55 protein-coding genes (2 of these 55 cut by a window edge) are annotated in these 57,671 nt (G+C 51.1%); 44 read left to right on the top strand and 11 right to left on the bottom strand.

The genetic code is table 11. The features are described from left to right. Window positions 1-336, bottom strand: the 5' portion of a protein-coding gene (locus VPR01S_RS13430; RefSeq protein ID WP_021705883.1) for a YajG family lipoprotein. 234 nt of this gene lie to the left of the window's left edge; only the first 336 of its 570 coding nucleotides appear in the window; the start codon lies at window positions 334-336; its stop codon lies beyond the left edge, outside the window. A gap of 17 nt (window positions 337-353) precedes the next feature. Further along, window positions 354-1,487: a methyltransferase gene (locus VPR01S_RS13425; protein ID WP_021705882.1), complete on the bottom strand. Its 1,134-nt coding sequence runs from the start codon at window positions 1,485-1,487 to the stop codon at window positions 354-356. A 163-nt stretch (window positions 1,488-1,650) separates the two neighbouring features. Here VPR01S_RS13425 and bolA point away from each other — a divergent pair, with 163 nt between their 5' ends. From bolA to dinB, 10 genes are all read left to right on the top strand, one after another. After that, window positions 1,651-1,962, top strand: a complete 312-nt coding sequence (gene bolA, locus VPR01S_RS13420) for a transcriptional regulator BolA (RefSeq protein ID WP_021705881.1) — start codon at window positions 1,651-1,653, stop codon at window positions 1,960-1,962. A 418-nt stretch (window positions 1,963-2,380) separates the two neighbouring features. Then, window positions 2,381-3,721 (top strand): Na(+)-translocating NADH-quinone reductase subunit A, encoded by a 1,341-nt coding sequence (locus VPR01S_RS13415; protein WP_040902775.1) that lies wholly within the window; start codon window positions 2,381-2,383, stop codon window positions 3,719-3,721. 5 nt (window positions 3,722-3,726) lie between these two features. Continuing rightward, entirely contained in the window at window positions 3,727-4,971 is a 1,245-nt protein-coding gene (locus VPR01S_RS13410; protein WP_021705879.1) for an NADH:ubiquinone reductase (Na(+)-transporting) subunit B, read from the top strand. Then, window positions 4,961-5,746 carry a Na(+)-translocating NADH-quinone reductase subunit C gene (locus VPR01S_RS13405; protein ID WP_021705878.1) on the top strand — a complete coding sequence of 262 codons (786 nt, stop codon included), beginning with the start codon at window positions 4,961-4,963 and terminating at the stop codon, window positions 5,744-5,746. The genes VPR01S_RS13410 and VPR01S_RS13405 overlap by 11 nt, the downstream gene beginning before the upstream one ends. Next, window positions 5,746-6,378 carry an NADH:ubiquinone reductase (Na(+)-transporting) subunit D gene (locus tag VPR01S_RS13400; protein WP_021705877.1) on the top strand — a complete coding sequence of 211 codons (633 nt, stop codon included), beginning with the start codon at window positions 5,746-5,748 and terminating at the stop codon, window positions 6,376-6,378. The genes VPR01S_RS13405 and VPR01S_RS13400 overlap by 1 nt, the downstream gene beginning before the upstream one ends. 7 nt (window positions 6,379-6,385) lie before the next feature. Next, on the top strand, window positions 6,386-6,982 hold the full coding sequence (nqrE, locus tag VPR01S_RS13395; RefSeq protein ID WP_021705876.1) for an NADH:ubiquinone reductase (Na(+)-transporting) subunit E: 597 nt from the start codon (window positions 6,386-6,388) through the stop codon (window positions 6,980-6,982). Between the two features lie 33 nt (window positions 6,983-7,015). Next, entirely contained in the window at window positions 7,016-8,239 is a 1,224-nt protein-coding gene (nqrF, locus tag VPR01S_RS13390; protein WP_021705875.1) for an NADH:ubiquinone reductase (Na(+)-transporting) subunit F, read from the top strand. Between the two features lie 164 nt (window positions 8,240-8,403). Beyond that, window positions 8,404-9,429, top strand: coding sequence for an FAD:protein FMN transferase (locus tag VPR01S_RS13385; protein WP_021705874.1), 1,026 nt, complete (start codon window positions 8,404-8,406; stop codon window positions 9,427-9,429). Between the two features lie 17 nt (window positions 9,430-9,446). After that, window positions 9,447-9,680 (top strand): (Na+)-NQR maturation NqrM, encoded by a 234-nt coding sequence (gene nqrM / locus VPR01S_RS13380; protein ID WP_021705873.1) that lies wholly within the window; start codon window positions 9,447-9,449, stop codon window positions 9,678-9,680. A gap of 134 nt (window positions 9,681-9,814) precedes the next feature. Next, window positions 9,815-10,882, top strand: coding sequence for a DNA polymerase IV (dinB, locus tag VPR01S_RS13375; RefSeq protein WP_021705872.1), 1,068 nt, complete (start codon window positions 9,815-9,817; stop codon window positions 10,880-10,882). On the opposite strand, the gene VPR01S_RS13370 is transcribed toward dinB, so the two are convergent. Then, the gene (locus tag VPR01S_RS13370) at window positions 10,857-12,773 is read right to left on the bottom strand and encodes a RecQ family ATP-dependent DNA helicase (RefSeq protein ID WP_021705871.1); all 1,917 of its coding nucleotides are present in this window, start codon (window positions 12,771-12,773) and stop codon (window positions 10,857-10,859) included. The genes dinB and VPR01S_RS13370 overlap by 26 nt on opposite strands. A gap of 83 nt (window positions 12,774-12,856) precedes the next feature. Here VPR01S_RS13370 and VPR01S_RS13365 point away from each other — a divergent pair, with 83 nt between their 5' ends. Continuing rightward, on the top strand, window positions 12,857-13,336 hold the full coding sequence (locus VPR01S_RS13365) for a hypothetical protein (protein ID WP_021705870.1): 480 nt from the start codon (window positions 12,857-12,859) through the stop codon (window positions 13,334-13,336). A gap of 56 nt (window positions 13,337-13,392) precedes the next feature. Beyond that, on the top strand, window positions 13,393-14,133 hold the full coding sequence (locus VPR01S_RS13360; RefSeq protein WP_040902762.1) for a YggN family protein: 741 nt from the start codon (window positions 13,393-13,395) through the stop codon (window positions 14,131-14,133). A gap of 53 nt (window positions 14,134-14,186) precedes the next feature. On the opposite strand, the gene VPR01S_RS13355 is transcribed toward VPR01S_RS13360, so the two are convergent. Then, window positions 14,187-16,727, bottom strand: a complete 2,541-nt coding sequence (locus VPR01S_RS13355; RefSeq protein WP_021705868.1) for an Ig-like domain-containing protein — start codon at window positions 16,725-16,727, stop codon at window positions 14,187-14,189. Between the two features lie 335 nt (window positions 16,728-17,062). Between VPR01S_RS13355 and VPR01S_RS13350 the strand changes: the two genes are divergently transcribed. Next, on the top strand, window positions 17,063-18,430 hold the full coding sequence (locus VPR01S_RS13350) for a sodium-dependent transporter (protein ID WP_021705867.1): 1,368 nt from the start codon (window positions 17,063-17,065) through the stop codon (window positions 18,428-18,430). 53 nt (window positions 18,431-18,483) lie between these two features. Here the strand turns inward: VPR01S_RS13350 and VPR01S_RS13345 are convergent, their stop codons facing one another. The 4 genes from VPR01S_RS13345 to VPR01S_RS13330 form a co-directional block, all read right to left on the bottom strand. Next, a complete protein-coding gene (locus VPR01S_RS13345) occupies window positions 18,484-19,557 on the bottom strand; it encodes a succinylglutamate desuccinylase/aspartoacylase family protein (RefSeq protein ID WP_021705866.1) in 1,074 nt (357 codons plus the stop codon). Then, window positions 19,544-20,449, bottom strand: a complete 906-nt coding sequence (gene rimK, locus VPR01S_RS13340; RefSeq protein WP_021705865.1) for a 30S ribosomal protein S6--L-glutamate ligase — start codon at window positions 20,447-20,449, stop codon at window positions 19,544-19,546. The genes VPR01S_RS13345 and rimK overlap by 14 nt, the downstream gene beginning before the upstream one ends. After that, on the bottom strand, window positions 20,446-20,889 hold the full coding sequence (locus tag VPR01S_RS13335; RefSeq protein ID WP_021705864.1) for an ATP-dependent zinc protease family protein: 444 nt from the start codon (window positions 20,887-20,889) through the stop codon (window positions 20,446-20,448). Before VPR01S_RS13335 ends, rimK begins: the two co-directional genes overlap by 4 nt. A gap of 411 nt (window positions 20,890-21,300) precedes the next feature. Further along, window positions 21,301-22,773: an aminoacyl-histidine dipeptidase gene (locus VPR01S_RS13330; RefSeq protein ID WP_021705863.1), complete on the bottom strand. Its 1,473-nt coding sequence runs from the start codon at window positions 22,771-22,773 to the stop codon at window positions 21,301-21,303. Between the two features lie 473 nt (window positions 22,774-23,246). On the opposite strand from VPR01S_RS13330, the gene vcdP reads away from it, so the two are divergent. From vcdP to pgpA, 15 genes are all read left to right on the top strand, one after another. Next, entirely contained in the window at window positions 23,247-23,333 is an 87-nt protein-coding gene (vcdP, locus tag VPR01S_RS23280; RefSeq protein WP_481708174.1) for a small protein VcdP, read from the top strand. Window positions 23,334-23,811: 478 nt separating this feature from the next. After that, window positions 23,812-25,101 carry an NCS2 family permease gene (locus VPR01S_RS13325; protein ID WP_021705862.1) on the top strand — a complete coding sequence of 430 codons (1,290 nt, stop codon included), beginning with the start codon at window positions 23,812-23,814 and terminating at the stop codon, window positions 25,099-25,101. Between the two features lie 34 nt (window positions 25,102-25,135). Then, entirely contained in the window at window positions 25,136-25,600 is a 465-nt protein-coding gene (gpt, locus tag VPR01S_RS13320) for a xanthine phosphoribosyltransferase (protein ID WP_021705861.1), read from the top strand. A gap of 95 nt (window positions 25,601-25,695) precedes the next feature. Then, entirely contained in the window at window positions 25,696-26,943 is a 1,248-nt protein-coding gene (gene frsA, locus VPR01S_RS13315) for an esterase FrsA (RefSeq protein WP_021705860.1), read from the top strand. A gap of 102 nt (window positions 26,944-27,045) precedes the next feature. Next, window positions 27,046-27,432 carry a sigma factor-binding protein Crl gene (gene crl, locus VPR01S_RS13310; protein ID WP_021705859.1) on the top strand — a complete coding sequence of 129 codons (387 nt, stop codon included), beginning with the start codon at window positions 27,046-27,048 and terminating at the stop codon, window positions 27,430-27,432. A gap of 123 nt (window positions 27,433-27,555) precedes the next feature. After that, on the top strand, window positions 27,556-28,695 hold the full coding sequence (gene proB, locus VPR01S_RS13305) for a glutamate 5-kinase (RefSeq protein ID WP_021705858.1): 1,140 nt from the start codon (window positions 27,556-27,558) through the stop codon (window positions 28,693-28,695). 19 nt (window positions 28,696-28,714) lie between these two features. Then, a complete protein-coding gene (locus VPR01S_RS13300) occupies window positions 28,715-29,965 on the top strand; it encodes a glutamate-5-semialdehyde dehydrogenase (RefSeq protein WP_021705857.1) in 1,251 nt (416 codons plus the stop codon). 104 nt (window positions 29,966-30,069) lie between these two features. Continuing rightward, entirely contained in the window at window positions 30,070-30,519 is a 450-nt protein-coding gene (nrdR, locus tag VPR01S_RS13295) for a transcriptional regulator NrdR (RefSeq protein ID WP_021705856.1), read from the top strand. An 8-nt stretch (window positions 30,520-30,527) separates the two neighbouring features. Then, window positions 30,528-31,631: a bifunctional diaminohydroxyphosphoribosylaminopyrimidine deaminase/5-amino-6-(5-phosphoribosylamino)uracil reductase RibD gene (gene ribD, locus VPR01S_RS13290; RefSeq protein WP_040902774.1), complete on the top strand. Its 1,104-nt coding sequence runs from the start codon at window positions 30,528-30,530 to the stop codon at window positions 31,629-31,631. A gap of 5 nt (window positions 31,632-31,636) precedes the next feature. Next, the gene (locus VPR01S_RS13285) at window positions 31,637-32,293 is read left to right on the top strand and encodes a riboflavin synthase (protein ID WP_021705854.1); all 657 of its coding nucleotides are present in this window, start codon (window positions 31,637-31,639) and stop codon (window positions 32,291-32,293) included. Window positions 32,294-32,344: 51 nt separating this feature from the next. Next, on the top strand, window positions 32,345-33,451 hold the full coding sequence (ribBA, locus tag VPR01S_RS13280) for a bifunctional 3,4-dihydroxy-2-butanone-4-phosphate synthase/GTP cyclohydrolase II (protein ID WP_021705853.1): 1,107 nt from the start codon (window positions 32,345-32,347) through the stop codon (window positions 33,449-33,451). Window positions 33,452-33,662: 211 nt separating this feature from the next. Beyond that, window positions 33,663-34,133, top strand: coding sequence for a 6,7-dimethyl-8-ribityllumazine synthase (ribH, locus tag VPR01S_RS13275; protein WP_021705852.1), 471 nt, complete (start codon window positions 33,663-33,665; stop codon window positions 34,131-34,133). Then, on the top strand, window positions 34,133-34,600 hold the full coding sequence (nusB, locus tag VPR01S_RS13270) for a transcription antitermination factor NusB (RefSeq protein ID WP_021705851.1): 468 nt from the start codon (window positions 34,133-34,135) through the stop codon (window positions 34,598-34,600). Before ribH ends, nusB begins: the two co-directional genes overlap by 1 nt. A 114-nt stretch (window positions 34,601-34,714) precedes the next feature. Continuing rightward, window positions 34,715-35,689 carry a thiamine-phosphate kinase gene (thiL, locus tag VPR01S_RS13265; RefSeq protein WP_021705850.1) on the top strand — a complete coding sequence of 325 codons (975 nt, stop codon included), beginning with the start codon at window positions 34,715-34,717 and terminating at the stop codon, window positions 35,687-35,689. Beyond that, the gene (gene pgpA / locus VPR01S_RS13260) at window positions 35,686-36,192 is read left to right on the top strand and encodes a phosphatidylglycerophosphatase A (protein WP_021705849.1); all 507 of its coding nucleotides are present in this window, start codon (window positions 35,686-35,688) and stop codon (window positions 36,190-36,192) included. Before thiL ends, pgpA begins: the two co-directional genes overlap by 4 nt. A gap of 55 nt (window positions 36,193-36,247) precedes the next feature. Here the strand turns inward: pgpA and VPR01S_RS13255 are convergent, their stop codons facing one another. The 3 genes from VPR01S_RS13255 to map all read right to left on the bottom strand — a co-directional run bounded on the left by VPR01S_RS13255 (window position 36,248) and on the right by map (window position 40,356). Continuing rightward, entirely contained in the window at window positions 36,248-36,631 is a 384-nt protein-coding gene (locus tag VPR01S_RS13255; RefSeq protein ID WP_021705848.1) for a DUF3461 family protein, read from the bottom strand. A gap of 114 nt (window positions 36,632-36,745) precedes the next feature. Continuing rightward, window positions 36,746-39,370: a bifunctional uridylyltransferase/uridylyl-removing protein GlnD gene (glnD, locus tag VPR01S_RS13250; RefSeq protein WP_021705847.1), complete on the bottom strand. Its 2,625-nt coding sequence runs from the start codon at window positions 39,368-39,370 to the stop codon at window positions 36,746-36,748. Window positions 39,371-39,477: 107 nt separating this feature from the next. Further along, entirely contained in the window at window positions 39,478-40,356 is an 879-nt protein-coding gene (gene map / locus VPR01S_RS13245) for a type I methionyl aminopeptidase (protein WP_021705846.1), read from the bottom strand. 362 nt (window positions 40,357-40,718) lie between these two features. Between map and rpsB the strand changes: the two genes are divergently transcribed. The 16 genes from rpsB to dnaE form a co-directional block, all read left to right on the top strand. After that, the gene (rpsB, locus tag VPR01S_RS13240; protein WP_021705845.1) at window positions 40,719-41,447 is read left to right on the top strand and encodes a 30S ribosomal protein S2; all 729 of its coding nucleotides are present in this window, start codon (window positions 40,719-40,721) and stop codon (window positions 41,445-41,447) included. Window positions 41,448-41,579: 132 nt separating this feature from the next. Next, the gene (gene tsf / locus VPR01S_RS13235) at window positions 41,580-42,422 is read left to right on the top strand and encodes a translation elongation factor Ts (protein ID WP_021705844.1); all 843 of its coding nucleotides are present in this window, start codon (window positions 41,580-41,582) and stop codon (window positions 42,420-42,422) included. A gap of 148 nt (window positions 42,423-42,570) precedes the next feature. Then, window positions 42,571-43,302, top strand: coding sequence for a UMP kinase (gene pyrH, locus VPR01S_RS13230; RefSeq protein WP_021705843.1), 732 nt, complete (start codon window positions 42,571-42,573; stop codon window positions 43,300-43,302). Window positions 43,303-43,403: 101 nt separating this feature from the next. Next, window positions 43,404-43,961 carry a ribosome recycling factor gene (frr, locus tag VPR01S_RS13225; protein WP_021705842.1) on the top strand — a complete coding sequence of 186 codons (558 nt, stop codon included), beginning with the start codon at window positions 43,404-43,406 and terminating at the stop codon, window positions 43,959-43,961. Between the two features lie 98 nt (window positions 43,962-44,059). Beyond that, on the top strand, window positions 44,060-44,815 hold the full coding sequence (gene uppS, locus VPR01S_RS13220) for an undecaprenyl pyrophosphate synthase (protein ID WP_021705841.1): 756 nt from the start codon (window positions 44,060-44,062) through the stop codon (window positions 44,813-44,815). A gap of 13 nt (window positions 44,816-44,828) precedes the next feature. Further along, window positions 44,829-45,671 (top strand): phosphatidate cytidylyltransferase, encoded by an 843-nt coding sequence (locus tag VPR01S_RS13215; protein ID WP_021705840.1) that lies wholly within the window; start codon window positions 44,829-44,831, stop codon window positions 45,669-45,671. 48 nt (window positions 45,672-45,719) lie between these two features. Then, a complete protein-coding gene (gene ispC, locus VPR01S_RS13210) occupies window positions 45,720-46,928 on the top strand; it encodes a 1-deoxy-D-xylulose-5-phosphate reductoisomerase (RefSeq protein ID WP_021705839.1) in 1,209 nt (402 codons plus the stop codon). After that, window positions 46,925-48,280 (top strand): sigma E protease regulator RseP, encoded by a 1,356-nt coding sequence (gene rseP, locus VPR01S_RS13205; RefSeq protein ID WP_021705838.1) that lies wholly within the window; start codon window positions 46,925-46,927, stop codon window positions 48,278-48,280. The genes ispC and rseP overlap by 4 nt, the downstream gene beginning before the upstream one ends. A 40-nt stretch (window positions 48,281-48,320) precedes the next feature. Next, on the top strand, window positions 48,321-50,729 hold the full coding sequence (gene bamA / locus VPR01S_RS13200) for an outer membrane protein assembly factor BamA (RefSeq protein WP_021705837.1): 2,409 nt from the start codon (window positions 48,321-48,323) through the stop codon (window positions 50,727-50,729). 14 nt (window positions 50,730-50,743) lie between these two features. Then, a complete protein-coding gene (locus VPR01S_RS13195) occupies window positions 50,744-51,253 on the top strand; it encodes an OmpH/Skp family outer membrane protein (RefSeq protein WP_021705836.1) in 510 nt (169 codons plus the stop codon). 7 nt (window positions 51,254-51,260) lie between these two features. Further along, a complete protein-coding gene (gene lpxD / locus VPR01S_RS13190; RefSeq protein WP_021705835.1) occupies window positions 51,261-52,292 on the top strand; it encodes a UDP-3-O-(3-hydroxymyristoyl)glucosamine N-acyltransferase in 1,032 nt (343 codons plus the stop codon). Between the two features lie 97 nt (window positions 52,293-52,389). Continuing rightward, on the top strand, window positions 52,390-52,842 hold the full coding sequence (fabZ, locus tag VPR01S_RS13185; protein ID WP_021705834.1) for a 3-hydroxyacyl-ACP dehydratase FabZ: 453 nt from the start codon (window positions 52,390-52,392) through the stop codon (window positions 52,840-52,842). A 1-nt stretch (window position 52,843) separates the two neighbouring features. Beyond that, the gene (lpxA, locus tag VPR01S_RS13180) at window positions 52,844-53,632 is read left to right on the top strand and encodes an acyl-ACP--UDP-N-acetylglucosamine O-acyltransferase (RefSeq protein ID WP_021705833.1); all 789 of its coding nucleotides are present in this window, start codon (window positions 52,844-52,846) and stop codon (window positions 53,630-53,632) included. Between the two features lie 123 nt (window positions 53,633-53,755). Then, complete coding sequence (gene lpxB / locus VPR01S_RS13175; RefSeq protein WP_021705832.1) at window positions 53,756-54,901, top strand: lipid-A-disaccharide synthase; 1,146 nt, start codon at window positions 53,756-53,758, stop codon at window positions 54,899-54,901. Window positions 54,902-54,904: 3 nt separating this feature from the next. After that, complete coding sequence (rnhB, locus tag VPR01S_RS13170; RefSeq protein ID WP_021705831.1) at window positions 54,905-55,522, top strand: ribonuclease HII; 618 nt, start codon at window positions 54,905-54,907, stop codon at window positions 55,520-55,522. 75 nt (window positions 55,523-55,597) lie between these two features. After that, window positions 55,598-57,671: the 5' portion of a DNA polymerase III subunit alpha gene (gene dnaE / locus VPR01S_RS13165; RefSeq protein ID WP_021705830.1), read on the top strand. Its footprint extends 1,406 nt past the window's final position; only the first 2,074 of its 3,480 coding nucleotides appear in the window; it begins with the start codon at window positions 55,598-55,600; the stop codon falls past the right edge of the window.

Genomic DNA, 57,671 nt, shown 5'->3' with positions numbered 1-57,671 from the left:
GTTCACCAGCGCTTCCTGGATTTCGATCTCAATGACGTTTTCGCTGTTCACTGATGTTCTGAAACCTTGTGAAGCCAGTTGGTCCGCCAGAGCCGTTTCTACGGCGATCCGCACATTCTGCTTCGAATGAATCGGTTCGATGTGTGAACGGCCACTGTCGACCAGTGCCACGTATTGAGCGGAGCGAACGTCTTTGCTCGACAGGTTATAGGTGGCGCCTTTCACGAGGTCACTGTTGCTCAGCGTGGCTTTTGGCAAAAAGTTGATTTGTTCCTGTTGAGGAGCAGCACAAGCGGTGAGAAGGGCCATTGACGCTGCCAGAACCAGTTTTCTCATGGATATATCCTTTTTATTCACGATTTAGTTGCCTGTAAAATAACAAATTTATTATTGGCTGCCACGGTTTTTACCTGAGCTCGGCCAAACAATCTCGTTAACTTACCATCGTAGCCGAGGTGGCGATTGCCGATCACCAATAATTGGCCACCTTGTGTGAGAACATGCTTTGCATCACAGAACATTTGCCAGGCGATGTGGTCGGTGATCGCCAGTTGTTGATGAAATGGCGGATTACACACGACCAGTGATGCGGAAGCAGGATCAAACCCGTCCAGACAGTTATTTGCGAAGCAATCGACATGACGTTCCGGGCCAAGGTTGTCCAAGAGGTTTTGCTGGGCAGAGGCCACGGCCATAAAACTCTCATCGACGCAGACCAGGCGTGCATTCGGGTTCAACTGCCCCAGTTTGACTGACAGCACGCCATTGCCACAGCCGAGGTCAATGATACGTTCCAGTTTGTCGTCTTTTGGCAGGTGCTTCAGCATGAAGCGTGCGCCCAGATCGAGACTTTCTCCCGAATAGACGTTCGCGCGGTTTTTAAGCTGAATTGACTCGCCTTCGACAGCCCACGTGATGTCTTGTTCTACGGCAGGGCAGTGCTCAGCATTGGCTTGGGAGAACACCAGGCGATGTTTTTTCCACGCCAGAGACGTTGTCGTTTGTCCCAGGTGCTGCTCAAACAGCTTCAATGTGGAAGTATGAATTTCCCGTGCTTTATTCACGCCAATGATCGGCACATGGTCCGGCAGAGCCTGGCGGAGCTGACGCAACTGCCATACCAGATGGCGATTACTTTTTGGGATTTGCATCAGCACCAGATCGGCGTCGGCAGGAATGGCATCCATGCTGGTGGCGAATGTCACGGTTCCACTCTGATTGGCCGTCAGGTTGTGTTGTGTGGCCTGATGCGCAATGAAAGAATCGCTCATCATCGTGACGCGATAATGTTGCGCGAACCAGCAGGATAGGGCGCCGAAATGGTCGTTCAGAATAACGATGTGGTGGCCGGCAGGCAGAGCCAATGCCTCGACATGTTGGATCAGGTATTCGTCGCCGGCGTCCCAGGCTTGTAGGGTTTCGTTGGCTCGCTTTGGAAAGCGGTGCAGGGTTAATGTCCGCTCGAAAAGCGAAAGTTCAGTTTTCATAGTTGCCGTGGCAGATTTTTGCTTTGACGCTATTGTCGCAAATGGCAATCCATCAGGAAACTAAAACCTTCCTATCCCGTTTAGGCGGAGGTAAAATGTTGTTCAGTAACCGACGCAATCCGTCGTTCCATTGATACCCTGAATGGGTAAGTCAGGAAGAAATATGATCCAACAAGCTATTGAATCTAAAATCCATAATGCGCTTAACCCGGATTATCTGCGGGTTGATAATGAGAGTTACATGCATAACGTCCCGCCTGGCTCTGAAAGTCATTTTAAAGTGGTGGTGGTCAGCAGTGCGTTTGAAGGCCAGCGACTTTTGGCAAGACACCGCCAGATTAATGAACTTTTGGCCGAAGAGTTGGCTGGCAGTGTGCACGCGTTGTCGATGCATACTTACACGCCTGAAGAGTGGAAAGCGCAGCAAGAAAGTGCGCCAGACAGCCCGATGTGTATGGGCGGCGATAAGCGTTAATCAACAAGGAGCGTCAGCTCCTTTTTTGTCCATTGATTTGTTAACAGAGTGACAACAAATTAATGAAATGAAACGTTTATTTACGTTTGTTTCATCTTGTGAATGCATGAATAACCCTAAAGTGGGTGTGATATTTTAGGTTTGTGCGTCGCTTCAAAGTTATGACTATTCTTTAGCCTTTTAAACTCAATTCCTTGGAAATATCGCGTCGAATCCATTTATTGGTCATGGCATCAAGTTCCCAAAAAATGCTAAACTATCGCACCTGATAAATCTCGCGTATTTTCTGTGACGAGGTTTTTAATAGGATGTTGCGATTTTGGCGTTTGAAACGATGCCAAAACCGGACACTGATGTCGTGTCTAAAAGTTACGCAATCAAAAGAATCTTTTTCCCGATAAAAGTAGTGCAAGTGCGTATGATTACAATAAAGAAGGGTTTGGATCTTCCTATCGCAGGAACTCCATCCCAGGTGATTAATGATGGCAAAGCCATCACTAAAGTCGCCTTGCTTGGCGAAGAGTACGTTGGCATGCGTCCTACTATGCATGTTCGCGTAGGCGATGAAGTGAAAAAAGCCCAAGTTCTTTTTGAAGACAAGAAGAACCCAGGTGTGAAGTTTACTTCTCCAGCAAGCGGTAAAGTGATCGAAGTTAACCGTGGCGCAAAACGTGTCCTTCAATCCGTAGTGATCGAAGTGGCAGGTGATGAGCAGGTAACATTCGATAAGTTTGAAGCCAGCCAACTGGCCGGTCTGGATCGCGAAGCGATTAAGACTCAGCTGGTCGACTCTGGTCTGTGGACCGCTTTACGTACTCGTCCTTTCAGCAAGGTTCCGGCAATCGAGTCTTCAACTCAGGCAATCTTCGTTACGGCAATGGATACCAATCCACTGGCAGCGAATCCTGAACTCATCATCAACGAACAGTCAGAGGCGTTTGTCGCTGGTCTGGACATTCTGTCGGCATTGACAGAAGGCAAGGTTTACGTTTGTAAGAAAGGCAACAGCCTACCTCGCTCTTCACAGTCAAATGTTGAAGAACACGTTTTTGATGGCCCTCACCCTGCAGGTCTTGCAGGCACACACATGCATTACCTGTTCCCGGTTAATGCAGACAATGTTGCGTGGAGCATCAACTATCAGGACGTTATCGCTGTCGGTAAATTGTTCCTGACGGGTGAGTTGCACGCCGAGCGTGTTGTGTCTCTGGCTGGTCCGGTTGTCAATAACCCTCGTCTGGTTCGTACCCTGATTGGTGCGAGTCTGGAAGAGCTGACAGATAATGAACTGATGCCTGGCGAAGTTCGTATTATCTCTGGTTCTGTACTGAGTGGTGTAAAAGCAACGGGTCCTCATGCTTACCTGGGGCGTTACCACGTTCAGGTTTCTGTTCTTCGCGAAGGTCGTGACAAAGAGCTGCTTGGCTGGGCAATGCCTGGTAAAAACAAGTTCTCTGTAACCCGTGCTTACCTGGGTCACCTGTTCAAAGGTCAGTTGTTCAATATGACAACGTCGACCAATGGTAGTGACCGCTCAATGGTTCCAATTGGCAACTACGAACGTGTGATGCCACTGGATATGGAACCTACTTTGCTACTTCGTGATCTATGTGCCGGCGATTCAGACAGTGCTCAACGTCTGGGTGCTCTGGAACTGGATGAAGAAGATCTAGCATTGTGCACCTTTGTATGTCCTGGCAAATACGAGTACGGTCAACTGCTGCGTGAATGCCTGGATAAGATTGAGAAGGAAGGGTAATTTTCATGGGCCTTAAAAAGTTTCTTGAAGACATTGAGCACCATTTTGAACCAGGCGGCAAACACGAGAAGTGGTTTGCGCTGTACGAAGCCGTTGCAACGGTTTTCTATACGCCTGGTCTGGTTACAAAACGCAGCTCACACGTTCGTGATAGCGTTGACCTGAAACGTATCATGATCATGGTTTGGTTCGCGGTATTCCCGGCAATGTTCTGGGGTATGTACAACGCGGGTGGCCAAGCGATTGCAGCACTGACTCACCTGCACTCAGGTCAGGATCTGGCTGATGTGATCAACGGCAACTGGCACTACTGGCTGACCGAAATGCTGGGCGGAGCCATTTCTGCCGATGCAGGTTGGGGCAGCAAGATGTTGCTGGGTGCCACATACTTCCTGCCGATCTACGCGACGGTGTTTATCGTTGGTGGTTTCTGGGAAGTTCTGTTCTGTATGGTGCGCAAGCACGAAGTCAACGAAGGTTTCTTCGTCACTTCGATCCTGTTCGCTCTGATCGTTCCACCAACACTGCCACTCTGGCAAGCAGCACTGGGTATTACCTTCGGTGTGGTTGTTGCAAAAGAGATCTTCGGCGGTACGGGACGTAACTTCCTTAACCCTGCTCTGGCAGGTCGTGCCTTCCTGTTCTTCGCATACCCTGCGCAGATTTCAGGCGATACGGTCTGGACTGCGGCTGACGGCTTCTCTGGCGCAACTGCGCTAAGCCAATGGGCACAAGGTGGCAGCGGCGCTCTGATCAACACAGTCACAGGTTCTCCAATCACTTGGATGGATGCGTTTATCGGTAACATCCCAGGTTCGATTGGTGAAGTGTCTACACTGGCTCTGTTGATTGGTGCAGCGTTAATCGTCTACATGGGCATCGCTTCATGGCGCATTATTGCGGGTGTGATGATCGGTATGATCGTGGCTTCAACGTTGTTTAACGTTGTGGGCTCTGACACCAACCCGATGTTCGGTATGCTGTGGTACTGGCACCTGGTGCTGGGTGGTTTTGCGTTCGGTATGCTGTTTATGGCAACGGACCCGGTTTCAGCGTCGTTCACTAACAAAGGTAAGTGGGCTTATGGCGCCTTGATCGGTGCAATGTGTGTCATGATTCGTGTGGTTAACCCAGCGTACCCAGAGGGTATGATGCTGGCGATTCTGTTCGCGAACCTGTTTGCACCTCTGTTCGATCATGTGGTTATTGAAAAGAACATCAAACGGAGACTAGCGCGCTATGGCAAGTAATAACGATAGCATTAAAAAGACGCTGTTTGTTGTTATCGCATTGAGCTTGGTGTGCTCAATCATCGTATCGACAGCGGCGGTAGGTCTGCGTAGCCAACAGAAAGCTAACGCAGTTCTGGATAAGCAAAGCAAGATCGTTGATGTTGCGGGTATCCAAGCCGACGGTAAGAGCGTACCTGAACTATTCGCTGAGTATATTGAACCTCGTCTGGTTGATTTCAAAACTGGCGAGTTCGTTGAAAAAGCGGAAGACGGTTCAACGGCAGCAAACTACGATCAACGTAGTGCATCTAAGAATCCAGCAACGTCAGTGAAACTGGCAGCGGATGAAGACGAAGCGAAAATCATTCGTCGTGCTGACACCGGTATTGTTTACCTGGTGAAAAACGGTGAACAGGTGTCTCGCGTAATCATTCCGGTACACGGTAATGGTCTATGGTCAATGATGTACGCATTTGTGGCAGTAGAAACCGACGGTAACACAGTTGCCGGTATCACTTACTACGAACAGGGTGAAACTCCTGGACTGGGTGGTGAAGTGGAAAATCCGACCTGGACAGCACAATGGGTCGGCAAGAAGCTCTTCGACGAGAACCACAAACCGGCTATCAAAGTCGTTAAAGGTGGTGCTCCTCAAGGTTCTGAGCACGGTGTTGACGGCCTGTCTGGTGCAACACTGACCAGTAACGGCGTACAACACACATTTGACTTCTGGTTAGGTGACATGGGCTTTGGTCCATTCCTAGCAAAAGTTCGTGACGGAGGTCTGAACTAATGGCTAGTGCACAAAACATTAAAAAGAGCATTCTGGCGCCGGTGTTGGATAACAACCCGATTGCGCTGCAGGTTCTTGGTGTATGTTCTGCTCTTGCAGTAACCACAAAACTGGAGACAGCGTTTGTAATGACTCTGGCGGTAACGTTTGTAACTGCTCTGTCTAACTTCTCTGTTTCTCTGATCCGTCACCACATTCCAAACAGCGTGCGTATCATCGTTCAGATGGCGATCATCGCATCACTGGTTATCGTGGTAGACCAAATCCTGAAAGCTTACTTATACGATATCTCTAAACAGCTATCGGTATTCGTAGGTCTGATCATTACTAACTGTATCGTAATGGGCCGTGCAGAAGCATTCGCAATGAAATCTGCACCGATTCCATCGCTGATCGACGGTATTGGAAACGGTCTGGGTTACGGTTTTGTTCTGATCACTGTCGGCTTCTTCCGTGAACTGCTGGGCAGCGGCAAACTGTTCGGTATGGAAGTGCTTCCACTGGTGAACAATGGTGGTTGGTATCAGCCAAACGGCCTGATGCTTCTGGCACCATCTGCATTCTTCCTGATCGGCTTCCTAATCTGGGTCATCCGTGTGTTCAAACCAGAACAAGTAGAAGCGAAGGAGTAAGGTTGTCATGGAACATTACATTAGCCTGCTAGTTAAATCGATTTTCATCGAAAACATGGCTTTGTCTTTCTTCCTGGGTATGTGTACTTTCCTGGCCGTATCTAAGAAAGTTAAGACAGCATTTGGCCTGGGTGTTGCGGTTGTGGTGGTTCTGACCATCGCGGTACCAGTAAACAACCTGGTTTACAACCTGGTGTTGAAAGAAAATGCGTTAGTTGAAGGTGTGGACCTCAGCTTCCTGAACTTCATTACGTTCATCGGTGTTATCGCCGCATTGGTACAGATTCTGGAGATGGTGCTTGACCGTTTCTTCCCGCCTCTGTACAACGCGCTGGGCATCTTCCTGCCGCTGATCACAGTTAACTGTGCGATCTTCGGTGGTGTGTCTTTCATGGTACAGCGTGACTATAACTTTGCTGAATCTGTCGTGTACGGTTTCGGCTCTGGTATGGGTTGGATGCTGGCAATCGTTGCTCTTGCAGGTATCCGTGAGAAGATGAAGTACTCAGACGTTCCTCCAGGTCTGCGTGGTCTAGGTATCACGTTCATCACTGTAGGTCTTATGGCGTTAGGCTTCATGTCTTTCTCTGGTGTTCAACTGTAAGTCGGGTAAACCGCAACAATTAAGGAATAGTCAATGGACATTATTCTTGGTGTCGTGATGTTTACTCTGATCGTACTGGCGCTAGTACTGGTGATTCTGTTCGCCAAGTCGAAGCTGGTACCAACAGGTGACATTACAATTTCTGTGAACGGTGATGCTGATAAAGCGATCGTTACACAACCAGGTGGCAAGCTACTGAGTGCACTGGCCGGTGCTGGCGTATTCGTATCTTCTGCTTGTGGTGGCGGTGGCTCATGTGGCCAGTGTCGCGTAAAAATTAAATCTGGTGGTGGTGACATTCTGCCGACCGAACTGGATCACATCACTAAAGGTGAAGCGCGTGAAGGTGAGCGTCTGGCGTGTCAGGTGGCAGTGAAAACTGACATGGACATCGAGCTTCCAGAAGAAATCTTTGGTGTTAAGAAGTGGGAATGTACCGTTATCTCTAACGATAACAAGGCAACATTCATCAAAGAGCTCAAGCTGCAAATTCCAGATGGCGAGTCAGTACCTTTCCGTGCTGGTGGTTACATCCAGATTGAAGCGCCGGCTCACCACGTGAAATACGCGGATTACGATATTCCTGAGGAATACCGTGAGGACTGGGAGAAGTTCAACCTGTTCCGCTACGAGTCAAAAGTGAACGAAGAAACGATCCGTGCTTACTCAATGGCGAACTACCCAGAAGAGCACGGCATCATCATGCTGAACGTGCGTATCGCGACTCCGCCGCCAAACAATCCAAACGTTGCACCTGGCATCATGTCATCGTACATCTGGTCTCTGAAAGAAGGCGACAAGTGTACAATCTCAGGTCCGTTTGGTGAGTTCTTCGCGAAAGATACGGATGCAGAGATGGTCTTCATCGGTGGTGGTGCGGGTATGGCGCCAATGCGTTCGCACATTTTCGACCAACTGAAGCGTCTGCATTCTAAGCGTAAGATGTCTTTCTGGTATGGTGCGCGCTCTAAGCGTGAAATGTTCTACGTCGAAGATTTCGATGGCCTGGCGGCTGAGAATGACAACTTCGTATGGCATTGTGCTCTGTCTGATCCACTTCCAGAAGATAACTGGGATGGTTACACCGGCTTCATTCATAACGTTCTGTACGAGAACTACCTGCGTGATCACGAAGCACCGGAAGACTGTGAATACTACATGTGTGGTCCACCTATGATGAACGCAGCCGTGATCGGCATGCTGAAAGATCTGGGCGTGGAAGACGAAAACATCCTGCTGGATGATTTCGGTGGCTAATTAGCCCCACCGTGACAGCATCAATGGCTGACCATGTAAATGGTCAGCCATTTTTCGTGCCAGATGCTGAACAAGCAATAACGGCAGCTGTTTTTTGTGGTGAAGATTGGTTATTAACGGCAGTCTCACGACAAAAAACAATGAGTGTGAGTTTAGGAGTAACAATGAAACATCTCTTCATGCGAGTAATGGCTCTGATGGCCATTGTCTTATCCTTGGCGGGTTGTGGTGACAAACGCGAACAGGTACACCTGAGTGGCAGTACCATGGGAACCTATTACTCGATTAAGTACATTACTCAACCGGGCTTACCCGTGTCAGCGGATGTACAGGCAGAGATCGATAAACGACTGGAGCTGGTCAATGATCAGATGTCGACCTATCGTCCGGACTCTGAGCTGAGCCGTTTTAACCAGCACAAGAGTAGCGAACCCTTCCAGGTGTCGGCTGCAACCGCCAAAGTGGTGCGTGAAGCACTGCGCATTTCTGAATTGTCGAAAGGCGCGTATGACGTCACGGTAGGACCATTGGTGAATTTGTGGAGCTTTGGCCCAGAAGCGCGTCCGGAGCAGACGCCAAGTGAGCAGGATCTGGCTGAACGCCGCGCGGAGATCGGTTACCAGAATCTGTCGGTGACGGACGACAACAAACTGGTCAAACAAATCCCGGGTCTGTATGTGGACCTGTCGTCGATTGCCAAAGGTTATGGTGTAGATGTTGTTGCTGAGTATCTGCAGGAGCTGGGCGTTGTCGACTACATGGTTGATGTCGGGGGCGAATTGCGCGTCAAAGGGACTAACCTGGAAAATGTCGGTTGGCGCATCGCCATTGAGAAACCGTTGTCCAACGAGCGTGCCGTACAGGATATCATCCAGGTTGGTGATAATGGGATTGCCACATCCGGGGACTATCGTAACTACTTCGAAGAAAACGGCGTACGTTATTCACATTTGATTAATCCACGTACTGGAAAGCCGATCGCAAACCACGTAGTATCGGTAACCGTGATCAGCCCACAGAGCATGACGGCCGATGCGTATGCAACCACTTTCTCTGTAATGGGCGAAGAAGAATCGATTGCTCTGGCAAACAAAGAAAAACTTCCGGTACTGCTGATTGTCAAAACTGAAGATGGCTTTAAAGAGTACGCTTCTGACACGTTTGCGCAGTACGTGACGAAGAAAAACTAATGACACTGAGGTAGCTAATGGCGGTTTATCTGACAACATTTGCCGTATTCCTGATGGTCATCGCAGCGATGGCCGTAGGATACATCTTCCAGAAAAAAGTCGTACGCGGCAGCTGCGGTGGTTTAGGTGCCGTCGGTATCGAGAAGGTTTGTAACTGCCCTGAGCCTTGCGACGCGCGCAAAAAACGCGAAGCCCGTGAGGCGGTTCGAGCAGAAAAGCTGGCTGCGTGGGAAAAAGACCGCATCGCCTGATCTGGATGGTATACACACTAGCCCGGTATTGACCGGGCTTTTTTATGCCTGCCTGCCGGACAACCGGCTGACTACCCATCTCTGACGGCTTAGTGTTATACTGTTTTTGTATACAGTATCAAGCAGAGGCTCAGGTGGAAAAAACAGCACGTAAAATCATCCATATTGATATGGACTGTTTTTTTGCCGCGGTAGAAATGCGCGATAACCCTCATTATCGCAACCGGCCTCTGGCGGTTGGGGGGCACGAAAAGCAGCGCGGTGTGATCAGCACCTGTAACTATGAGGCTCGGCGTTTTGGTGTTCGTTCTGCGATGCCGACTGCGCGGGCGCTCAAACTCTGCCCTCAGTTACTGGTGGTGCCTGGGCGCATGGAGGTCTACAAACAGGTCTCGGCACATATTCGGGCGATCTTTGCCCGCTACACCGATAAAATAGAGCCCTTATCTTTGGATGAAGCTTTCCTGGATGTCAGTGAGTGCTCGCTTTGTCACGGCTCTGCGACGTTGATTGCGGAAGCTATCCGTCAAGATATCTGGACCGAGCTGCAATTGACGGCCTCGGCCGGGGTTGCGCCGATTAAGTTTCTGGCCAAGGTAGCCTCGGATCTCAACAAACCCAACGGCCAGACGGTCATTCCGCCGGATCAGGTTCAGCAAGTGGTGGACAAACTGCCCCTCGAAAAAATACCGGGTGTTGGCAAAGTGACGCTGGAAAAACTGCATGCGGCGGGTTACTACCTGTGTGAAGACATCAAACAGGCTGACTATCGTGAGCTGCTGCGGCGATTTGGGCGTCTCGGTCAGTCGTTGTGGAAGCGTAGCCATGGCATTGACGATCGCGAGGTGGTGGTGGCGCGTGAACGGAAGTCGGTCGGTGTTGAGCGGACGTTTGCCGAGAACATCGTCAGTTACGATCAGTGCTGGCAGGTCATTGAAGAAAAGCTGTTTCCCGAACTGGAGAGGCGTCTGGAGAAAGTCAGTCCGGAGAAGCTGATCAGCAAGCAGGGGATCAAACTTAAGTTTGCCGATTTTCAGTTAACGACCATTGAGCATACCCATAACCGACTCGAACGGGAGTATTTCAAAGTACTGCTGCGCGATATCCTCAAGCGGCAGCAGGGACGTGAAATTCGCCTGCTCGGTCTGAGCGTGATGCTCAGACCCGAGCTCCAGACTAAGCAACTGAGCTTTTTTGAATAGCGGCGCAGACGTCTCGAAACGGAGCGTTTTCCAGCTTGCCAAACCCAGCCATTTTATTGGCTTTGACACGACTGCTGAGCGGCGTGGCGATACCGCATAAATAACGAGCTTGTGCTTCGACTGACAAAGGCGTGTCACTGGCCGTGATAAACGGTTGCAACCATGCACGCAACTGGGTGGCGTCGAGTGCATCCGTGGCGACCCGGGGCAGTTGTGCTGGTTGCCCACGGCAAACGGAGCAGTGACCGCATTGTTGCGGGGCATTGTGATCGGCAAAGTATTCTGCCAAGCGGTGACTCAGGCAGCGATCCGACTCAAAAAAGTGGAGTAACTGATGTAAGCGCTCGATTTCGTGCTGCTCTTTGGTTTGAAACAACTGGTGCATGTTGGCGCTGAGTTGCGTGATGTCCTGAGAGCGATCCGTCACCTGATAGACGTCCGTGATCTGTTTGCTTTCGAGTTCGATCCACCCCTGTTCGTGAAAATAGTCCAGTGCCGCGATGGCGCGCTGACGATCGCCCTGATACTGCATCCACAGCGCTTCAAAATCGAGTTGACACCAGACTCTCGCTTGAGTCGCTGACGCAAACACTGCTTGAGTAAACTGACGCCGCTCGCCTTCAAAGCGCTGAATGATGGCCTCTTTGTCAATGAGAAACTTAAACCGATACTCGGCAAAATAGCTGTACTTGGGTTCTATCACGCCGGCCAGTTCCAGATAAACCAGTAAGGTTTTCAACGGCAGTTGGCGAATATTGGCGTCGCGAGACAGGCGCAGCAGCACCACTTCCCAGTTATCTTGTTGCTGATAGATCTGCTCAATGACGAAACGAATCGCCACTAAATCCGGAGAATCACCGAAGACGAAATTTTCCAGAACATGCAGGGCGTTTTGATTGGCCAATAACAAACAGCGCGACGGCTGGCCATCACGACCGGCCCGGCCAATCTCTTGCGAATAGTTTTCGATTGATTTGGGCAGATCAAAATGGATTACCCGGCGTATGTCCGCTTTGTCGACGCCCATACCGAAAGCAATGGTCGCCACAATGCAGGCTATGTCGCTGCGCATAAAACGTTGCTGGAGGCGTTCACGGACATCGGCTTTCAGCCCTGCGTGATAGGCTTCGGCCTCGATCCCCGATTGTCGCAACGACTCAGCCAGTTGTTCGGCGCTGTTTTGGAGTGTGACGTAAATAATGGTGGCTGCCTGTGGATCCGCTTCCAAGGTCTGCAGCAGGGCTGGAAACTTATGCTCTTCTTGGCAGGGCTGAATGGTCAGATCCAGATTGGAACGATAGAAGCCAGTCACGATAATGTTATCAGGGCTGAGAGCAAATTTGCGCTGCATGTCCGTAATGACGTCTTGGGTCGCGGTGGCGGTCAGCAACAGTACCTGAGGAATGTTGAGCATCTGTTGGTAGTGAGGCAGTTTGAGGTAGTCCGGACGAAAGTTGTGCCCCCATTCGGAAATACAGTGAGCTTCGTCTACCACCAGCAGTGAGATGGGAACTTGTGAGATAAATTGACGAAAGCGCTCATTCTTCAGGCGCTCGACAGAAATCATCAGGATCTTAGTGTCGCCGTTTCGCACCGATTGCATCACCTGCTGAGTGGTTTGGCGATCCTGAGAGGAGTCGATCGAAGCGGCGGCAATTCCTTTGCTGTGCAAAAAGGCCAGTTGATCTTTCATCAGCGCGAGTAAAGGGGAGATAACCAGGGTCAGGTGCGGCAGTTCCAGAGCCGGGAGCTGGTAGCAGAGCGATTTGCCTGAGCCGGTAGGAAAAATGGCTGCTGCAGACTGACCGCGCATGAGCGTATTGATGACTTGCTCTTGTCCTGGCCTTAGCTGCTCAAAGCCGAATACCCGTTTTAACGTCTGTTGAATCATTGCTTATTCCGTTCCATCTTTGCCTTGCTCTCCATACTACCTGATTCTATGCTGTAGCTCCTTAGAGATTGCACCTGAAAAGTATGAATAAATCCGATCTTCAGCAAAAAATAGTGGCCCAGTTGGAAGAGCAACTGCAGGTGGCCCGCTCTGCGACGCAGCGCGCGATTGACGCCGCAACGGACGAGGAAACCGTACCTGAACATAAATACGATACGCTGGCACTCGAAGCCGCGTACCTGGCGCATGGCCAGGCCATGCGGGTGCAAGCTTGTGAAGAGGAATTGCGTCAGTTTCGCCAATTGTGCCTGCGTAACTGTGATGATGGTAAGATCACCATGAGTGCGTATGTAGAGCTTGAGGATGAGGCCGGCCGTATCAGCCGCTTCTTCATCGGACCGTGTGCTGGTGGACTGGAAGTTGAGTGGCAGGGCGAACCCGTCAAAGTGATGACGCCTCAAGCGCCATTGGGGAAAGCCTTGTACGGTACTTATCAGGGTGATGATATCGAGTTTCGTATGGGAGAGGACACGATTGGTTACCAAGTCGTGACGGTATCCTGACACGATATTTATTGATATTTGCTATGGTTTCGGAAAACACCACCGCAGGGAATGTTATGAAGAAGTTGATGTTAATCGGCGCCTTGCTCGTCAGTCACAGTACAATGGCGGCGCAGTGCCGGGTCGATATAAAAAACGAGATTCATCTGGACGGCGATAAAGTCGAGATCCATCAAGCCAGTGGTGATAAGGCTGTGTTGGAAAAAGACGCACTGCAAATCGATGGTCAGTGGATCGCATTGAGTCCGGAGCAGAAGGCGGCGATCAACCGTTACCGCGAAAGCATGAGTGCTTACCTGCCAAAAGCTCAGCAACTGGCGAGTGAGGGCATGGAGCTGGCCAACAGCATCATCGATGATATTGCGGTCAGTCTGGATGCGCCCAATTCATTTGATAACGTCAAAGCGTCGATGCAGCGCTTTTTTGCCGATGTACAGGCGCGGTACTACAAAGACGGTGATTTGATCATTCCGGCGGAAACGTTTGAGCAAATGAGCGCAGAGTGGGCGCGGGATTTTGAACGTGCGAAGCAAGTCTTTAATGACGAGTTCATTACCAGCGCATTTAATGCCATGTCCGGCAAGATGAAAGAAGACGGTGGGTTGAACCTGACCGAACTGGCGGACAACATGAATGCCCTTAAGGCCAAGGTGGAGTCGAAAGTCAGAGAGCATTCGGCCACGTTGGAGAAGCAGGGACAAGAGTTCTGTGATTCACTGGATGATATGGCCAGTCAGGAACAGTCACTGCATGAAAAAGTTCCCGAGTTAAAGAATTATCAGGTATTCAGCATCTGATAAATATCAGATAAAAGAGCGCCGCATGGCGCTCTTTTTCTTTGTCGAGCGTGTTACTGCGCGTTATTCATCTGCGTCAATTTGTCTCCGACGGGCCCGGAGAAATTGTAACCGTCATGGTGATCCCAGTTGATCGACCAGGTCATGACACCAGCGTAATTCGGGTAGTTGAATGCCGGTGTGAGCGTATCGCACTGGGTGCCTTTTGTCAGGCAGTCGAGCGCATCCAGAATGTTCTGAGTCGGGGCTTGACCCGAGTTCGCAGAGCTTGGACCGGATGGTAAGCCTATGGCGACCTGATCATCACGCAGTGGAGCAAAGAAGCTACCGTCTGCCAGCTCAAAGCCTTCGATCAGCATTTTTGATTGTGCCACCATCATATCGACCGATCCTTCCGGCACACTGCCCGCCATATACGGATTGGGCAAGCCGCCATTGTTGTACAACTGAACATGCAGCAAATCGAGCGTATCACGAACTTGATCGATCACCGGAATGTATGCGCCCCAGATGCCACTGTAAGCGACAAAGCCGCCCTGAACATATGGGTGCTCTGGCGCCATCGTCAGGTACATATCACCACCGATGTTCTGCTCAATCTGCAACAGCGCACGACCCAGTCGGGCCTGAATCTGAGAGCCATGAACCAGATTTGAGCCACTTTCCAGATCCACGTCCAGACCATCAAACCCCCACTCCTGAATAATCTGAGTCAGGCTGCTGACAAAATGCGCTTCATCTTCATCGGTATTGAGCGTAATGGTACCTTCCGCTCCCCCGAGTGACAGGACAAACTTTTTGCCTTTAGCCTGAAGCGCGGCCATCTGCTGCTTGAACTGAGCAGGATTGAGCGCCGGACAGCTGCTGTGGATATCTCCTGAGTACAAGTTAAAGTGGACCGTGCCGGTGCTGTTGCGATCATTTTCGGCGAAGGCGATGTCGATAACATCCCAGGCATCCGACATGTCAGCCAAAGGCATAGGGCAGCCAGCTCCGTTAACGAAGTTATGCCAGTAACCGATCAGTTTGTGTTTTTTCTCGACTTGCGTCACCACTTTGACCGACGCCGCGTCGGACAAACTGTGCTGCCCGCTGTTGTCGATCGCTTCGGCGGCAATGGTGTAGTCGCCGACAGCGCCCGGTGTCCAGCTGTACTGATACGGCGCACTGGTGTCGGTGCCTACGACAGCGCCGTTGACGACAAAGTCCACCTGACGGATGCTGCCTGTCAGTGATGTGGCATCGGCACTTAAGGTGGTGGCTTTACCTAACGCCAGGTTCTGGCCGGAAGCGGGAGAGGTCAGCGCGACCACTAAATCCTGATCGCTGACGGTCACTGTGACGCTGCTTTCTGCGCGGTTACCTTCATTGTCGGTCGCCACTGCTTTGAGCGTGTTGGAGCCTAATGTTGTCGCCGACCAGCCGGTACGATAAGGCGGCTGAGCCAGACTACCCAATGACTGGCTGTTGGCAAAAAACTCGACCTTGCTAATGCTGCCGTCACTGTCGCTGGCGTCAGCATTGAGCGTGACGTTGCTGCCGGCGAGAAAAACCTGACCTTGGGCCGGGCTGGTTAATGTCACGCTCGGCGGCGCGGAGCAGGCGCCTTGAGCACTCCAGGCTTCTTGCCAGTATTCACCTTTGCCCGGTTCATACGCCCACGCAGAAGACGATGAGCACCAGCCAGCAATGTCACAGCGGTATTTTTGATTGCTGTTCTGTACCAGTTCACCGGCAGAGTAACTGGTGCCTGCGCTGTATAGCGGCAGACCGGCGCAGCCACCGTTTCCGGCACCGGCGATGGTGAGGTTGACACTTTTGCTGCTGGTGGATTGTTGATCATTGTCCGTCACACGGGCGCTGAAGGTGTGTTCTCCCGCCTGAGCTGCCCAGTGGTATTGGTATGGTGATGAGGTCACGGTCGCAACGGGCGCGCCATCGATCAGGAACGTGACATCAATGATGCTGCCGTCACTGTCACTGGCCTCGGCACTGAGAGTCAGTGAGCTGCCTTCGTTGACGGATTCGCTGCCGCTAGGGCTGGTCAGTGAGATTGTCGGCGGGATCAGGTCTCCAGACGGCGTCACTTGGATGGTGGTGCTTTGCGTCGTTGTGGCACCCTGATTGTCAGTAGCGACAATTGTCACCTGTTGAGCGCCCAGGGTGGCTGTCCAGCTCGTCTGATACGGCGCTTGAGTGACGGTGGCGACGGTCTGACCGTCAATTTGAAAATCGACATGACTGATACTGCCGTCGCTGTCTTCGGCACTGGCTTTCAGCGTGATAGTACTGCCTTGTGGAATTTGCGCGTTGTTGACCGGGGAGATGAGCGACACTTGCGGTGCCTGATTATCACTCTGATCACATGGCCCCAGAGCTTGCCACTCCTGCCAGTCACCAGAGTGGGCCAGCGGATCATCCCCGGCAGTCCAGTAGTTGGCGCGAAACGCCTGAGCGGCTCTCTGTACTTCGTCGCCCGATGTATAAGTGCTTTGTGAGTCCCATTCCGCCAACGGATCGCACTGGTAGGCCAGCGCAGGGGCGCTGAGCCCAATCGCTGTCAGGATAGCCGTCCTGAGTAGAGGTGAACGCATCATTTTCTCCTTATCTGTTTCGAGGTTCAAGACCTTTAACTAATAAGTCAGAAAGCGACCGTGTCATTGTAATACTATGATAAATTTATAAATTCTCGCCTGATCTCACGAGTGTTGTCTGTTTGATATGCAAGTTGCAGTGCGGCTTCGGCGCACTTCACGAAATCATATTGATGGCTGATACCCGGGGTATCAGCTCTGTGTATTGATAATTTTACAGTTTGAGAACAAAGCAATTGCCCAGAGTCCGGTCAAATGCTGAGCAATGAGCTTGTGAACGAAGCGTGAGTACCATATTGTACTAGTCAGCTAGTTTATTGGTACATGTGAGTAGTATGGCACCTCAACAATCTTCTTCCGCTCCGCGTGAACATTTTGGTTCGCGGATGGGCTTTATTCTTGCAGCGGCGGGTGCGGCTGTCGGGCTTGGTAATATCTGGGGGTTTCCCACGCAGGCCGCCAGCAATGGTGGTGGCGCCTTTCTGCTGGTGTACCTGGTTCTGATCCTCATTGTGGCGTTTCCGATGCTGGTCGTTGAGATGGCAATAGGCCGCTCTGGCCAGGCGAACCCGGTCGACAGCATGCGTTCGCTGACGTCGAATCCGCTGGGTAAGAAGCTGGGGGGATTGGTCGGCTGGATTGGCCTCAGTGTTCCGAGCGCTGTGCTGGCGTTTTACAGTATCGTCGGTGGCTGGCTGATCTGTTTCATGTTGGGCGCGGTGACGGACATTCTGGGGCTGGACACCCTCACGGCTTGGTTGAAGGGCTTCAGTATTGAGCGCAACCTGTTTGGTACTATCACGTTTTATGTGCTGACGATACTGATTGTTCAGGGCGGAGTGAAGCAAGGCATTGAGAAATGGTCCACACGCCTGATGCCGGCTCTGTTTGTCCTGTTTGCGGTTCTGTTTGTCTACATCATGACCCAAAGCGGCGCAATGGAAGGTCTGCAGCATTATCTGCTGCCTGACTTTAACAAGATCTGGGACCGGAAGCTGATTCTGGCTGCCATGGGACAAGGATTTTTTTCGTTGACCATCGGCGGTTGTTCGATGCTGATTTATGGTTCTTATCTGAGTAAAAAAGAGAACTTGCCTAAGATGGCCATGAACGTCACTCTGGTGGACACTGCAGTGGCATTTATTGCCGGATTGGTGGTGATGCCTGCGATGTTTGTTGCGATGAACAAAGGTGTGCAGATCTATGCTGAAGATGGCTCACTGCTCAGTTCAGACACCTTGGTTTTCACGGTGTTGCCGCTGATGTTCGACAGTTTGGGCTTGCTGGGACAAGTTTTCTCTGTGGTGTTTTTTGTGTTACTGATGATAGCCGCGTTGACCTCATCCATTTCGATGCTGGAGTGTCCGGTCGCGTTGGTCAGTGAACGCTTTAATACCAAGCGCAGCGCCACCAGTTGGGTACTTGGGGGATTGATTGCCTTGTTCAGTACGGTGATCGTGTATCACTTTGCAGAGCTGTTCGGCCTAGTAGCGACCGTTGCCACGCAATACCTGCAGCCGATGGCCGCGTTGCTTTTCTGTTTATTTGGTGGTTGGGTCTGGAGCCGCAATGCTAAGGTCAAGGAACTGGAGCAGGGCTATCCGGAGTTTACGCAGGGCTGGTTTGGTAAGTTGTGGCCCGTGTACGTGAAATTCGTTTGTCCATTGCTGGTGGCGACGGTTATCTGGGCTTCGTTTGGTTAATACTGCGATTACGCCCCCAAAAAAGCCCGCACGAGATTGCGGGCTTTTTTAGCTTAAGAGGCCGAGTTGGGCGGCGTCATTTGACCGGTGGTCAAAGGCTCAGCATCGAGCTCCACCACTTCACCGATAAACTCACCCACGGCTTGTTCGACTTCTTCGTCGTCTTCTGTGAAATACGCCAGGTGGAAAATCGCGTCTCCTTCATTGACCAGAGGCAAGGTTTGCTGACCGATGACCACACCGCCTTTATTGGCTTTCAGGACGATTTCATCATGCCCCAGCGGCGCACTGATGTAAGCCAGGATCTGACCACGTTCAACCCGTTCGCCTAAGGTGACCAGTGTACGCAAAATGCCGTCGCTTTCGGCCCGCAACCAACTGGTTGACTTAGCAATCACCGGGGTGGGCAGCTTTTTACGGCTTGCTCTGAGCATGCCGATGGTCTGCATGACCCGCTGAATACCAATGAAACCGGCATTAATGCAGATCGGTTCAAAACGCAGCGCTTCGCCTGCTTCATAAGTCAGCACCGGGATGCCTTGCAGTTCGGCTTCACTACGCAACGAGCCGTTACGCAGTGGTGCATCGACAATCACCGGTGTGGCGAACGCCTTGGCGATACGCATGGTCTCCGGGTTGCTCAGGTCGGCACGGATCTGCGGCAGGTTAGTGCGGTGGATCGCGCCGGTATGCAGGTCAATGATGTAATCACAGCGCTCAGCCACCTGAGAATAAAACGTATGCGCCATACGTGAGGCCAATGAGCCTTTGTTGCTGCCCGGAAAGCAGCGGTTGAGATCGCGGCGGTCCGGCAGATAACGTGACTTATGGATGAAACCAAACACATTCACGATCGGCACGGCGATGAGCGTGCCTTTCAGTTTGGTGGCGTCAATGGTGTTGATCAACTGACGTACGATTTCTACGCCATTGAGTTCGTCGCCATGTATGGCGGCATTGACCATCAGGACCGGGCCGCTAAAACGGCCATTGATCACTTCTACCGGTATGGACAATGGGGAGTGGGTATACAGCTTGGCCGCTTCCAGTTCGAACGCTTTGCGTTCGCCCGGAAGAATGGTTTCGCCTTGAAATTCAAATACGTTATTGCGCTTAGCCTTTGCCACGAGTTCTTGTCCTTCTGCTTGCCGCATTTTTCTCGATGAACTCAACAATCATACCGGCGATGTCTTTTCCGGTGGCTTTTTCGATACCTTCGAGACCCGGTGAAGAGTTCACTTCCATGACCAGTGGCCCGCGTTCAGAACGAAGCAGATCGACACCAGCCACATTCAGCCCCATGATCTTCGCAGCTTCGACTGCAGTGCGTCGTTCAGTTGGCGTAATTTTGACCAGCGATGCGCTGCCGCCACGGTGCAGATTCGAGCGGAACTCGCCCTCTGCGCCTTGACGTTTCATCGCTGCAATCACTTTATCACCAAGCACAAAGCAGCGTATATCGGCACCGCCCGCTTCTTTGATGTATTCCTGCACCATAATGTTGGCTTTCAGGCCCAAAAAGGCTTCGACCACACTCTCGGCCGCTTTACGGGTTTCCGCCAGTACCACGCCGATGCCTTGCGTACCTTCCAGCAGTTTGATCACGACAGGCGCACCGCCGACCATGTCGAGCAAGTCTTTAACGTCATCCGGTTTACTGGCAAAGCCAGTGATTGGCATGCCAATCCCTTTGCGTGACAGCAACTGCATTGAGCGCAGTTTGTCTCGGGAACGCGTGATGGCAACCGATTCGTTTACCGGGTAAACGCCCATCATTTCAAACTGACGCAATACGGCTGCGCCATAGAAGGTTACCGAGGCACCAATACGAGGAATGATCGCGTTGAAACCGGACAACTCTTCCCCTTTAAAGTGGATCTCCGGTTTGTCCGAATTGATATTCATGTAACAACGCAACGCGTCGATGACCTTAACTTCGTGCCCTCGTTCTTTACAGGCCTCGATCAGGCGTCGGGTTGAGTAAAGGCGAGCATTACGTGACAGAATACCAATTTTCATTGTGGTAGCTCCTCAAATGGGATTAAAAACGATTGTACCGGATCAACAATGATACGATTGTGCATGGCGGTACGGCCCAGCAACATGCGAAACGCCATGTTTTCACGGTTAGTCAGAGTAATTTCGATTGGCCAGGTTTCTCCGCCCAGGCTCATGACGGTTTGAATAACGTAGCGCTTTTCTTCATGTCCGCCGGAGTCGCGTACCACGCGCTCGTCGATGACTTTGGCTTCGCAAATCACCTCTTCGTGCGCGTCGTGCTGTTTCGGATGAAGCCAGAAGCGCACCCACGTGGTGTTGTCCTGAATAAAGCTTTCGACTTTAAATGCGTGCAAGCAAGATGTTCTGGCGCCAGTATCAATTTTGGCGTTAATTTGATTAATACCAAGCTCCGGCAGGCTGAGCGTTTCACGCCAACCAACGAGTAGTTTTTCTTTCATCGCAGTAACAATCATTGTCAGAGAGAATTTCAGATATCATCCGGGATGGAGACATCCACGACATTACACGGGGTAATCGCTTGAAGAGGACAAGATGGTTTGTCCATAGGCGCTTCAAGGGGGCGGACTGTAACAACCAGTTACAGCTGTGACTAACGAAAATAAGTGACCGTTACGATAAAAAATATTTATCCTGTCAGCGGTCGGGTGCGGCGTGTGAATATCGACGGAATACACCATATTTATCAGTTTGCTATAACACATAACATATTGTATCAAGTATGGTTTTACGCAAAGCTGCCGTTAAAGTTATTTACTTCAAACTATAGTCTAGGTGGGCGCGATTACAACCTGATTGGATGGGAGTTTGTGAGAAAAAAGCCGGCAGAGAGCCGGCTCTCTATTAGGGGATTAGGCTTTTTCCGGAATGTTTTCCAACAGCGCCACCATTTGTTCCCAGTACAGGGCTACGGTGTCGATCTTGACTTTTTCGTCCGGTGAGTGTGGAAACTTGATGGTTGGCCCGAATGACACCATGTCCATGTTCGGATACGGCTCTTTGAACAAACCACATTCCAGGCCGGCATGAATCACCATAATGTTCGGTTTGTGGCCGTAGATGCCTTCGTACATGTCGCGGAAAATTGCCATGATTTGTGAGTCAGCATCTGGTTTCCAACCTGGGTAGGCGCCAGAAAAAACTATTTCAGCCCCAGCCAGCTCAGCAACTGAAGACAACATGCTTTCAACCTGATTGCGTCCTGAATCAATCAGCGAGCGAACCAGACACAGCACACTGATGCTGCTGGCCTGTGTAGTCACGACGCCGACATTCAAAGAGGTTTCCACTACCCCTTCGATCTCATCACTCATGCGGATCACCCCATTCGGGTAAGCATTGAGCGCGGCAATAATGCGTTGCTGATCTTGGCGGGACAGAGCCGTCTGATCGGTGGTGACGGGAACATTAAAAGTAACAATGCCGGTTTCAATTTTACCCAGCTCGGTTTGTATCAGGGCTGTGTAGTGATCGAACAGCTTAGCCAGTCGACTTTCGTTATCTGCCGGCACGGCGATGGTCACGAAAGCTTCACGGGGAATGGCATTGCGTAAACTACCACCACGAAATTCGATCAGGCGCAGGTCCAGCTCTTGGGCGTGGCCGGCCAGAAAACGTGCCAGCAGTTTATTGGCGTTTCCGCGACCAGTATGAATGTCGCAACCTGAGTGACCACCTTTTAATCCCTTAAGGGTCAACTGACGGGTGGTGTAACCGGCGGGCAGTGCTTCGCGTTCAATCGTAAACGTCATTTCACCGTCAATACCGCCAGCGCAGCCCATGTACACTTCGCCTTCCTGCTCGGAATCGGTATTGAGCAGTATTTCCCCTTCCAGCCAACCGGCTTCGAGACCAAATGCTCCGGTCATACCGGCTTCTTCATCGATGGTCAGTAAGACTTCCAGCGGACCGTGCTTAAGATCCTTGGCAGCCAGTACTGCGAGACAGGATGCCATACCAATGCCGTTGTCAGCCCCTAACGTGGTGCCTTTGGCGGTGACCCATTCGCCATCAATGTAGGGTTGAATCGAATCCTGAGCAAAATCATGTTCCGTGTCTTCGTTCTTCTGCGGCACCATATCGATGTGTGCCTGCAAAATCACACCCTTTCGATTTTCCATGCCCGCGGTCGCTGGTTTCTTAATAAACACATTGCCCGTTGGGTCGCGACGTACGTCCAGGCCCTGGTTGGTTGCCCAATCAACAATGTATTGCGCCAGCGTTTCTTCATGTTTGGAAGGGTGAGGAATAGAACAGATCTTATCGAAAAACTGCCAAAGCGGGGCAGGTGACAAGTTACTGATTTCAGAATGGAATTCAGACACGGATGACTCCTTAAGGTGTGAATGTCCAGATCTTATGTTGGATAAGGCTCGATACGACAGAGCAAATCACTGGATCTGGTGAGCGAGACTGAGGCGACAGCATACCACTGTCTTTAAATAGCGAGTAGTCACTCAAGCCAGGAAATCGCTCGCGGTGGTCACATTTCTGGCGTTCATTATTACTGACATCATAATGTCATATGCTTTTGGTTTAGTAAGGTTTGGTAACTTGTTTCTTTAATAAGCTGACAATTATGTAATTTAATTACAATAATTTATTAATCTTGGTCATTTGGTGATTTTTTTGTGACTGGAGTCACTTTTGTTCTTGTAATTAAATTTCTTGGTGGTATATTTGTAACCAGCTTCTGAGATGAAGAGTAAATGCTCAAAGGATGAGTCCGATTTATCGCCTCCAGGGAACCGAGAAATCAACGCATTGTTTTTTATATTGATTTTAGAAGGTGATAGTTATGAAAGGTTTACCATCTGCAGCGTTCTGGCTAAACAACTCTGTTTACACTGGCAACTTTGCATACCCAACAAGCTTTGGTTATTAAGATCTCACGCTTGTGACTCGAACAGTTTGTTCACCCCTATATTGGAATATCTTTACAGCTGATTAGCTGACATGATTCAACCGCCACTCAATTTGAGTGGCGTTTTTTTATCCTGCTAACAGCCCATCGATAGAGCTTTAATACTAACGCTGGGTTTCCATTTGTGCACAAATCCCTCCTGACGTATTCGTGATACTTCATATATTAACTGCGGAAATTGTCGCTGTTTATCCATATAAGATTGAGAAAGTGTTGAAAAATACACCAATTAGTTTGCCTTAGACGCTTTTTGTTAGTTTATGATTTTTAAATGTTTTGTCGATTTGCAATCCATTACCTGACGTTTCTGACACATCAAATCCCCGAAAAATATCGCCTTGAGCCATAACTCCGTCTGGAATTTAATATTTGATAACTTTATAATCTTCGGCCAATCGATTACGCAACCGTTTACTTTTGACCTAAATAGGATTTGATCATGCTCGAGAAGCTATTCAAGCTCAGTGAGAACGGCACTTCAGTCAAAACTGAGATCATTGCGGGGATGACGACTTTCCTCACAATGGCTTACATTATTTTTGTCAACCCTAGTATTTTGACAGCCACTGGGATGGATCATGGCGCGGTGTTTGTTGCCACGTGTCTGGCAGCGGCCATTGGCTGTTTTATCATGGGCTTTGTCGCTAATTACCCGATCGCCCAGGCCCCAGGCATGGGCCTGAATGCGTTTTTCACCTATTCAGTAGTGCTGGGGATGGGATACACCTGGCAGGTGGCTTTAGCCGCGGTCTTTATGTCGGGCGTGCTGTTTATCTTATTGAGCCTGTTTCGTATCCGTGAGTGGATCATCAACTCGATTCCTTTGTCATTGCGTACCGGGATCTCAGCAGGTATCGGTCTGTTCTTGGCATTCATTGCTCTGAAGAATGCCGGGATCGTGGTGGATAACCCGGCAACGCTGGTTTCGCTGGGGGAAATTACCTCACTGCATGCGGTACTGGGCGCGATAGGCTTCTTCCTGACGATTGCTCTGGTTCATCGTGGCATTAAAGGCGCGGTGATGATTGCCATTCTGGCGGTGACCGGTTTAGGGCTGGTATTCGGTGATGTGCAATGGGGCGGGGTAATGTCGACTCCTCCGAGCATTGCGCCAACATTTATGCAGTTGGATTTCTCGTCAGTATTTGAAGTGGGCATGATCTCTGTAGTGTTTGCATTTCTGTTTGTCGATCTGTTTGATACGGCGGGGACACTCGTCGGGGTCGCGACCAAAGCGGAACTGATTGGCAAAGATGGCAAAATTCCACGGTTGAACAAAGCGTTGCTGGCCGATTCAACGGCGACCTCTGTGGGCGCTCTGCTCGGGACTTCCAACACCACATCGTACATCGAAAGTGTGTCTGGGGTAGCGGCTGGTGGTCGCACCGGTCTGACCGCGGTTGTCGTTGGCATTTTGTTCCTTCTTGCATTATTCTTCTCGCCATTAGCCGGGATGATCCCAGCTTACGCAACCTCAGGTGCGCTGTTCTATGTCGCGATCCTGATGTTGTCTGGCCTGGTTGGCATTGACTGGCGGGATCTGACAGAAGCGGCCCCTGTGGTGGTGACCTGCCTGCTGATGCCACTGACATTTTCTATCGCTGAAGGTATCTCAATGGGTTTTATCGCTTACGCGGCGATCAAACTGTTCAGCGGTAAAGGACGCGATGTCTCCCTCAGCGTCTGGGTCATGGCAGCGATTTTCATCATCAAATATGTCGTGGCTTAACGAATTCAATTAAAAAGTTATTAGGTTTTCTACAATGAGCAAAAAATTCATTATCACTTGGGACCAGATGCACACACATTGCCGTGAGCTGGCTGAAAAACAAATGCCGGCAGAGCAATGGAAAGGGATCTGGGCAGTCAGCCGTGGTGGTCTGGTTCCGGGGGCGATCCTGGCGCGCGAACTGGGCATCCGCCACGTCGATACGATCTGTATCTCCAGCTACGATCACGATCATCAACGTGACATGAGTGTTCTGAAAGCACCGGAAGGTGACGGTGAAGGCTATCTGATTGTGGAAGATCTGGTCGACAGCGGCGACACTGCTCGCAAGCTGCGTGAAATGTACCCGAAAGCGAAATTGATTGCAGTGTGCGCTAAGCCATCCGGTGCAGCACTGCTGGATGATTATGTTGTTGATATTGCTCAAGACACCTGGATTGAACAGCCGTGGGATATGGCGATTCAATACATTGAGCCGATCAACCGTAAACAGAAGTAAGCACGGTTAAAAAATAATATTTTGAAAAATGACCCTTTAATGGGTCATTTTTTTTATTACTATAACCTGAACAGAAGCAATAACCGGAAGATGTCATGTCAGAACCAACCAGCAAGAACCTCTCAGAAACGCTTTTTGTCAAACACAAACAAGCCAAAGAGACATCAGCACTGACGCAATATATGCCGAGCAGTCAGGTGGCGCTGGAGGAAAAGCAGCAGCAGGAGCAGCATTCCTGGTATCGCAACTTGCGCCGGCTGCAATGGGTCTGGCAGGGCATTGATCCAATAGAGATGGAAAGCGTGCTGGCGCGCATCGCGTCTTCCAAACATTCGCGTACCCGGGATGAATGGCTGGATACGGTGATGGGCTACCACGGCGGGAACTGGACGTATGAGTGGACCCGGCTTGGTATGCTGTATCAGAAAAGGGCCAACGATATGCAGGGTGAGAAAGCCGCTGATGAGCTGTTCTCGGCTTCGTTGTGCTTTAGCATCGCCGGTTATCCGCATCTGAAAAATGACAACCTGGCGTTGCAGGCGCAGGTGCTGGCCAACAGCGCTTATAACGATGCAGCGAAGAAAACTAAGTACGTCATCAAGCAGATTGAAGTACCGTATAAAAATAAACGCATCATCGCTAATCTGCACCTATCGAACACCGAAAAGCCACAACCTGTGGTGATGGTCAGCGCCGGGCTGGACAGTTTACAGACCGACATGTGGCGTCTGTTTCGGGATCATTTTGCCAAGCGGGATATCGCGATGTTGACGGTCGATATGCCCTCCATCGGGCACAGCAGCCACTGGCCGTTGAGTGAAGATTCCTCCTGCCTCCATCAGGCCGTCTTAAATGAGTTACCTAAACTGCCTTGGGTCGATCATCGCCGCGTCGGACTCATTGGCTTCCGGTTTGGCGGCAATGCCATGGTGCGTCTGTCGTTTCTCGAACAAGAGAAAATCAAAGCGTGTGTCTCGCTGGGGGCACCGATTCACGATGTGTTGTCGTCACCGAATAAACTGAAAATGATGTCAAAAATGTATTTGGATGTGCTGGCTTCGCGCATGGGCAAATCGGCTGTCGACATCAACAGTCTGGCCGGCCAGATGATGGCTTGGTCGCTCAAAGTGCAAGGTTTTCTCTCCAGCCGAAAAACTAAGGTGCCGATTCTGGCGATGAGTATGGAGGGGGATCCTGTGTCTCCGCCATCGGACAACCAGTTGGTCGCGCTGTTTAGCGACTACGGTAAAGCGAAGAAAATCAGCAACAAGACAATTTCAAAAGGATATGAGCAATCCCTCGATTTGGCGATAAATTGGTTAGAGGATGAACTATTTAGATGACTTTCCAGCGGATTTAGTTAACAGTGAACTTATGGGTAGAAAATAACCATATGATTATTACCCAGTTTAAGGGCATTCTTAACATGAAAATGGAGAGTCACAATGTCAGAGAAGACAAGTCCTACTCATTATCGTTTGTTGACGGCACTGAAAGCAATTGGGCCTTATTTGCGCGAGGGACAATGCGCAGACGGCTTTTACCTGTTTGACTGTTTATCGGTCTGCGTGAATGACCAGAAATCCCCGGAAAAGCGCGAGTTTTGGGGCTGGTGGATGGAGTTAGAACAGGAAGAAAAAGGCTTTGCGGCCAAGTATCACATTGGACGTTATAACGTGGAAGGCGAGTGGGTAGTGACCGACCTGCCGCAACCGGCCATTCAAGATGTGAACAAAACTCAGGAAGAGTTTCACCTCAAGCTGGTTAACGCTCTGGATGACAAGTTTGGCCTCAGTGTCGAATTGCATGATGAATCGGTTGAATTCGTCTGATTTTCCCCATCTTCCCCTTCTGAAATACAAAAAGGTGCTTTTCTAGCACCTTTTCTGCTTGTTAATTCTGTGCTGGATTGCTAAAACAAAGCCTCTCGTACGTTTTTCATTTCAAAAGACATCATGACAACGAATCAACAAAGTGTAACCGCTCAGCAACCCAAAACGGTTGTCGTAAAACTTGGTACCAGTGTTCTGACTGGTGGCACGCTGGCGTTGGACAGAGCTCATATGGTAGAGCTGGTCCGTCAGTGTGCGGAGTTAAAAAAACAAGGCCACTCAGTGGTCATGGTATCGTCAGGTGCAATCGCAGCTGGCCGTGAGCATTTAGGTTACCCCGCACTGCCCAATTCGATGGCGAGCAAACAGTTGTTGGCGGCGGTGGGGCAGAGTCAGTTGATTCAGGTGTGGGAATCGTTGTTCGCCATTTACGGGCTGAAAATCGGTCAGATGCTGCTGACCCGCGCGGATCTGGAAGATCGGGAGCGTTTTCTCAATGCGCGCGACACTATCAATGCGCTGGTCGACAACGGCATTATTCCCGTGGTGAACGAAAACGACGCGGTGGCGACCAGTGAAATCAAAGTGGGTGACAACGACAACCTTTCAGCACTGGTCGGCATTCTCTGTGGTGCGGACAAACTGCTCCTGCTGACCGACCAGAAGGGCTTGTTTACGGCCGATCCGCGCAAAGATCCCGACGCTGAGCTGATCAAAGAAGTCAAAACCATCGACGCCACGCTGCGCAAAATTGCGGGCGGTTCCGGGACCACGCTGGGTACCGGCGGGATGGCGACCAAGCTGCAGGCGGCGGACATCGCGCGCCGCGCCGGGATTGAAGTCATCATTGCGGCCGGCAGCGCGCCAAACGTGATTTTTGACGCACTCAGTGATGAACCACACGGTACCCGTTTTCTGCCGTGCTCTGAGGCGCTGGAAAATCGTAAACGTTGGATCCTGGCCGGACCGGCGGCGGGCGGCGACATCTTTATCGATGACGGTGCGGTTAATGCCGTGGTCGGCAAGGGCAGCAGCCTGCTGGCCAAAGGGGTGGTAAAAGTCAGTGGTGAATTTGCTCGCGGCGAAGTGGCGCGCATTACCAATCGACACGGCGACTTGATCGCTCGGGGGATCACCAGCTACTCCAGTCGGGATCTGGCCAAAATTGCCGGTAAACACAGTAACGACATTCTTGCTATTCTGGGCTACGACTACGGCTCTGAAATCATTCACCGTGACGACATGGTAGTGATCACGGAATAACGCTTAAGAGGGAAAGCGCGTGGATTTAATGAACATGGGCAAGGCGGCCAAAGAGGCTGCTTTCCACCTGGCGACCGCCTCGACGGCGCAGAAAAACAGAGCTCTGGCCATTATTGCCGATGAGCTGGAAGCCAACGCTGATACCATTCTGGCGGCCAATGACAAAGACATTCAACTCGGTCGTGAAGCTGGCCTGAGTGACGCATTGCTTGATCGCTTGCTGCTCAACTCAGAGCGCCTGCAGAGTATGGCCAACGATGTACGCAATGTGATTAGCCTCAATGACCCGGTGGGGAGCGAAATCGACAGCAAAGTGCTGGAAAACGGTATGTCGCTGTCACGTCGACGTGTCCCATTGGGAGTGGTCGGGGTGATTTACGAAGCGCGGCCGAATGTGACCATCGATATTGCGGCGCTGTGTCTGAAAACGGGGAATGCCAGCATTCTGCGCGGTGGCAAAGAAACTTTCTTCTCCAATATGGAGCTGGTGAAGGTGATTCAATCGGCGCTGGAAAAAGCGAAGCTTCCTGCGGCTGCCGTGCAATACATTGAAAAACCGGATAGAGAGCTGGTGACCCAGTTGCTCAAGCTGGATGATTATGTCGATATGATCATCCCTCGCGGCGGCGCTGGTTTGCATAAAATGTGTAAAGAAAACAGCACGATCCCTGTGATTATCGGCGGATTCGGCATCAGTCATATGTTTGTTGACGACAGTGCAGAGCTGGACAAATCACTGGCTGTGATTGAAAACGCGAAAGTACAGCGTCCGTCGGCGTGTAACGCGCTCGATACCTTGTTGGTGCATGAAAACGTGGCGGCACAACTGTTACCAAAGCTGGCGGCTCGCCTGGCTGGCCGTGTGACTTTCGTCGCGACACCTGAGGCTAAAGCACTGCTGGGGAGTGCCGCTGAAATGCGTGAGGCCGTGCACGGGGACTTCGATACGGAGTGGCTGAGTTACACCTTAGGGGTGAAGCTGGTGGCGGATGTACGGGAGGCGATCGAGCATATGCGACAGCACAATGCCAGTCATTCGGATGCGATCTTAACCAATAGCCTGAAAAATGCGGAGTTGTTTATTAACTCGGCGGGCTCGGCGGCAGTGTATGTTAATGCCTCGACCCGCTTTACCGATGGTGCACAGTTTGGACTGGGCGCGGAAGTGGCCGTCTCAACACAAAAACTGCACGCCCGTGGGCCGATGGGCTTGGAAGAGCTGACCAGTTACAAATGGGTAGGCGTGGCAGATTACCTGTCGCGTAGCTAGCAATTTTGGTGCAAAGTCACCGTAAAAAGGGGCGTTGACGCCCCTTTTTGTTTTCTTCACCGAAGCAATTCCGCTACACTACCAATCAATTACTTGGAGGTGATATGCATTGTCCTTTTTGCTCTGAGAACGACACTAAAGTGATCGATTCTCGTCTGGTGGCGGATGGTCATCAGGTCAGGCGTCGCCGTCAGTGTCTGGCGTGTGGTGAGCGCTTCACCACATTTGAGAGCGCCGAGTTGGTGATGCCGAAAGTGATCAAGTCGAACGGCAATCGTGAACCGTTCAATGAAGACAAAATGGTCGGTGGTATTCAGCGTGCGCTGGAGAAACGCCCGGTCAGTGCTGATTCGGTGGAACTGGCCATCAGTCAGATCAAATCCAAGCTGCGGGCAACCGGTGAACGCGAGGTACCGAGCGAAATGATTGGTAACCTGGTGATGGAGCAGCTGCGTGAACTGGATAAAGTGGCCTATATCCGATTTGCGTCCGTATACCGTAGTTTTGAAGACATTAAAGAGTTTGGTGAAGAGATCGCCAGACTGGAAGATTGATGCACACCATGCCGACTTTTACTCCTCTTGATTATCAAATGATGTCCCGTGCCATTCAACTGGCCAGACGGGGCGTCTACACCACGGCTCCCAATCCGAATGTCGGCTGTGTCATCGTGTGCGATGGCAACATTGTCGGTGAAGGCTTTCATTACCGTGCCGGCGAACCACACGCGGAAGTGCATGCACTCCGTATGGCGGGCGAGCGGGCTCGCGGCGCGGTGGCGTATGTAACGCTTGAGCCATGTTCGCACTATGGCCGAACTCCGCCCTGCGCCGAGGGGTTGATTCGGGCGGGGGTGAGCAAAGTGATTTGCGCCATGGAAGATCCGAACCCCAAAGTGGCCGGTCGAGGCATTACTATGCTGCGTGAAGCGGGGATCGAAGTCGCGGTGGGGTTACTGGAGCAAGATGCGCTGGCACTCAACCCTGCTTTTATTAAGCGGATGAAAACTGGCATGCCGTACGTGCAACTGAAAATGGCAGCCAGTCTCGATGGTCAAACGGCGCTGGCCAATGGTCAGAGCCAGTGGATCACGTCTGATGCCGCGCGTCAGGATGTCCAGAAATACCGTGCACAGGCCGGCGCTGTGCTTTCAACCAGCCGTACGGTAATTGACGATGACGCTTCTCTGAATGTGCGCTACGACGATCTTCCTGCTGGAGTAACGGCGCATTACGCACGCCAGGATGTACGCCAGCCTGTGCGGGTGATCCTCGATCGCCAGCAAAATCTGCTGCCAACACTTAAACTGTTTAATACGGCTGGAGAGGTCTTGGTTGTGTCTCCGCAAGGGGATGTCGCCACCAAGTTGGCTGAAGATGGTCACATCGATCTGGCGACGACACTGGCTATTTTAGCCAATGAGCATCACATTCATCACCTGTGGGTTGAAGCCGGCGCCACATTGGCGAGCGCGCTGCTCAAACAGCGTTTGGTGGATGAGCTGGTGATTTATCTCGCGCCAAAACTGATGGGCAGTGATGGACGAGGCCTGTTCGGCGCACTGGGACTGGACACGATGGACCAGGCGATCGAGCTGGATATTCAGGATGTACGCCCGGTAGGAAATGACCTTCGTATCGTGGCTAAGTTAAAACACAAAGATTAACGAATATGTTTACCGGAATTATTGAGGCGGTCGGTACCCTGACTGCCATCACCCCAAAAGGGGAAGACATCAGTGTGACGGTCGATGCCGGTCAACTGGACATGAGCGACGTGAAATTGGGTGACAGTATTGCCACCAATGGTGTTTGCCTGACGGTAACACACCTTGATGGACGCCGTTATACGGCAGACCTGTCGGTCGAGACGATGAACAAAACCGGCTTCACTGGCTACAAGGTTGGCGATACAGTCAACCTGGAAAAAGCCATGTTGCCAACCACGCGGTTTGGTGGCCATATTGTTTCAGGTCATGTGGATGGCGTGGGCGAGATTATTGAACGTCAGTTGGTTGGACGGGCAATCGAGTTGTGGGTCGCGATGCCGCAAGAGATTGCACGTTATGTGGCTGAAAAAGGGTCGGTGACGGTGGATGGCATCAGCCTGACGGTCAACGGCCTGCGTAAAAACGCATTCAAACTGACGATCGTACCGCACACCTCTCAGGAAACCACCATTGACCAGTTTCAGGTCGGACGCCGGGTGAATCTCGAGGTGGATGTGATGGCCCGATATATGGAGCGTCTGCTGCAGGGCGCTGATGAAAGCCAGGAGCCGCAGTCCCGCCTGACAATGGAATTCTTACAACAAAACGGCTTTGCCTAACTTGGCGGGCCGCCTGGCCGATGAATAGCCCAAAACAACAGGAATAAGATCATGCCGATTAGTACGCCACAGGAAATTATTGATGATATTCGTCAGGGGAAAATGGTGATCCTGATGGATGATGAAGATCGCGAAAACGAGGGCGATCTGATCATGGCTGCCGAGCACATTACGCCGGAAGCGATCAACTTCATGGCCACCCACGGACGCGGCCTGATCTGCCTGACCATGACCAAAGAACGTTGTTTGTCTCTCGGCTTGCCGCCGATGGTGCAGGACAATAATGCGCAGTACACCACCAATTTTACTGTCTCCATTGAAGCGGCTGAGGGCGTGACAACCGGCATTTCAGCGGCAGATCGTGCACGCACGGTTCAAGCGGCGGTGGCGAAAGAGGCCAAAGCGTCGGATCTGGTTCAACCGGGCCATATTTTCCCGTTAGCGGCACAGGACGGTGGAGTACTGACCCGCGCAGGGCACACTGAAGCGGGGTGTGATCTGGCGCGTCTGGCGGGGCTGGAGCCTGCGTCCGTGATCGTTGAAATCCTCAATGATGATGGCACCATGGCACGCCGCCCGGATCTGGAAATTTTTGCCGATAAACACGGCATCAAACTCGGCACCATTGCGGATCTGATAGAGTATCGCAACAACACCGAAACCACGATAGAACGCGTTGCTCAATGCAAGTTGCCGACCGAGTTTGGGGAATTTGAACTGGTGACTTATCGTGACACCATCGACAATCAGATCCACTACGCGTTGAAAAAAGGCAGCCTGGAAAATACGCCTTTGGTGCGCGTGCATCTGCAGGATACCTTTACTGATCTGCTGCGCAGTGATCGCAATGCTGAGCGCAGCTGGACGCTGGACAAAGCGATGAAACGCATTGGCCAGGAAGGTGGGGTTCTGGTGATCCTGGGGAATGAAGAATCGGCGGATCTGCTCATCCACCGGGTCAAAATGTTTGAAGCTCAGGACAACGGACAGGCTCCGACCATGGCGAAGAAACAGGGCACCTCTCGCCGTGTGGGGGTTGGGTCGCAAATTCTGGCTGACCTGGGCGTGCACGATATGCGTCTCCTGTCGTCCAGCAATAAGAAGTACCATGCGTTGGGGGGATTTGGCCTTAACGTTGCTGAATACGTGTGCGAATAGTCCCGCTTCTGACCTGACAGACAGAGACAGTCACACAGCCCGCGATGCGGGCTGTGTTTTTTTCTGCTGGGGCTGATGAAGAAAGCGTTGCTCGGTGCTATGCCTACTCAGAAGGTGGAGCCGACGTGGCAAATTTCCATTAGATATTGCTCACAAATCTATGCTAGAATCCGGCGATTCTCACTTGATGAACAAAGTTAAAGGAAAGCTTATGAAAGTGATCGAAGGTGGTTTCCCTGCACCAAATGCAAAAGTTGCGATTGTGATTTCTCGTTTCAACAGTTTCATTAACGAAAGCCTGTTGTCTGGTGCTATCGACACTTTAAAGCGTCACGGCCAAGTGAGCGACGAAAACATCACAGTAGTACGCTGCCCGGGTGCGGTCGAGCTACCACTGGTTGCACAACGTGTTGCAAAAACCGGTAAATTTGATGCTATCGTTTCGCTGGGTTCTGTAATTCGTGGTGGCACACCACACTTTGACTATGTTTGCAGTGAAATGAATAAAGGTCTGGCGCAAGTGTCTATGGAGTTTAGCATTCCTGTGGCATTTGGTGTTTTGACCGTTGATACTATCGATCAAGCTATTGAACGCGCAGGAACCAAGGCTGGTAACAAAGGTGCAGAGGCTGCACTGAGCGCACTTGAGATGATTAACGTTCTGTCTGAAATTGATTCCTAATGGGGGCCAGTGTGAAACCAGCCGCACGTCGTAATGCACGTCAATTTGCGCTACAAGCTATCTACTCATGGCAAATTACCAATGAGAACGTAGCAACTATCGAAGAACAATTCCTTTCTGGTGGCAAATATGATGAAGAAGAACATCATGCCGCTGAGCCTGCTCTGGCTGCACCAGAAACTGACGTTGCTTACTTCCGTGATCTTCTGACCGGTGTGGTACTGAGCCACAAAGAGCTGGACAGCAAGATCCGCCCATACACGTCCCGTCCGATGCAGGACTTGGACATGATGGAGCTGGCGCTGCTGCGTCTGGCGATGTACGAAATGACCCGTCGTGAAGATGTACCTTACAAAGTGGTGATCAACGAAGCGATCGAACTGGCTAAAGTGTTCGCCGCAGAAGACAGCCATAAGTTTGTTAACGGTGTGCTGGACAAAGCCGCACCGCATGTACGTAAGAAATAAACGTTTTCTGTAAATAAAAAGGTCAGCACACGCTGGCCTTTTTTGTGATAATTAACTCATGCTGACCATGACGGGTCGGCATGCCAATCAGTCATAAGGAACCAGGACCTGCCAATGTCTGGGGAATTTAACCTTATCGAAAAATACTTTGTGGGACGCCAGTCTCAGCGCAAAGATGTGCTATTGGCGGCCGGCGATGATTGTGCACTGGTTCAGCCGCCGGACAATGTGGCGCTGGCCATTAGCACCGATACGCTGGTGGAAGGCACTCACTTTCTGAAATCAGCCAACCCGGGTTGGGTGGCGCACAAAGCGCTGGCTTCCAACATCAGTGATTTAGCCGCCATGGGAGCCACGCCTGCATGGGTCTCATTCGCTCTGACCATGCCGCAGGCAGACGAAGCTTGGCTGGCTCCTTTTTGTGACGCCTTTTTCCAGCTTGCCGACTATTTTGGTATTCAGCTAATCGGCGGGGATACCACCAAGGGGCCGTTGTGTCTGACCTTGACGGTGCAAGGGTTCGTCCCGAAAGAGCGTGCCCTGACTCGCCACACTGCTCAGGTTGGCGACTGGATATACGTGACCGGTGATCTCGGTGATAGCCGCGCCGGACTGGATGTGATTCTGGATGCGAACAAACGGTCTTTGCCGTTTGCCGATAAACTGGAAGAGCGCCATTTTATCTCCACACCTCGGGTGTTGGCCGGGCAGGCTCTGTTGAATATTGCCAGCGCGGCTATCGATATATCAGATGGTCTGATTGCCGATCTGGGCCACATTCTGCAACGTTCATCGGTCGGTGCCAGTATTGATGTGGCGGAATTGCCATTGTCGGCGGAACTGTTGCAGTTTCTCGGTGATACCACCCAAGCGCAGCAATACGCGCTGACCAGTGGGGAAGAGTACGAGCTGTGTTTCACCGTCCCGCAAGAGTACCGGGGCACGTTGGACAGTGCGTTGGCGCACTGTGGTACGAAAATCACCTGTATCGGCCAGATTCGCCCGGCCGGTACGTTCGAGTTACATCAGGGCGGCAAGCCGGTAGAATGGCAACTGCACGGTTTTGACCACTTTAAGGCAGGAAAATGACCAATCCACTTTCTTTGATTTCTTTGAAAAATCCCTGGCACCTGCTCGCCACCGGATTTGGCAGCGGATTGTCTCCGATTGTCCCGGGCACCATGGGGACACTGGCGGCGGTGCCGTTCTTCCTGTTGCTGGCGCAGCTGCCTTTGCCGTTGTACATCATTGCGGTACTGGCGTCGTGTCTGATTGGGATCAAAATCTGCCAGGTCACGTCCGACGACATGGGAGTGCATGATCACGGCTCGATTGTTTGGGATGAATTTTCCGGCTTCTGGATCACCATGCTGGTGGTGCCCTGGTTTCAGATTCCGCTCAGCGACTGGAAATGGTTGTTAACAGGATTTGTGTTGTTCCGAATTTTCGACATGATCAAGCCCTGGCCGATCAGTTGGCTGGACAAAACCGTCCACGGTGGCTTCGGGATTATGCTGGACGACATTGTTGCCGGGATCATGGCTGGGATTGCATTGTATCTGGTTGGGCACTTTGCGGGTTGGCTGAGTTGAAAGCTTAGCTGTCCGTGTTCTAGAAAAGAAAGGCTCCGAATGGAGCCTTTTGTGTTTATTTCAGTTTGTCTAAATCAGCTTCAATCTCAGCGATCTTGCTGGCCACTACTTTTTCCAGATGTTTGAGATCCGACAGGATCTTCTGCTTAATATCTGTTTCAGTGTGTTTTTCCGGCTTGGTCAGTTTGTTCAGTTCATCGATAACCAGAGTCAGGTTTCGGTTGATCTCAGTGACTTCCTTGTATTGATGGCTGCCGCTGTCGACCAAGACGTTTTTCACCTGTCGCGGATACTTGAACTTGACACTCTTCGCAAACAGTTCGCCTTTCTGCTTACGAAAATAGATCTTCAGTACGTCTTTGTGCGCTTCCTGGCGTAGAGAGTAGCGCTCTATCTGTTTAGGATCCTGGATGCCTAAGCCGGTGAGGTTTGGATACATAAGTGACCTCTTAATGTTTGTCTCTGAAACAGTACCACCTTCCTACTGTAGCAGTCTAAAAATGTGTCAGATAGCTGATATTTAAACCAAATGCCTAACTTGTGGGCGAGATCGCTAGTTCGGTGCCAGCTCAGCCACATTGTCGATGAGTGATGCCCGCAGGGCTTGCTCTTCGTCTTCGCTCAGGCGGCCGCCATTGTGACTGGTGAGAATAAATAAATCCTCGGCTCGTTCGCCAATGGTGGTGATTTTCGCCGCATGCAGGTTGATGCCAAGATCCGCAAACGTCGCCCCAACGGTGGCCAGCAGGCCGGGAGTATCCAGAGCAACAAATTCCATCAGGGTGCGTTTTTTGCTCTTGGTTGGCAGAAAATCCACCTGAGTGCGGACTTTAAAATGCTTGAGCTGACGCGGTACCCGGCGCGGCCGGATTTTAACCGGACGGCTGTCTTGCAGCACGTGTGTCAGGTGCTTAATGATGGCATTGTGGCGATTTTCCTCCACCGCATTACCGAATTGATCGAGCACCATAAAGGTATCCAGCACGTAACCGTCTTTGCTGGTCATGACCTGTGCATCGTGGACATTGAAGTTACGTCGGTCAAGCTCGGCCACTACAGTAGCAAACAGCGCATGTTGGTCTTTGCTGTAGACAAACACTTCGGTGCCTCCACGGGTGGCTTTTTTGCTCACCAGAATCAAGGGCTGATCCGGATCGTCATGGCGCAGCAGGTGGGTGCAGTGCCAGGCGATCTGTTTGTGAGTGTGACGTAAGAAGTAGTCGGCTTTAAAACGTTGCCATAGCAGCTCGATCTCCCGTGCGGCAAAGCCTTCTTTGCGCAGCAGCGCCGACGCCAACTGCTGGTTGTGACGAATGCGATCACGGACGTCGACCGGATTTTCCAGCCCGCGGCGCAGCGCACGTTGGGTTGAATAAAACAGCTCAGCCAGTAGGGTGCGTTTCCAACTGTTCCACAACTCCGGGTTGGTGGCGCAGATATCGGCCACGGTCAGACACACCAGATACTCCAGGTATTCCTCGTCGCGGACCGTTTTCGCAAACTCGGCTATCACGTCCGGATCGTAGATGTCACGACGCTGCGCCGTGACGGACATCAACAGGTGATTGAGCACCAGCCACGACACCAGTTTGGCTTCGGGTTTGGACAGGCCATGTTCGATACAGAAACTGTAGGCCTCTTCTGCGCCGATTTCGGAATGATCCCCGCCGCGGCCTTTGCCGATGTCATGGAAAATCGCGGCCAGAATCAGCAACTCTTTTTTCTGCAGCCGAGGGTAGACCTCACAGCAGATCGGGTGTTTGTCGTGATTACTGGCGTAGCTAAAGGTATTGATGTGTTTGAGCAGACGGATGCTGTGTTCGTCGACGGTGTAAACGTGGAACAGGTCAAATTGCATCTGGCCGACAATCTGGCTCCACTGTGGCAGGTAAGCGGCCAATACTCCGAGTTTGTGCATCAGGCTGAAGGCTTTATGCAATGCGTTAGGGTGGCGGCACAGCTCCATGAACTTTTCCCGAGCCTCCGGGATGGTGTGGAGAAACTTGTTCAGGCGACGGCGGGCAGTGCGCAGTTGACGTAGCGTCGGCGGAGCGACGCCTTCGATGCTTGAATCGTTAGCAATATGGATAAACATGTCCAGAATGGTTTCTGGCCGGGCCTGAAACAGCGCCGGTTTGCGCGCTTCTATCAGCGGCCCGCGACGCTGAAAATCATCACTGAGGATTTGCGGTGGTGCCTCAATGCCGTTTTCTAAGATGGCCTGGTCGAAAATCTTGAGCAGCATTTTGTTGAGTTCTGCCACCCGGCGCAGCGTGCGATAGAACTCTTTCATCATCATCTCAACTCCGCGGTTGCCGTCGCCGACAAAACCGAGGTGTTCGGCCACTTTGACCTGATGGGCGAACGTCAACCGGTTGTCGTAGCGTTTGAGTTCTATGTGCAGCGCAAAGCGCACCCGCCAGAGAAAGTCCTGACACTCGACCAGTTCACGGTATTCGGCGTCGGTCAGAAAACCAAAGCGGCTCATCTCAAACAGAGAAGTGGCGCCGAAGTGGCGGCGGGCAATCCAGCCCAGGGTGTGAATATCGCGCAGCCCACCCGGTGTCGACTTGATGTCCGGTTCCAGATTGTAGGTTGTGTCGTGGTAGCGGGCGTGGCGTTCGCGCTGCTCTTGTACTTTCGCCTTGTAGAAGGTCTCACTCGGCCAGAACGATTCAGAATGAATAACCATCTTGAGCTGATGAAACGTATCTTCACAACCACACAGCAGGCGCGCTTCCTGTAAATTGGTGGCCACGGTCAGATCGCGACGACCGATGTCGGCACACTCGTCCACGGAGCGCACGGCATGGCCGACTTCCAGCCGTAAGTCCCACAGTAAGGTAATGAACTCACTGACTTTAGTGCCCATCGATTCGGGTAACGGCTTGCGTGATACCACCAGAATATCGATGTCTGATAAGGGGTGCAGTTCGCCTCGGCCATAACCGCCCACCGCCACCAGACTGATGTTGGGCAGAGCGTCAAAGCCAAAGTGTTGCCACAAACGGAACAGCAGCAGGTCAATGTACTCTGCCCGGCCGAGGACCAAGTCGGTCACCGGATGATGTTTGAGGAATTCCTGCTTCTGATACTCGGCAAACAGGTCCAGCTGATTTTTCAGTTCACTGACGCTGAGTTGTTGTTCAGAAAAAGTCAGAGGTGATTGGTAAGGCATACGCGGCAATCCATGCGGTTAACTCCATAATCATTCAATTTATCAAAACGGAGCCAATAAAAAAATATCCCCGCAGGGCGGGGATATTCAAAAGGAGGTCACAAGGCTTACAGGTTGTTCATATGACGCGGGATGGTGTCATCGCTACGCAGGGTCATCACCTCACAGCCTTCTTTCGTGACGACAATCGTGTGTTCGTATTGCGCCGATTTTTTGCCGTCGCCGGTGTACACCGTCCAGTCGTCCGCGGCGTCGACGCTTACGCCAAATTTGCCCGCGTTAATCATCGGCTCGATGGTGAAACACATGCCTTCTTTCAGTACACGGCGGTCGCTGTTCTTGTAATGCACCACCTGCGGTTCTTCATGGAATTCATTGCCGATGCCATGACCACAAAAATCTCTCACGATAGAAAACTTATTGCGTGGGTTCTTTTTGTTGTTGTCTTTGATGTATTTCTCGATGGCGCTGCCGATGTCACCAACCGTCGAGCCAGGTTTGACGGTGCGCATACCGACGTAGAGCGCTTCCTTCGTCACCATACACAGGCGTTTGTCTGCCGGTGACACCTCGCCCACCAGGAACATTTTAGAGGTATCTCCGTGGTAGCCTTCCGGGCGTACGCTCAGATCGGCCTTTTCATCATTGGGCACGATCACGGTAATATCGACGTTGATAATGTCGCCGTTTTTCAGTACCGCTGGCTTTACCTGACCATTGCTGCCCACTTCGTCTTGTGTGGCAGGGATACCGTGACACACGATGTGGTTGATCGATGTACAGATAGATTTCGGGAAGCCGTGGTAGTTCAGCGGTGCTGAGTATGCGCCTCGCTCCAGAGCGTAGTCGTGACAGATCTGATTCAGTTCCTCTGTCGTTACACCCTCTTTAATGTGAGGTTCAATCATTTCAAGAACGTCGGCAGCCAGTTTTCCGGCGATGCGCATACGCTCGATTTCTTCAGCAGTTTTGATCTTGATAGACATCGACTTCTCTCTGTTTATTCTGGAGCACAGAATGTGCTTGTGGTCGCATTCTAACAGGATGTGTTGAGAATGTGTATTTGTCTTATTTCTGTCGTGGCGCTTGAGTGGTTTGAAGGCGGGTTACGGCGCGTCTGCGAGCTTGGTAACGGGCAATTTTTTCTGGTCAAGAGTGGCTGTTTTGTGATATAAAGCGCGCCGGAAACTTGGTTCGTTTTCTTCGAAAGGCGAAGCGGATTACGTTTCCGAGTATACTTTTATCTTTAAATCACACACATTCCGACACATGTTCCGGGGTGCCCGTCTGATAGACAGGGTCGGATTCATGGGGGATGTGGAGGCCTAACCCCATAGAGGATTTTAAAATGGCAACTGTATCAATGCGCGATATGCTGAAAGCTGGTGTTCACTTCGGTCACCAAACTCGTTACTGGAACCCAAAAATGAAGCCATTCATCTTTGGTGCTCGTAACAAGGTTCACATCATCAACCTAGAAAAAACTGTACCGATGTTCAACGACGCTCTGGCTGAGCTGGCTAAAATCGGCGAGAAAAAAGGTAAAGTTCTTTTCGTAGGTACTAAGCGCGCTGCATCTGAAGCTGTTAAAGAAGCTGCTATCGCAAGCAACCAGTTCTACGTAAACAACCGCTGGTTGGGCGGCATGCTGACTAACTACAAAACTGTTCGTCAGTCTATCAAGCGTCTGAAAGAGCTTGAGACTCAATCTCAAGACGGTACTTTCGACAAGCTGACCAAGAAAGAAGCTCTGATGCGTACTCGCGAAATGGAGAAGCTAGAGAAATCTCTTGGTGGTATCAAAGACATGGGCGGCCTACCAGACGCTCTGTTCGTAATCGACGCTGATCACGAGCACATCGCAGTTAAAGAAGCGAACAACCTAGGTATTCCAGTATTTGCTGTTGTTGATACCAACTCTAACCCAGATGGTGTTGACTACGTTATCCCAGGTAACGACGACGCGATCCGTGCGGTACAGCTATACCTGAACGCTGCAGCTCAAGCTGTGTCTGAAGGTCGTAACCAAGACGTTGCAGCAGCTGCTGAAAAAGACGGTTTCGTAGAAGCTGAATAATAGCGGCTCTGTGTCACACTTAGTTTTATGTGAAACCAAGTTGTCGCATAAACTAAGTTATAGTTAGCATCAGGGGCCGACAATGTAGGCCCCTGATTTTTACCATATCCAGAATCAACTGAGGAATAGAGAATGGCTGTTACTGCTGCTCTAGTTAAAGAACTGCGCGAACGTACTGGCGCAGGCATGATGGAATGTAAGAAAGCGCTTGTTGAAACCAACGGCGACATCGAACTAGCAATCGAAAACATGCGTAAATCAGGCGCTGCTAAAGCTGCTAAGAAAGCAGGTAACCTAGCAGCTGAAGGCGCGATCATCATCAAAGACGCTGATGGCGTTGCCGTTCTTCTTGAAGTTAACTGCCAAACTGACTTCGTTGCTAAAGATGCTAACTTCGCTGCATTCGCTGAGAAAGTTGCAGCTGACGCGCTGGCTTCTAAAGCTTCTGTTGAAGAACTACAAGCGAAATTCGAAGAAGAGCGTGTTGCTCTGGTCGCTAAGATCGGTGAAAACATCACTATTCGTCGCGTACAATACGTTCAAGGCGCAGCTATCGCTTCTTACCGTCACGGTGAGAAAATCGGTGTAGTTGTTGCTGGTGAAGGCGATGCTGAGACTCTGAAGCACGTAGCTATGCACGTTGCTGCTTCTCGTCCAGAGTACCTGAACCCTGAAGACGTACCTGCTGACGTAGTAGAAAAAGAAAAAGCGGTTCAAGTTGAAATCGCGATGAACGAAGGTAAACCTGCAGAGATCGCAGAGAAGATGGTTGTTGGCCGTATGAAGAAATTCACTGGCGAAATCTCTCTGACTGGTCAGCCATTCGTTATGGAACCTAAGAAATCTGTTGGCGAAATCCTGAAAGAGAAAGGCGCTACTGTTTCTGCATTCGTTCGCCTGGAAGTAGGTGAAGGTATCGAGAAACAAGAAGGCCTGAGCTTCGCTGAAGAAGTCGCACTGGCGCAGAAAGGTTAATCCTTAGCGACGTGCACAATAAAAAGACCGTGGCCATGGCTGCGGTCTTTTTATGAGTAGCGGCCGATTTGCCGTGATGGATGCAGGTTAAGTGAGCCTTCATCCATGACTGTTAATCAATAACTCTCTTTTTTGGAAGGTAAACTCCATGACTACGAACCCTAAACCGGCATATCAACGAATTCTGTTAAAACTGAGTGGTGAAGCGCTGCAAGGCAATGAAGGTTTTGGTATTGATCCTGCGGTACTGGACCGTATGGCGCAAGAGGTCAAAGAACTGGTTGAACTGGGTGTTCAGGTGGGCGTGGTTATCGGTGGTGGTAACCTGTTCCGCGGTGCAGGTCTGGCGGAAGCGGGTATGAACCGTGTTGTGGGTGACCACATGGGGATGCTGGCAACGGTAATGAACGGCTTGGCGATGCGTGATGCCTTGCACCGTGCTTACGTGAACGCACGTGTAATGTCGGCAATTCCACTGCAAGGTGTGTGTGACGACTACAATTGGGCAGATGCCATCCGTGAACTGCGTCAGGGCCGCGTGGTGATTTTCTCGGCAGGTACCGGCAACCCATTCTTTACAACCGATTCTGCGGCGTGTCTGCGTGGTATTGAAATTGAAGCCGATGTGGTGCTTAAAGCGACCAAAGTCGATGGCGTATTTAGCGCAGACCCGGTAGCAAACCCGGACGCAGAACTGTATGATAAGTTGTCTTACAACGCTGTTCTGGAAAAAGAACTGAAAGTGATGGATTTGGCAGCGTTCACACTGGCTCGTGACCACAAAATGCCAATCCGTGTATTCAACATGAATAAACCAGGCGCCCTACGTCGCGTGGTGATGGGCGAAGCAGAAGGCACGCTGATCAGCGTCGCTGAATAACAGACTCAATTGCCATCGACACTCTCAGGTCGATGGCGTTGCCTTTTGCTTAAACCCTATTAGGCTTTCTTTTAGAAAGAAGACATATCTAAGGTGAAACTGTGATTAACGAAATCAAAAAAAGCGCTCAGGAGCGCATGGACAAAAGCGTTGAAGCGCTAAAAAATAACCTTTCTAAAATTCGTACCGGTCGTGCTCACCCAAGCCTGCTATCAGGTATCAATGTGGAGTATTACGGTGCACCAACTCCTCTGAACCAGGTTGCAAACGTAGTTGCTGAAGATGCACGTACTCTGGCTATCACGGTTTTCGATAAAGAACTGACACCTAAGATTGAAAAAGCGATCATGCAGTCTGACCTGGGCCTGAACCCAATGTCAGCAGGCACTGTGATCCGCGTTCCGCTGCCGCCGCTGACGGAAGAGCGTCGTAAAGATCTGGTGAAAATCGTACGTGGTGAAGCCGAAGGTGGTCGTGTGGCGATCCGTAACATCCGTCGTGACTCAAACAGCGAACTGAAAGCACTTCTGAAAGACAAAGAAATTTCAGAAGACGAAGATCGCAAAGCACAAGACGAGATTCAAAAACTCACCGATGCAGCTGTTAAGAAAGTTGACGAAGCACTGGCTGCAAAAGAAAAAGAGTTGATGGAAGTGTAATCGCCTATAAACTCGACATTTCTGGAAACGCTGTGCTCGCAGCACAGCGTTTTTTTGTGCTACTCTTATGCCCCGTTGATAACCCACATAACCTCCTTATGCAGAACTCACAACTCTCTCCTGACTCTTTACCTCAACACATCGCGATCATCATGGACGGCAATGGCCGTTGGGCAAAGGCTCAGGGTAAACCACGAGTTTTTGGGCATAAAAATGGAGTGGCTGCGGTACGAAAAACCATTTCGACAGCCGCCAAGTTGGGGATTAAAGCGGTCACTCTGTTTGCGTTTAGCAGCGAAAACTGGCGTCGACCAGAAGAAGAAGTTGGCGTTCTGATGGAGCTTTTTATCAGCGTATTGTCGACAGAAGTGAAGAAATTACACAAAAATAACCTGCGTCTGCGCATTATTGGCGACAAGACCCGTTTCAGCCAGCGTTTGCAATCGAAAATTGCCGATGCGGAAGCGATGACCGCTGGCAACACAGGCATGGTGATCAACATTGCGGCGAACTATGGCGGCAAATGGGACATCACCGAGGCCATGAAAGTGGTGGGCCAGCAGATTCAGGACGGGCAACTTCAGGCGTCAGATGTGACAGAAGAGCTGATCGCTCAACACCTGACTATGGCCGATCTGCCTGATGTTGACCTGTTGATCCGCACCAGTGGTGAATGTCGGATCAGCAACTTTATGCTTTGGCAGCTGGCGTATGCTGAGCTGTATTTTACTCCGGTTTATTGGCCTGAGTTTGGAGAAGAGCACTTATTAGATGCAGTGACTTGGTTTGTTAATCGTGAAAGACGCTTTGGTTGTACCGGTGAACAAATCAAGGCATTGATGAACAACTCATAAAGGATTCATCAGTTTGAAGCAAAGAATTATTACGGCGCTGATTTTAGCTCCTCTGGTTATTCTGGGCATTTTTATGCTGCCGCTACCATGGTTTATGGCGGCGATTGCAGCGGTCACTCTCGTCGGCTTCTGGGAGTGGACACAATTTGTTGATTGCCGCTCCCGTGTTCTGGCGTTGATCCCGGCGGTTGTGGTGGGGGGCGCGAGCCTGTTTTTCGTCCAGTCGGATGTCCTGAGTCTCAATACGTTGACTCCCGCTCATTACGCGATTTTGACGATTGGTGGAATTTGGTGGGTGATCTCCAGCTTGATGGCGATCACGTACCCTAAATCCAGCAATGGCTGGCAAAATTCCACGATATTGCGTCACTTGTTTGGCATATTGACGCTATTGCCATTTTTCTGGAGCGTGTTACTGCTGCGTGCTGAAGGCATTGACTCCGATCCATATCACGGTGCCAAACTGGTCTTGTTTGTATGCTTATTAGTCTGGGCGGCTGACAGCGGGGCGTATTTTGCCGGCAAATCGCTGGGCAAACGTAAAATGGCGCCGAACGTCAGTCCAAATAAAACCATTGAAGGCCTGATTGGCGGCATTCTCACAGCTCTGGTGGTGGGCTGGGTTGCAGCGGACTGGTTCGATATTACTTTTACCAATCACGCCGTGATGTTGGTGATCACGCTGATCACTGTGGTGATCTCCGTGTTAGGTGATTTGGTTGAAAGCATGTTCAAGCGTGTATCCGGGATTAAAGACAGCAGTAATATCATCCCGGGGCATGGTGGCATTCTCGATCGCATCGACAGCCTGACAGCGGCTTTCCCGGTCTTTGCTCTTCTATACTTCGTCTTCTAATCTCTACGGGCAGGGCATCCCTGCCTGTAAAATTCATGGTCTCTTGCTATGCGTAAGTTAACAATCCTCGGTGCAACGGGCTCCATCGGTGCCAGTACATTGAAAGTGGTCGCACAGAACCCACAACAGTTTTCTGTCGTGGCTTTGGCGGCAGGAACCAACGTAGACAAAATGCGCCAGTTGTGCGAAACCTGGCGACCGAAATATGCCGTGATGGCCTGTGACGACGCAGCGCTGTTACTCAAACAGCAATTGGCTGAGTTAAAGCTGACCACTGAAGTACTGTCTGGCGTCGAGGCCATGTGTCACATCTCCTCCTTTGATGAAGTCGATACGGTCATGGCAGCCATCGTAGGCGCAGCCGGCCTGATGCCGACGATGGCCGCAGTCAAAGCGGGCAAACGTGTATTGCTGGCCAACAAAGAAGCCCTGGTGATGTCTGGGCAACTGTTTATCGATGCCGTTGAAAAGTACGGTGCCGAAATCATGCCCGTGGACAGTGAACACAACGCGATATTCCAGTGTCTGCCAACGGACGTTCAGGTCAACCTGGGGCGCAGTGACCTCAAAGCCAATGGTATTCAGCACATCCTGCTCACCGGATCCGGTGGTCCGTTCCGCTACAGTGATATTGCCTCACTGGCCGAGGTGACGCCGCAACAGGCCATTGCCCATCCAAACTGGTCGATGGGACCGAAGATCTCTGTGGATTCCGCTACCATGATGAACAAAGGTCTGGAATACATCGAAGCCAAATGGTTGTTCAACACCGAACGTGATCAGCTGAAAGTGCTGATCCATCCGCAATCGGTGATTCACTCCATGGTGCAATATTGTGATGGTTCACTACTGGCTCAAATGGGCGAACCGGACATGGCAACACCTATCTCTCTGACGATGGCTTATCCGGAGCGCGTGCCGGCGGGCGTTCAGCCCCTGGATTTTACTCAGTTAAGTGAGTTGACTTTTATGGCACCGGATTACGACCGTTATCCGTGTCTTAAACTGGCCATTGATGCCTGTTATGAAGGTCAGCATGCGACGACCTCACTCAATGCCGCCAATGAAGTGGCTGTCGATGCCTTCCTTAATCAGCGTATCCGTTTTACCGACATTGCTGAGGTAAATGAAAGAGCCATGTCAAAAATTTGTTCGACTCATAGCTTGTTACAGTGCTACGACTTGGAAAGCCTGATTGAGCTAGATAGAATGACTCGCAGTATAGCCCTGGAAATTGTACGTGAGCGTTCGCTATGACCGGTATTTTATGGAACTTCGCTTCTTTTATTATCGCCCTGGGCATTCTGGTGGCGGTGCATGAGTTTGGTCACTTCTGGGTCGCACGTCGCTGTGGCGTGAAAGTCGAGCGCTTCTCCATCGGTTTCGGTAAATCGATTTGGACCAAGCAGGGGAAAGACGGCACAGAATACGCGCTGTGCGTGATTCCTCTTGGCGGCTACGTCAAGATGCTCGACAGCCGGGTAGATGAGGTTAGTGCTGACGAAGCGCATCTGGCGTTTGACCGCAAAGCGTTGTGGAAACGCACTGCGATTGTGGCCGCAGGCCCCGTGTTTAACTTCCTGTTTGCCATTTTTGCCTACTGGCTGGTGTTTCTGATTGGCATTCCGGCTGTGAAGCCAGTTGTTGGTGAAGTGACCCCGTATTCCATTGCGGCAGACGCGGGCTTGCAACAGGATATGGAACTTAAAGCGGTCTCGGGCGTCAAAACCGCAGACTGGGAATCAGTGAACATGGCGTTGATCTCACACATCGGTGATCCGCGCATGACTCTGACCGTGGCACCAGCCGATGGGCTGGGCGCACCGCAGACACTGAATCTGGATTTGTCCGAGTGGAACTTTGATCCAGAAAAAGAGTCTGCTATGGGAGCGTTAGGTTTTAAACCGTTTACGCCGGACATCTCGCTTACCATCAGCAACGTGTCGGAAAATGGCGCAGGAGCCAAAGCCGGCCTGGAACGTGGCGATACGCTGTTGCGGGCCAATGATCAAACGCTCACGGAATGGAAACAGGTGGTCGAGCTGATTCAAGGGAGTCCGAATGTGCCTGTGGCACTGACGATTGATCGCGCTGGTGAAACCCGCACCCTGACGTTGACACCGGACAGTAAACAGGCGCAAGGCCAGACGATCGGCTTCGCAGGAATCGCTCCGGAAGTCGCAGAATGGCCGCAAAGTTATCGCTTTGAGCTGCAATATGGTGTATTTGAGTCAATCGGTAAAGCGGTTGAAAAGACGGGTCAGGTCATTGATTTGACCATGTCGATGTTGAAAAAACTCGTCGTTGGCGATGTCGGTTTAAATAATCTCAGTGGCCCGATTTCGATTGCGAAAGGCGCTGGAACCACTGCGGATTATGGCTTGGTGTACTTCTTAGGCTTTTTGGCGCTAATCAGTGTCAACTTAGGAATTATCAACTTAGTCCCTCTGCCAATGTTGGATGGTGGCCACCTGCTGTTCTTTGCTATTGAAGCGATTATACGTCGTCCCGTACCTGAGAAAGTGCAGGAAATGGGATATAAAATCGGCGGTGTGATTATTTTTTCTTTAATGGCTGTGGCAATATTTAATGATTTTACTCGCCTTTAAACAGGGCATCGGGTTGTTGTAAGGAATAACTAAAACAAGTATGGCGATGAAAAAAATTCTGTTTGCGACGTTACTGGCGACCAGTGTTTCCGCAAACGGAGCAGAGAACTTTGTAGTTCAGGATATTAAAATTGAAGGTTTGCAACGTGTGGCACTGGGTGCGGCATTGTTGAAAATGCCCGTTCGAATTGGTGATAACGTCGATAGTCAGGATGTGGCGGAAATCATCAAGGCCCTGTACACGTCAGGCAACTTCGAGGATGTCAAAGTCCTGCGCGACGGCAATGTGCTGGTGGTGCAGGTCAAAGAGCGTCCGACAATTGCCAGCGTTTCCTTCTCCGGAAATAAAGCGATCAAAGAAGAGCAACTGACTCAAAACCTGGAAGCGTCCGGTATCCGGGTGGGTGAGGCACTGGATCGCACCAAGTTATCTAACATCGAAAAAGGTCTGGAAGACTTCTACTACAGCGTTGGTAAATACAATGCGACGGTAAAAGCGGTCGTAACGCCGTTGCCACGCAATCGTGCTGACCTGAAATTTGTCTTCACCGAAGGCGTGTCGGCCAAAATCCAGCAGATCAACTTTATTGGTAACGAGGTCTTTTCCGACGAAGAACTGCTTAGCCGTTTCAATCTCAATGTGGACGTTTCATGGTGGAACTTCCTGTCCGATGACAAATATCAGAAACAGGTGTTGGCCGGCGACATTGAAGCGCTCAAATCGTATTACCTTGACCGCGGTTACCTCAAGTTTCAGGTAACCTCGACTCAGGTGGCGATTTCACCGGATAAAAAAGGCGTCTACATCACGCTGGGTCTGGATGAAGGCAAACCGTACAAGGTAAAAGACGTGCAGTTCCGGGGGGAACTGATCGGCAAAGAGAAAGAATTCCAAGGTATGGTGCCGTTTGAAGACGGTGATGTTTACAACGGTTCGTCAGTCACTGCGCTCGAAGAGAGTGTCAAGAAAGCGCTGGGTGAGGCGGGCTATGCGTATCCCCAGGTTCGTACCATTCCTGAGTTTGATGATGAAAACCAGGAAGTGTCTCTGATCGTGAATGTCGAAGCGGGCAACCGTATCTACGTGCGCGATATCCGCTTTGTCGGGAACAACTCAACCAAAGATGAAGTGCTGCGTCGCGAAATGCGTCAGATGGAAGGCAGTTGGCTGAACTCGAAATCGATCGAGACCGGTAAAACCCGTCTCAACCGTCTGGGGTTCTTTGAAACGGTGGACGTGCAAACGGTGCGCGTACCGGGCAGTGAAGACCAGGTTGACCTGGTGTACACGGTCAAAGAGGCCAACTCAGGCAGTGTTAACTTTGGTATCGGTTATGGTACAGAGTCGGGTGTCAGCTTCCAGGTAGGCTTGCAACAAGACAACTTCCTGGGCAGTGGTAACCGGGTCGGCATCAACGCGATGATGAACGATTACCAGAAGAACATTAGCCTCGACTATCGCGATCCGTACTGGAACCTGGATGGGGTCAGCCTGGGCGGCAAGATCTTCTACAACGAGTTTGAAGCTTCAGAAGCCGGTATCGTCGACTATACCAATGAAAGTTATGGTACCAGCCTGACGTGGGGGTTCCCGTTTGATGAGCTGAACCGTTTTGAGTTCGGTGTTGGCTACACGCACAACAACATCGGTAACCTGACCCCATATCTGCAGATTGAACAGTTCTTGTGCAGTATGGGCGACTGTAATGCGACCAGCCTGCAAACCGATGATTTCGATATCAATTTGTCGTGGACACGCAACAACCTCAACCGGGGCTATTTCCCGACCGCAGGGAATTACCAACGTGCCTCGGCAAAAGTAACCGTACCTGGCTCTGACACGCAGTACTTTAAGCTGCAGTACGATATCCGTCAGTATATCCCACTGACCAAAAAGCATGAGTTTACTCTTCTGATGCGTGGTCGTTTGGGTTACGGCAATGGTTACGGCGAAACCGACGGCAACGATAATTTGTACCCGTTCTATGAAAACTTCTATGCCGGTGGCTTTACCTCGCTGCGTGGTTTCGGTTCGAACAGCGCGGGCCCGAAAGCGGTGTACCGAGATTACTCCGGCTCGAACAACGGTGCGGATACAGCAACGGATGATTCGGTCGGTGGTAACGCGGTGGCACTGGCCAGTCTGGAGCTGATCGTCCCTACGCCATTTGCGTCGGATGAAGTGCGTAACCAGATCCGTACCAGCGTGTTCCTGGATGCTGCCAGTGTCTGGGATACTGAGTTTGATTACCGCAGTGGCGGTGCAGACTATGGTGACAAGTACTACTATGACTACTCAGATCCAACGAATTATCGCGCATCATACGGTGTAGCCCTGCAATGGATGTCACCAATGGGACCACTGGTCTTCTCACTTGCGAAACCTATTAAGATTTACGAAGGTGACGATGAGGAATTCTTCACTTTCACTATCGGCAGAACCTTCTAACAGAGGAATATATTTTGAATAAAATGATTAAAGCGGCTGGTGTAAGCCTTATCGTTCTTACGTCTTCATTCTTTGCTAATGCCGCAGAAGCTGCTCAGAAGATTGGCTACATCAACACAGCTCAGGTGTTTCAGGCTCTGCCTCAACGTGAAGCGGTGATGCAGAAAATGCAGAAAGACTTTAAAGGCAAAGCCGATGAACTGAAGAAAATTCAGTCTCAGGCGAAGACGAAAATCGACAAGCTCAAGCGTGATGGCGAGCTGATGTCAGCGGATCAGGTTGAAAAGCTGCGTATCGAGATCGGCCGTCTGGACAGCGAATACAAGATCAAAGCGCAAGCACTGGATCAAGCGTCTAAGAAACGTGAAGCAGAAGAGACACAAAAGTTGTTTAAAGTGATTCAGGATGCGGTTGAGAAAGTGGCCAAGCAAGACGGCTACGATATGGTGATTGATATGCAAGCCGTGCGTTTCGCCAAACCTGAAAACAACATCTCTGAAAAAGTAATCAAAGCACTAAAATAATAGCGATATGACAACTCTGACTCTGGCCGACTTGGCCACTATTACCGGGGGGGAGCTACACGGCGACGCAGAGGCAACTGTGTCGACGGTGGCTCCGATGGATAAGGCGGCTGAAGGTCACGTGACTTTCTTGTCAAATCCGAAATACGCCAAACATCTGGCTGATTGCAAGGCAACGGTTGTGATGGTGAAAGCGGCTCAGCGTGAGCTTTGCCAGGGCAATGTGTTGGTGGTGGATGACCCGTATGTGGCGTTTGCAAAAGTCGCGCAAGCGCTTGACAGCACGCCGTCTCCGGCCAGTGACATTTCACCGTCAGCGGTCATCGCTGAGGACGTCAGGCTGGGGAGCAATGTGTCGATCGGAGCCAATGCGGTCGTTGAGTCAGGGGTCACGCTAGGTGATAACGTGGTGATTGGAGCGGGTTGTTTTATCGGTAAGAATGCCACGCTCGGCGCCAACACCAAGTTGTGGGCGAATGTGTCGATTTATCACGATGTGATGATTGGGTCTGATTGTCTGGTGCAAGCCAACACAGTGATTGGTTCCGATGGCTTTGGTTACGCCAATGAGAAAGGGGAGTGGATCAAAATTCCTCAGATTGGCACCGTTCGTATCGGCAACCGAGTTGAAATCGGTGCCGGCACCACCATTGACCGTGGTGCGCTGGACGACACCGTTATTGAAGACAATGTGATCCTCGATAACCAGATGCAAATCGCCCATAACGTGCACATCGGATATGGTACTGCCATGGCTGGTGGTACTATTGTCGCAGGCAGTACCAAAATTGGTAAATACTGCATTATTGGTGGTGCGTCGGTCATCAATGGTCACATTGAAATTGCAGACGGCGTAACGATCACTGGTATGGGTATGGTAATGCGGAGTATCGAAGAGAAAGGCATGTACTCATCTGGTATTCCACTACAGCCAAACAAAGAGTGGCGTAAAACAGCAGCTCGGGTTCATCGTATTGATGAAATGAACAAACGCCTGAAAGCGGTTGAGAAGCTGCTGGAGCCGAAACAGGAATCGTGAGGATTCCTGACTCGCTCATAAAAGGCTCGCGAACCGCGAGTCTTTTTCATCTATAATGCCACTCAATCCTTAGAAGATTTGAATTAGGAATATGACTTTGAGTACTGAAAACAAAACAATGAACATCACTGAAATTCAGGAATTATTACCTCACCGTTATCCTTTCCTGCTGATTGACCGCGTGACCGACTTTCAGGAAGAAAAATACCTGACGGCAATCAAGAACGTGTCAGTGAATGAACCTCAATTTACAGGTCATTTCCCACAATTTCCTGTCTTTCCAGGTGTTTTGATCCTGGAAGCGATGGCACAGGCCACTGGCCTGCTGGCGTTTAAATCCTTTGGCGCACCATCTGAAAACGAGTTGTACTATTTTGCCAGCGTCGATAACGCTAAGTTCCGCAAGCCAGTGACACCCGGTGATCAACTGGTGATCGAAGTTGAATTTGTGAAAGAGCGCCGTGGCATCGCTGCATTTAACGGTGTTGCGAAAGTTGATGGTGACGTTGTTTGTTCTGCTGAATTGAAGTGTGCACGCCGAGAGTTCTGAGATGATTCATGAAACTGCTCAAATCCACCCGGCAGCGGTGGTCGAAGACGGGGCCGTCATTGGCGCCAATGTCAAAGTCGGGCCATTTACTTATATCACTTCGGGTGTGACGATCGGTGAAGGGACCGAAGTGATGTCGCATGTGGTGATCAAGGGCAATACAGTGATCGGCAAAGAGAACCGTATTTTCCCACAAGCGGTGATTGGCGAAGAAAACCAGGATAAGAAATACGGCGGCGAAGACACCAAAGTGATCATTGGCGATCGCAATGTGATTCGTGAAAGTGTTCAGATCCACCGGGGAACAGCGCAAGACAAAGGCGAAACGGTTGTCGGCGATGACAACCTGTTTTGTGTTAATGCCCATATTGCGCACGACGTTATTGTCGGGAGCCACACTCATATCGGCAACAACTCGATCTTGGGTGGGCACGTTACGGTCGACGATTACGCGGGGGTCATGGCCTTGTCTGCGATCCATCCGTTCTGCACCGTGGGAGCCTACGCGTACATCGGTGGATGTTCTGCGGTGGTTCAGGATGTACCGGCTTACGTACTGGCGCAAGGGAATCACGCATCACCATTTGGTCTGAATCTGGTTGGCCTGAAACGCAACGGATTTGAAAAAGCGGAAATTCGTGCATTGCAGAAAGCGTACAAGGAAATCTATCGCTCAGGTAAAACGCTGGAAGAAGTCAAACCGGTGCTGAAAGAGATGGCACAAGAGTGGCCGTCGGTGGCCCGTTTCTCTGACATGCTGGAAAACACTGAGCGTGGCATTATCCGCTAACATCGGATACTGATACCACACAAAAGATCGCCGTTTCACGATGGCGGTCTTTTTGTGTTTTATGGCAAGCGCTTAAGGTTTGAGCGTTAGGCATAAAATACAACAGGACAAACGGAACGGAAGATGAACAAACCATTACGCATTGGTATTGTGGCCGGCGAGCTGTCGGGTGATACGTTGGGTGAAGGCTTTATCAAAGCGGTAAAACAGTACTATCCGGATGCCGAGTTTGTCGGCATTGGCGGTCCGAAAATGATCGCCCAAGGCTGCGAATCTTTGTTTGATATGGAAGAGTTGGCGGTGATGGGACTGGTTGAAGTCCTCGGGCGCTTGCCGCGTTTGCTGAACGTCAAAGCTTCTCTGGTGAAGTACTTCACTGACAATCCACCGGATGTTTTTATCGGCATTGATGCGCCGGATTTTAACCTGCGTCTTGAGCTAGATCTCAAACAGGCCGGGATCAAAACCGTGCACTATGTCTCTCCGTCAGTCTGGGCCTGGCGTCAAAAACGCATTCACAAGATAGCCGATGCGACTAACCTGGTCTTGGCATTCCTACCGTTCGAAAAGGAGTTTTACGACCAGTTTGGTGTGCCGTGTGAGTTTATTGGCCATACGCTGGCGGATGCGATTCCGCTGGTCTCTGAGCAAGCGCCGGCCCGAGAACTACTGGGGCTAGATCAGGATCGTAAATGGCTGGCGGTCTTGCCAGGCAGTCGAGGCAGCGAGCTGAAAATGCTGGCGGAGCCGTTTATTGACACGTGCAAAAAGCTACATCAGACGTATCCGCAACTTGGTTTTGTGGTGGCTGTGGTCAATCCGAAACGCCGTGAACAGTTCGAAGCTGCGTGGCAGGCGCTGGCACCTGAGTTGGATTTCCGCTTGGTCGATGATACGGCCCGTAACGTGATTACCGCGGCCGATGCGGTGATGCTGGCGTCCGGAACGGTTGCACTGGAATGCATGCTACTAAAACGTCCGATGGTGGTGGGGTACCGGGTCAACGCCCTGACGGCGTTTCTCGCCAAGCGGCTACTCAAAACCAAGTACGTATCACTGCCCAACATTCTTTCTGACAGTGAATTGGTCAAAGAACTGCTACAGGAGGAGTGCACCGCCGATAACCTTTATCGTGAAGTGGTCACCTTACTGGAGTCCGACAACCGTATCATGCTGGATAAGTTTACCGAAATGCATCACTGGATCCGTAAAGACGCGGATGCCCAAGCGGCGAATGCCGTCCTGACACTCATTAACAAGCAGAAGTAACCCATGGCAGTAGAAAAAAAAACGCTTCCTCCGTTTGAATACCCTCAAGGCTACCAGCTAATTGCTGGTGTGGATGAAGTCGGGCGTGGGCCGTTGGTTGGAGATGTGGTGACCGCGGCGGTGATCCTGGACCCGAACAACCCGATTGAAGGGCTGACGGATTCCAAAAAACTCTCAGAAAAAAAGCGTCTGGCCTTATTGCCGGAAATTAAGCAAAAAGCGCTGGCATGGTCAGTCGGACGCTGTTCACCGCAGGAGATCGATCAACTGAACATTCTCCAGGCAACGATGGTAGCGATGCAACGCGCGATTGCTGGTCTGGCGATTCAGCCGGATATGGCATTGATTGATGGTAATCGTACACCAGAGTTGCCCATGGCCGCTCTGGCAGTGGTCAAGGGGGACCTGCGCGTTGCTGAGATCAGTGCGGCCTCGATTCTTGCCAAAGTGGTGCGTGATCAGGAAATGGAAGCGCTGGATGTGCTCTATCCGCAATTCGGTTTTGCCCAGCACAAAGGCTATCCGACCAAAGCCCATTTTGAGGCCATCGAGCAACAAGGTGTGATCGATCAACACCGCAAGAGTTTCAAGCCAGTCAAAAAGGCACTTGGCTTGGACTAGTGCTTTATTCTGCAGGCTATTCACGTAAAATAGCCTGATTATGTTCGGAAATTTGAGTTACCCCGGAAACCGTTAATGTCAGACCCTAAGTTTATCCACCTGCGTGTTCACAGCGACTTCTCCATGATTGACGGCCTGTCCAAAGTGCCGCCGTTAGTCAAAAAAGTCGCCGAAATGGGCATGCCGGCGATGGCGCTCACCGATTTTACCAACCTGTGTGGTCTGGTGAAGTTTTACGGCACCGCACACAGCTGCGGGATCAAGCCGATCATCGGGGCTGACTTTGCCATGCAGTCGCCAGAGTTTGGAGACGATCTAACTCGTCTGACAGTGCTGGCGGCCGACAACGTCGGCTATAAAAATCTGACACTGCTGATCTCGAAAGCCTACTTACGTGGTCACATTCAACATCAACCGGTGATCGATAAAGAGTGGCTGGCCGAGCACGCCGAGGGGCTGATCCTGCTTTCCGGCGGTAAGAGCGGTGAGGTCGGCAGAGCGTTGCTGAAAGGCAATACGGCGCAGGTTGAGCGTTGCGTGGCGTTTTATCAGCAGTATTTCCCTGAGCGGTTTTACCTTGAACTGACCCGTACCGGACGCCCCGACGAAGAGAGCTATCTGCATTTTGCTCTTGAGCTGGCACAGCAGGCAGAATTGCCTGTAGTGGCGACGAACGATGTGGTGATCCTTGATCAGGAGCTGTTCGAAGCGCATGAGATTCGTGTGGCAATTCATGATGGATACACTCTGGAAGATCCGCGCCGGCCGAAGAATTACAGTCCGCAACAATACCTGCGCAGCGAAGAGGAAATGTGCGCTCTGTTTGCCGACATTCCGGAAGCGCTGGAGAACTCGGTAGAAATTGCCAAACGTTGTAATGTGACCGTGCGGCTTGGCGAATATTTCCTGCCCGCGTTCCCGACCGAAGGGATGGCGGAGACTGACTTCCTGGTAATGAAGTCTCGTGAGGGGCTGGAAGAGCGCCTTGAGTTCCTTTTCCCTGACGAGCAAGTGCGTGCAGAACAACGTCCTGCTTACGACGAGCGCCTACAGATTGAGCTGGACGTGATCAACCAGATGGGATTTCCTGGTTACTTCCTGATCGTAATGGAGTTTATCCAGTGGTCGAAGGACAACGACATTCCGGTAGGACCCGGGCGGGGATCCGGCGCCGGCTCACTGGTGGCGTATGCCCTGAAAATCACCGATCTCGATCCGCTGGAATATGATCTGCTGTTCGAACGATTCCTTAACCCGGAGCGGGTGTCGATGCCCGATTTCGACGTCGACTTCTGTATGGACAAGCGGGACAAGGTAATTGATCACGTTGCCGAGATGTACGGCCGGGATGCGGTATCTCAGATCATTACTTTTGGTACCATGGCGGCCAAAGCGGTCATTCGCGACGTTGGCCGGGTGCTGGGACATCCCTTTGGCTTTGTTGACCGGATTTCCAAACTGGTGCCACCGGATCCGGGCATGACGCTTGAGAAAGCGTTCAAAGCGGAACCGGCGTTACAGGAACTGTACGACGCCGATGAAGAAGTTAAAGAACTGATCGACAAATGCCGGATCCTGGAAGGGTGTACCCGTAACGCGGGTAAACACGCCGGGGGCGTGGTGATCTCTCCGACCACCATCACCGACTTTGCGCCCATTTATGCAGATGCAGAAGGGCACTTCCCGGTGACTCAGTTTGATAAGAACGATGTCGAAACGGCAGGGCTGGTGAAGTTTGACTTTCTTGGCCTGAGAACCTTGACCATCATCGACTGGGCGCTGGGCCTGATCAACCCGCGTCTGGAGAGTGAAGGGCGTGAACCGGTGCGGATCGAATCGATTCCGCTGGTGGATGAGGCATCATTCCGGATGCTGCAAAACTCCGAAACCACCGCGGTTTTCCAGCTCGAATCTCGCGGGATGAAAGAGCTGATCAAACGTCTACAACCGGACTGTTTTGAAGACATCATTGCTTTGGTGGCCCTGTTTCGTCCGGGGCCGCTGCAGTCTGGTATGGTGGATAACTTTATCGACCGTAAGCACGGCCGGGAAGCGATCTCCTATCCGGATGAAAAATGGCAACATGAGTCATTAAAAGAAATTCTGGAGCCAACCTACGGCATCATTCTCTATCAGGAGCAGGTGATGC

The organism is Vibrio proteolyticus NBRC 13287 (assembly GCF_000467125.1).
GTDB lineage: Bacteria > Pseudomonadota > Gammaproteobacteria > Enterobacterales > Vibrionaceae > Vibrio > Vibrio proteolyticus.
Note: the sequence above shows the minus strand (reverse complement) of the source record. Positions and strands in the feature narration are given on the sequence as shown.

Excerpts from the sequence above, each read along its gene's own strand:
- rseP (WP_021705838.1), top strand. The coding sequence starts at position 46,925 with ATGACCGGTATTTTATGGAACTTCGCTTCTTTTATTATCGCCCTGGGC.
- rnhB (WP_021705831.1), top strand. The coding sequence starts at position 54,905 with ATGGCAGTAGAAAAAAAAACGCTTCCTCCGTTTGAATACCCTCAAGGC.
- VPR01S_RS13335 (WP_021705864.1), bottom strand. The coding sequence starts at position 20,889 with ATGAAAGAAAAACTACTCGTTGGTTGGCGTGAAACGCTCAGCCTGCCG.
- gpt (WP_021705861.1), top strand. The coding sequence starts at position 25,136 with ATGAGCAAAAAATTCATTATCACTTGGGACCAGATGCACACACATTGC.
- lpxA (WP_021705833.1), top strand. The coding sequence starts at position 52,844 with ATGATTCATGAAACTGCTCAAATCCACCCGGCAGCGGTGGTCGAAGAC.
- VPR01S_RS13415 (WP_040902775.1), top strand. The coding sequence starts at position 2,381 with ATGATTACAATAAAGAAGGGTTTGGATCTTCCTATCGCAGGAACTCCA.
- pyrH (WP_021705843.1), top strand. The coding sequence starts at position 42,571 with ATGACTACGAACCCTAAACCGGCATATCAACGAATTCTGTTAAAACTG.
- thiL (WP_021705850.1), top strand. The coding sequence starts at position 34,715 with ATGTCTGGGGAATTTAACCTTATCGAAAAATACTTTGTGGGACGCCAG.
- map (WP_021705846.1), bottom strand. The coding sequence starts at position 40,356 with ATGTCTATCAAGATCAAAACTGCTGAAGAAATCGAGCGTATGCGCATC.
- uppS (WP_021705841.1), top strand. The coding sequence starts at position 44,060 with ATGCAGAACTCACAACTCTCTCCTGACTCTTTACCTCAACACATCGCG.
- VPR01S_RS13405 (WP_021705878.1), top strand. The coding sequence starts at position 4,961 with ATGGCAAGTAATAACGATAGCATTAAAAAGACGCTGTTTGTTGTTATC.
- VPR01S_RS13365 (WP_021705870.1), top strand. The coding sequence starts at position 12,857 with ATGAATAAATCCGATCTTCAGCAAAAAATAGTGGCCCAGTTGGAAGAG.
- nqrF (WP_021705875.1), top strand. The coding sequence starts at position 7,016 with ATGGACATTATTCTTGGTGTCGTGATGTTTACTCTGATCGTACTGGCG.
- glnD (WP_021705847.1), bottom strand. The coding sequence starts at position 39,370 with ATGCCTTACCAATCACCTCTGACTTTTTCTGAACAACAACTCAGCGTC.
- VPR01S_RS13385 (WP_021705874.1), top strand. The coding sequence starts at position 8,404 with ATGAAACATCTCTTCATGCGAGTAATGGCTCTGATGGCCATTGTCTTA.
- VPR01S_RS13360 (WP_040902762.1), top strand. The coding sequence starts at position 13,393 with ATGAAGAAGTTGATGTTAATCGGCGCCTTGCTCGTCAGTCACAGTACA.
- ribH (WP_021705852.1), top strand. The coding sequence starts at position 33,663 with ATGAAAGTGATCGAAGGTGGTTTCCCTGCACCAAATGCAAAAGTTGCG.
- lpxB (WP_021705832.1), top strand. The coding sequence starts at position 53,756 with ATGAACAAACCATTACGCATTGGTATTGTGGCCGGCGAGCTGTCGGGT.
- bolA (WP_021705881.1), top strand. The coding sequence starts at position 1,651 with ATGATCCAACAAGCTATTGAATCTAAAATCCATAATGCGCTTAACCCG.
- rpsB (WP_021705845.1), top strand. The coding sequence starts at position 40,719 with ATGGCAACTGTATCAATGCGCGATATGCTGAAAGCTGGTGTTCACTTC.
- nqrE (WP_021705876.1), top strand. The coding sequence starts at position 6,386 with ATGGAACATTACATTAGCCTGCTAGTTAAATCGATTTTCATCGAAAAC.
- VPR01S_RS13410 (WP_021705879.1), top strand. The coding sequence starts at position 3,727 with ATGGGCCTTAAAAAGTTTCTTGAAGACATTGAGCACCATTTTGAACCA.
- ribD (WP_040902774.1), top strand. The coding sequence starts at position 30,528 with ATGCCGACTTTTACTCCTCTTGATTATCAAATGATGTCCCGTGCCATT.
- VPR01S_RS13285 (WP_021705854.1), top strand. The coding sequence starts at position 31,637 with ATGTTTACCGGAATTATTGAGGCGGTCGGTACCCTGACTGCCATCACC.
- VPR01S_RS13355 (WP_021705868.1), bottom strand. The coding sequence starts at position 16,727 with ATGCGTTCACCTCTACTCAGGACGGCTATCCTGACAGCGATTGGGCTC.
- bamA (WP_021705837.1), top strand. The coding sequence starts at position 48,321 with ATGGCGATGAAAAAAATTCTGTTTGCGACGTTACTGGCGACCAGTGTT.
- pgpA (WP_021705849.1), top strand. The coding sequence starts at position 35,686 with ATGACCAATCCACTTTCTTTGATTTCTTTGAAAAATCCCTGGCACCTG.
- ispC (WP_021705839.1), top strand. The coding sequence starts at position 45,720 with ATGCGTAAGTTAACAATCCTCGGTGCAACGGGCTCCATCGGTGCCAGT.
- ribBA (WP_021705853.1), top strand. The coding sequence starts at position 32,345 with ATGCCGATTAGTACGCCACAGGAAATTATTGATGATATTCGTCAGGGG.
- nrdR (WP_021705856.1), top strand. The coding sequence starts at position 30,070 with ATGCATTGTCCTTTTTGCTCTGAGAACGACACTAAAGTGATCGATTCT.
- frsA (WP_021705860.1), top strand. The coding sequence starts at position 25,696 with ATGTCAGAACCAACCAGCAAGAACCTCTCAGAAACGCTTTTTGTCAAA.
- VPR01S_RS13255 (WP_021705848.1), bottom strand. The coding sequence starts at position 36,631 with ATGTATCCAAACCTCACCGGCTTAGGCATCCAGGATCCTAAACAGATA.
- lpxD (WP_021705835.1), top strand. The coding sequence starts at position 51,261 with ATGACAACTCTGACTCTGGCCGACTTGGCCACTATTACCGGGGGGGAG.
- vcdP (WP_481708174.1), top strand. The coding sequence starts at position 23,247 with ATGAAAGGTTTACCATCTGCAGCGTTCTGGCTAAACAACTCTGTTTAC.
- tsf (WP_021705844.1), top strand. The coding sequence starts at position 41,580 with ATGGCTGTTACTGCTGCTCTAGTTAAAGAACTGCGCGAACGTACTGGC.
- crl (WP_021705859.1), top strand. The coding sequence starts at position 27,046 with ATGTCAGAGAAGACAAGTCCTACTCATTATCGTTTGTTGACGGCACTG.
- nqrM (WP_021705873.1), top strand. The coding sequence starts at position 9,447 with ATGGCGGTTTATCTGACAACATTTGCCGTATTCCTGATGGTCATCGCA.
- VPR01S_RS13400 (WP_021705877.1), top strand. The coding sequence starts at position 5,746 with ATGGCTAGTGCACAAAACATTAAAAAGAGCATTCTGGCGCCGGTGTTG.
- VPR01S_RS13350 (WP_021705867.1), top strand. The coding sequence starts at position 17,063 with ATGGCACCTCAACAATCTTCTTCCGCTCCGCGTGAACATTTTGGTTCG.
- VPR01S_RS13425 (WP_021705882.1), bottom strand. The coding sequence starts at position 1,487 with ATGAAAACTGAACTTTCGCTTTTCGAGCGGACATTAACCCTGCACCGC.
- nusB (WP_021705851.1), top strand. The coding sequence starts at position 34,133 with ATGGGGGCCAGTGTGAAACCAGCCGCACGTCGTAATGCACGTCAATTT.
- VPR01S_RS13325 (WP_021705862.1), top strand. The coding sequence starts at position 23,812 with ATGCTCGAGAAGCTATTCAAGCTCAGTGAGAACGGCACTTCAGTCAAA.
- VPR01S_RS13370 (WP_021705871.1), bottom strand. The coding sequence starts at position 12,773 with ATGATTCAACAGACGTTAAAACGGGTATTCGGCTTTGAGCAGCTAAGG.
- proB (WP_021705858.1), top strand. The coding sequence starts at position 27,556 with ATGACAACGAATCAACAAAGTGTAACCGCTCAGCAACCCAAAACGGTT.
- rimK (WP_021705865.1), bottom strand. The coding sequence starts at position 20,449 with ATGAAAATTGGTATTCTGTCACGTAATGCTCGCCTTTACTCAACCCGA.